This window comes from Paenibacillus sp. HWE-109, from assembly GCF_022163125.1.
Classification (GTDB): domain Bacteria; phylum Bacillota; class Bacilli; order Paenibacillales; family NBRC-103111; genus Paenibacillus_E.
The window spans coordinates 5993420-6051090 of sequence record NZ_CP091881.1 but is presented as its reverse complement, the minus strand read 5'-3'; the positions used below and the strand labels follow the sequence as shown (position 1 = coordinate 6051090).

The following is a 57671-nucleotide window of genomic DNA, read 5'->3' as shown; positions in this document are numbered from 1 at the left end:
CTCAACCAAGTATTGCAGAGCAAAGTTATGAGCCTGACGACTTGTATACGGGTTGTTCTGATATTTCTCATATAAAGAAGCCCACGCACCACCACCGGCACCGATAATCGGATAATCCGACCACAACTTCACCGCATCTTTGTAAAAAGTTCCGCGCTCCAAAACGCTGTGCTGCTGGAAGTTAATATTCTCGACACGCGTCTTCACGTTATCGGGGAGAATGTTTTTGAAGCCTGTATCATTGATGATCAGAACGGCTCCCACAACACCAATCACAATGGCTGCGATCGGCAGAATGAAAGTTGCATACTTTTTAGCATCAAAACGAGCTGTTATTCGCTCTAGCCAAGGAGCCACGAAGAGTTGGATAACGATAGCCAGTGCAGTGAAAACTACAGAAGCTAGCAGCAAAATGGACCAGCCATGCCAAGATTCTGATGCACTAGGCGTTTTTTGCAAGCCAATCCCGATATCGGTTACCTTTTGTAAAATGATAAGGGACGTAATGAAGGCTAGTGCTAATTGCACAAGCGCCAAAATTTGTCTGCTTATCGAAAAGAAGAATAGCATAATCAAGAAAACAACCGGAATCACTACAATGGCGCCGCGGGAAAGCGTCAACCAGAAGGACACGATGATTGGCACCAGCAGGAACGCATGTGGTAGAACCGTGTACCATTTGCGAGACTTAACAATAAAGAATAAGGCTGATAGAGATAACGTAATTAAAAAGGCAGCATACGTATTCGCATATTGGAAAACCGAGGTTAAACGAAGCCCGTTCGAGTCCGTCATAATCGCATCACGGTACAAATAAGCACTGGACGCATCCATAAGCGCGAACCATCCAACCAGGTGTCCGGCGAAGTTTCCATTGCCCAACCAGTACAAAAGTCCGAACACAACAACAAAGTAACCGGAAATCATAAATAATGCGGCAACAATCGACGTGCCAAGCTTGTTTTTTGTCAGAAATACACCTAAAATGAAGAAGGTTGCATACAGCATTTGGATGTACACCATATTAGTTGCCAAATAGTGAGATGCCGAATTCGACAAAGAAATCACATAAGTCAGTGGCATGAGTAAGACCAAAATAGTGAGTACATCTTTTTGTTCATTAAGTTTGAATACAAAGAAAGCTAGGATGGCAATCAGCAATAAAATGATGGAGGACCAGACCGATGCCGAGTAAATGGAACGCTCGAAATCATAAGTTCCACCATTGAACAACGCCCTTTGAAATGGCGCCCAGAACATAAACAAGCCTGTAAAAACTACTAAAAACCAAAAGATGATAGAGCTCTTCTCTGTCGTTATTGTTCCATTTGTTTTGGCACGTGAAGCCGTGTAGGCATTTTTACTTGCACTCATTGACGGATAGTCTCCTTTTTGCTAAAGTTCGACTTTATTTTAGCATAGTTGGAAGGGAGTTTCCAAATAGTGTTTTTGATATTTATGAAGGAAAATTACTTTGGTGGTGGCTGTCTCAATGAAGAAACAATTATTTCGTTATTTGTATAAAGCAGCCAGTGTGTTAAAACCGGTATTAACTCGTTTTTTACCTGCACGAATTATACATTACGGTAAATCAATACTGTTGAAATCAGCTCAACCTGCAATGAAAAATAAAGAAAAATTAATAAGCACGCAAGCTTCAAAAGGAATAAATTTACTTGGCTATGCAAGAGCTGAGATGGGTGTCGGTGAGTCTTGCCGCTTAGCAGCCAATAGCATTAATGCTGCTGGAATTCCGTTCGGGATCATAAACTTCTCTGGAACCAGCAGTTCCAGAATGTCTGATTTAACGTGGGCTTCCCAAGAAATTGAAGATCCGAAGTACGATGTTAATGTTTTTCATATTAATGCGGAACAAATGCCAGAAATTAATTTACTATATGGGAGTTCATTGTTTGAAAATAGATATAATATTGGTTTTTGGCACTGGGAATTGCCCGATTTTCCTGATGAATGGCAAGAAAACTTCAAATATGTAGACGAGATATGGGTCCCATCGACTTTTGTTCAAAATTCGATTTCTATCAAAAGTCCTGTTCCCGTTATAAAGATTCCACACTCTATTGAAGTGAGGATTACTGACTATAGATCAAGATCCTATTATAATTTACCTAGTGATTCTTTTTTGTTTCTTACTATGTATGATTTAATGAGTCTTAAGGAACGCAAGAACCCAAATGCCTCCATCGATGCTTTTAAGAAAGCGTTTGGACCAGAAGATATGGATGTTGGATTAGTAATTAAAGTGAATGGATTTGTAAGTGATTCCGAAGAAATGAAGTCTCTAAATGAAATGATCCTTGATTATAAAAATATTTACTTAATTATTCAAACCATTAGCCGAAATGACATAAACGCACTTATTAAGAGTTGTGATTGTTTCATTTCATTACATAGGAGCGAAGGATTTGGACTTGGGTTTGCAGAGGCTATGTTTCTAGGAAAGCCAGCCATTGGTACGAATTGGTCATCAAACACTGATTTTATGAACGGGAAGAACTCATGTCTTGTAGATTATGAACTTGTTCAACTAGGAAATGATTATGGACCATACAAAGCGTATCAATATTGGGCTGAACCTAATATCCAACATGCAAGTGAATATATGCTAAGGTTAGTTAATGATTCTGAGTACTATAACGGAATAGCTCAAGAAGGAGAATTATTTATCAAAAAGTTCCACTCACCTTCAAATATTGGGGATTTGATTCAAAAAAGATTGGACCATATCTATAAATGGAAGTTCGGGGGTTGAAATGACTACTACTTGTTTGATTATGGCTGGAGGTAAAGGTGAGCGTTTTTGGCCTCGAAGCCGTGTGAATTTACCAAAGCAATTTTTAAATATTTCCGGTAATAAATCCATGATTCAGCAAACCATTGAACGATTGTTAACATTTATTCCAATAGAGCAGATATTTATTATTACGAATGAGTTATATGCGGAATTAATTAAAGCACAAATACCAAATCTTCCAGTTGATAATATTCTAATTGAACCTGTCGGTCGTAATACAGCTCCCTGTGTTGGCCTAGCTTCGATAATCATTGAAGAGAAATTCCCAGACAGTTCTATGATTGTAATTCCTTCTGATCATATTATTAAAAATGAGGAGGAATTCGTCAAAATTTTACAGACTGCAGTTGTGGTGAGCAAACTTGGAGAGAACTTAGTTACACTAGGTATAAGTCCAACTTATGCGGAAACTGGATATGGATATATAGAAAGTACAAGTGAAGCGGTTGAGATTAATACTACTACTGTATATAAGGTCAATCGATTTGTTGAGAAGCCTGATAAGGATAAGGCGGATAGTTATTTAAAAGCAGGAAATTATTATTGGAATAGTGGAATATTTGTGTGGAGAACAGCTGTCATTCGTGAGTACATTAAAAATTTAATGCCGGAATTACATGATTTGTTAGAGACAATGAAAGCAGCTTTCGAATTCAGAGAAAAAAAAGATGTGATTCGTGCAGAGTTTTCAAAAATGCCTGACCAATCCATTGATTACGGAATTATGGAAAAGGCAGATGACATCTATGTTATACCTTGTGTTCTCGGATGGGACGATGTAGGCAGTTGGACTTCACTTGAACGGATAGATGAACTCGATGAGAATGGAAATGTTATAAGAGGTAATACATTAAACATAGATACCAAACGGTGTATTATTGAAAGTAATGGTAAACTTATTGCTACACTAGGGGTTGAAGATCTTATTATTGTCGAAACTGATGATGTGACTTTGATTTGTAAAAAAGATAAAGCGCAGGAAATAAAGTCTTTAATTAAAGAATTGAAAATTCAAAAACTAGAGCAATATCTGTAATAACAAGTTTTTTGTAAACTATATCTTAATTACTGCCTAAGGAGAAAAACACATGACAAAGCGTGCACTTATTACGGGAATAACAGGACAAGACGGATCTTATCTGGCTGATTTATTGTTAGAAAAAGGCTATAAAGTATATGGAATGCGTAGAAGAACTAGTATACCCATTATGGAAAATATCCAACATATTGAAAATGAAATTGAGTTTATTAACGGTGATTTACTCGATGTAAGCTCATTAATTAATGCAGTGAAAATTTCTAATCCAGATGAGGTTTATAATTTAGCTGCTCAATCATTTGTTGGCACATCGTGGGATCAGCCTTTATTGACAGGTCAAGTTACAGCAATAGGTGTTGCAAACATTTTAGAGGCTGTACGTATTGTGAAACCAGAAGCTCGTTTTTACCAAGCCTCAAGCAGTGAAATGTTCGGGAAAGTAGTGGAAACGCCGCAGACTGAAACAACTCCACTATATCCAAGAAGCCCATATGGGGCAGCGAAAGTCTATGGTCATTGGATGACTGTGAATTACCGAGAAAGCTTTGATATGTTTGCTAGTTCAGGTATTTTATTTAATCATGAGTCGCCGCGGCGTGGTGTGGAGTTTGTAACAAGGAAAATTACAAATGCTGTGGCAAGAATTAAATTAGGACTTCAAAGCGAATTGCGCCTTGGAAATTTAGATGCATTAAGAGATTGGGGCTATGCTAAAGATTATGTTGAATGCATGTGGCTAATGCTTCAGCAAGAATTGCCGGATGATTTTGTAATAGCTACTGGTGAAATGCATTCAGTAAGAGAGTTTTGCGAGATCGCCTTTAGTTATGTGGGGTTAAACTACCAGAATCATGTTGTTACGGATCCTAAGTTCTTTAGAGCGGCAGAAGTAGATCTATTATTAGGAGATCCTACGAAAGCGATCCAAAAACTGGGTTGGAGTCCACAAAAAACGACATTTAAAGAACTTGTACATCTAATGGTCGATTCGGACTTACAACGAGTTAAACACGCGAATAACTATATAACTAACGTAGGAAGTATTGTTTAAGAAAGTGAGTTTTCGATGAAAGCTCTTATAACAGGAATAAGCGGATTTGTAGGAACGTATTTATCCGAAAAGTTATTAGAATATAATTACGAAGTCATAGGACTTTCTCGTTCTTGCCCTACTAGCAAATATATTAATTGCATTCCCTGTGATATTCAGGATTCTTTGAAAGTAGAGCAAGTAATCAAGTCATGTCAACCAGATGAGATTTATCATCTAGCAGGCTCTGGATTTATTCCGTTATCTTATGAAAAGCCGATCGAAACTTATAATACAATTGTAAATGGAACTCTTAATTTATATGAGGTTGTTAGAAAACTAGATCTTGATACAAAAATATTGTACGTTAGTTCTGCAGAGGTTTATGGTGATGGGAGAGGTATTGCATTTAATGAGAATGACATACTTCGCCCCAATAATCCTTATGCGGGAGCAAAAGCTTGCGCGGACCTAATAAGTGAACAATATGCTAAGACATATGATATGAAAATTCTACGTGCCCGCGCCTTTAATCATACTGGGCCGCGACAAACATCTGAATTTGTATGTTCTAATTTTGCAAAGCAAATATCTGAAATGGAACGTGTAGGTAGAGATACTATTAGAGTTGGAAATATTGATGTAAAACGGGATTTCCTTGATGTAAGAGATGTTGTAAATGCCTATTTTTTAATTATGAAATTAGGAATTAGTGGAGAAGTATACAATGTTTCTTCTAATAACGGGGTTTCTATTCACGAACTATTGAATACGTTAATCGCGATTTCAAATATTAAGTATCCAAAAATTGAAATAGATGATAATAAAGTAAGGGAGAAAGAAGCGTCTGTTCGGATAGGTGATAATACAAAATTACGATGTCATACAGGGTGGTTACCCAAATATGATCTTAAAGATACGATGAAAGATTTACTGGATTATTGGAGAAATAGAAAGATTAGTTTTTAAAGCGAAAGAAGGTAGTTATGGAACGTGAAAAAGTAGTCATTATAGGTGGAGGCGGGCATGCAAAAGTCATTATTGACATCATTCAAAGCACAGGTACTTATGAAGTTATTGGTTTCACTTCACCTATTGATGTTGAAAAAAGTTTGTGTTGTGTTCCATACTTAGGGAATGATTCGATTTTGCCATCTTTGTTGAAAAAAAAAATAAAATCATTTTTTGTTGCCATTGGCGAAAATAAATTACGAAAAAAATTGTTTGAGGAACTAGTTGCTCTTGGATTCGCACCTATAAATGCAATTAGTCCATTTGCGCATATATCATCGTATGCCGCTCTTGGAAAAGGTGTAGTTGTTATGCCTGGTGCTGTTGTAAGTACAGGCGCTGTTATAGGGGACAACGTAATTATTAATACCTTAGCTGGTATTGATCATGAATGCGATATTAGTTCACATGTCCATGTAGCACCAGGAGCATCACTGGCTGGATGTATTAAGATCGGAGAAGGTACGTTTATAGGAGTGGGTACAAAAATTATCCCCGAAATCAAGATTGGGGAATGGGCTGTTATTGGTGCAGGTTCCGTAGTTATATCAGACATTCCAGCGAATGCTAAGGTAGTTGGTGTGCCAGCAAAAAAATATATATAAAAGGATGAAGAAAATGAAAGTAATTAAAAATATTCCATTGGCAGGACCTGTTCTTAATGGAAATGAAAAAAAATATGTTATGGATTGTATTGATACTGGCTGGATATCATCTAATGGGAAATATGTAACTGAGTTCGAAAATAAGTTTGCTGATTTTTGTAATGTTGAGCATGCTCTGTCTTGCGCAAATGGAACAGTTGCATTACATTTACCTTTGCTTGCTTATGGAATAAAAGAAGGTGATGAGATAATTGTTCCGACACTAACATATATTGCAACAGCAAATGCAGTTAAATATTGTGGTGCAACGCCTGTATTGGTAGATTGTGAATCTAATACATGGAATATGGACCCAAATAGAATTGAGGAAAAAATAACTGATAAAACTAAAGGTATAATTGTGGTTCATCTTTATGGTCATCCGGTTGATATGGATTCTATAATGGAAATCGCTAAGAAATACAGCCTTTTTGTAATAGAAGATGCAGCTGAAGCACACGGTGCAGAATATAAGGGCAATAAAGTTGGTTCGATAGGGGATGTAGGGACATTTAGTTTTTTTGGTAATAAAATTATATCTACTGGAGAAGGAGGAATGATCACTACAAATAACTCTGAATTAGCAGCTAAGATGAAGCTACTGCGGGGTCAGGGAATGGATCCTCAAAGAAGATATTGGTTTAATGTTGTAGGCTATAATTATCGCATGACCAATGTGCAAGCAGCGATTGGTTTAGGACAATTAGAAAATATTGATTGGCACTTGGATAAAAGAAAAACTGTAGCAAATGAATATATTAAAGAATTTTTTCCATTTACTGATTTATTCACTATGCAACCTGAGATGTCCTGGGCAACTCATTCATATTGGATGGTATCGATTTTACTTACAGATAAAGTGAAAATAAGTAGAGATGAGATGATGAGTCTGCTTGCAACTGATGGGATAGAAACAAGACCGTTATTCTACCCAATGCACCAACTGCCTCCTTATTATGAAGATTCTACTTACCCTAACGCTGATCGTATATCAATCCGAGGGTTTAATATCCCCACTAATGCAGAACTTAGTTCATCAGATTTAAGATATATAAGTGATAGATTAGTTTACCATTGTAAAAATAATGTTTAGACATATGTACAGGTGCCATGGCGCCATCAGAAGTATTCATTTGGAGGTATTCGTTTGAGCGAATATATCAGGAAAATTTATCGAACAAGGTATTTTTGGACGCATCTCGTTTATGCAGAATTAAAAAATAAATTCAGGCGTTCAAAACTAGGGTTTCTTTGGGTTTTTATGAATCCATTGTTGCTCACTCTTCTTATGACAACCGTTTTTGGGACTGTTTTTAAAACGTCTTTTGGTGATTATGCTCCTTATATTTTGTCAGGCATAATTGTTTGGAATGTTATCAGTTCATCAATTATCGGAGGTGGAAATTCGATATTATCTGGTGAACAGTATATTCGTCAATTTAATCATCCAATAGTAATATATACATTGAGATCGTCTTTGGTGATTACAATTACATTTGTTATTGAAATGTTATCCCTAGTGATATGGATTATTTTTTTGAACCCTCAAAACATAATTCTAGGGATAATAACATTTCCATTAACAGTGTTCCTATATTTTCTTGTGTCATGGTCTACTACTACAATAGCGGGGTTTATAAATGCTAAATACCGAGATTATCCACAAGTAATGGCTTTGATTATTCAAGCTCTCTGGTATGTTTCTCCTGTGTTTTTTAAAACAGAAATGTTTACAACAAATCCAGTATTGAAAAATTTTCTAAATATGAATCCAGTAACGCATGTATTAGCTTTAATTAGGAACCCTTTTTTGTTGGGGGTTATGCCCACTCCAAGTGACTATGGTTTCACGATTGGGGTTGTTTTTATACTAACCATTGTAGCCTGTTGGATAACATACAAAAATCAAGATAAAATCATTTTTTATTTTTAAAAAAAATTTATGAAGGAAAATAGATATGGACAAATGGTATATAAAACTTGAAAATGTAAATTTGTATTATCCGTCACATATATACAATGCAACAACAATAAAAAAAGAAGTTTTTGCATGGTTAAAGTTAGAGAAAAAAAAAGAAGATCTAGATAATGTTCATGCTCTTAAGAATTTCAGTTTGACAGTGAAGCAAGGAGAAAAACTAGGGATTATTGGTCACAATGGAGCAGGGAAAAGTACTCTTTTGAAGACAATAGCTGGTATATTTCCGATTCAGTCGGGTTCATTAAAAGTGAATGGTGAGATACGTTCTTTATTTGACTTGTCTCTAGGTTTTGATCTAGAGTCGACTGGTAGAGAGAATATCATGTATCGAGGTCTTCTATTGGGTGAAACTCCAAGAACAATAAGAGAGAAAGAACAAGAAATCATTGATTTTGCAGGGCTCGGGGATTTTATTGACTATCCTATTCGAGCATATTCTGCGGGTATGTTGGTTCGTTTGGCATTTGCTATATCTACTTCTATTGAAGGAGAAATTCTTCTGCTCGATGAAGTTATAGGTGCTGGAGATGCTTCTTTTACTGCCAAGGCAAAAGAAAGAATGACAGAACTTATGAACAAGGCTAAAATACTTGTGCTTGTTTCACACGATCTTTCCACAGTCAAGGAAATATGTGATCGGGTTATATTAATAAAACAAGGACAAATTATTAAAGATGGAGAGCCTGAAGAAGTAATAAAATTTTATAAACAAATGCTATAAAGAGTTCCGTAATAAGGAGAAGAGTATATTGGTTAAAAAAAAGAGAGTGTTATGGTTAATTAATCACAAAACATTACGAAAGTTTGAAGTTCCTATGTTGATCGATCTAGGGTATGAAGTATATACACCTAAAGTATTTCCATACGACGAAGGAAACATGTCGGCTTCCATTGATTACTCTTACGATGCTACATTAACTATTCCACAAGATGACATAGATAAACTAAATCAGGTGAATTTTTATGAATATTTGCCCGAAGACATCTTATCAATTATTAATGATAATTTTGAAGTTTGCATCTTCTCTTTTTTTCCAAGACAATTCAAGGAGTTGGTGCGTAAGTATACAGGGATCTTAGTGTTTAGGCCTTTTGGCTTGGATAATTCGATAAACTATACACAAGTACTTATGTCCATTTTTGGTATTAGTATTTTTAACGAGTTGGAAAAATTAAAACATAGATTTTATTTTGGGCAGGCGTTTGAAAATTTGAAAGATGTAGAAGTTGGAATATTCCACGACAGGGCCCTAACTCTCCCGATAGGTTTAGATGGGGCAATCAAAAGCGAAATGTGGAAAGGCGAAAAAGATAGAATTCTTTTTGTTTGTCCAAGAATAGAAACATCAGACTATTTTAAACGCATCTACGATGATTTTATTAAAAATTTCAAAGAATATGATTACCTTGTGGGAGGAGCGCAACCGATTCAACCAATGGATGAAAAAGTGATAGGATTTTTGTCTGATGAAGATTATCAGGATATGTATTTAAATTCCAGATTGATGTATTATCATTCAAAGGAGAAAAGACATATTCACTATCATCCTTTTGAAGCAGTCAAATGTGGATTACCTCTAATTTTTATGGGCGGAGGGATCTTAGATCAGTTAGGTGGCAAGAATCTACCAGGGCGTTGCAAAAATATTAATGAGGCCAAAAGGAAAGTCAAAAGACTAATTAATGGAGACAAAGCTTTTATAGATAAAATTAGAAGCTCTCAACACGTTTTATTGGGAAAAATGTCATATGAATATTGTATGCCAATATGGAAAGAGAATTTCAAAAAAATTCAAGAGAATATGCAGATATCTTTTAAAGAATATAAATCCCCCAAAAAAATTGCGGTTATATTAGGTGAAGAATATACTGGAGGTGTTTTGGACTACGCTATTAGGCTTTTAACAGCATTAAAGAGAGGTATTGACGAAAACCAAAGTAATCTTGAGCTTGTTTTTGGACACGTTGATCATCTAAATTATGTTGGCAAGAACTATTTTGAAAAAATAGAAGAGATGGGCATAACGGTTCGTCCCTTTGAATGGCGGAAAGTCGATAATGAGCAGATTAAAGAAATGATCTCAACAAAATTTGGAGCTTCATTTGTGGCATTTGACTATGATTTACCTGAATATTACATGTTAGACGATAAAGTTAGCGGTTTTGCAGATTGTGATTATCTTATCTTTGCAGTAGATAGAGTTCCGGGAAGGATTTTCACTTTTCAACCTTATGCCGTTTGTATACATGATTATATACAAAGATATTTGCCAGGAATGCTTGGTGGATATTATGAAAGTCACGTAATTGAAATGACTCGAAGAGCAGATGCAGTTATTGCTAATACTGATGCCAACTTTGAAGATGCTATCCAGTATTTGGGCATACCCAAAGAAATATTAAGAAAGATACCGTTACTTTTTGAGTCATATAAGGAAAATGAACAAGTTTTTTATGTAGAAAAAAAACCTGAATCAAAGTTATACTTAAGAAATAAAGAGCGGGATTACTTTCTATGGTCTACAAATGTAACTGCTCATAAAAATCATAAGGTAGTTCTTGAGGGATTGAGTGAGTACTATCAGAAAAACGGAACCCTTATCTGTTTCGTCACAGGTCATGAATCTGATAAATTTGATGTGAAAAAGGAGTATAATGGTGGGGGTTATATTGCCGATATAAGAGATTTAATCAGTCGTGATGAAGGCTTAAAGAAAAATGTGATTTTCAAAGGGAATCTTCCGAAGGCGACATATATTGAACTATTAAAAAAAGCCAAGTTCTTACTGCATGGAGGAATAATTGATAATGGAAACATGTCGGTGTTTGATGCTGCATTGCATGGTATTCCATCTATATCAAGTAGGTATCATGCGATGGAGAATTATGAAAATTATATGAATCTTGGGTTGCGATTTTTTAATCCTGATAAACCGAAAGAATTAGCTAATCTTTTACTTAAAACAGAAGTAGACTATAAAGAGTTTGGAAAAAGGGTTCCTTCTTATGAAAGTTTGATCAGATTTACAATCGACCATACGTACAAAGAGATCTTCAATGTTTTTAAGGAACTTATAAAATTTTAAGCGCAAGGCGACTAAAAGTATAGTTTGGGAGTTACGAAAATGAAAATAGGGATATTTCTAACTTATAAACCCAATACAGTATTAACAAGTGAGGGTCTTGGTAGATATTTAGCTTCGCTAGTAAAAGGTTTTGTAGATACAGATAATGAAGTGGTGATTGCTTGCCCAGAATGGTTAGAGAATACGCTTAATCTTCTTTTTGAGGACTATAGGATTAACAAAAAAAGTGTTACGCTAGTAACAGTAAGTCAGCCTATTAGTATTAGGTTTATGATGTTGTTAGGAAAGCGTAAGAAGCAAGAGCGTAAGTCAAAGGGTAAAATAAAACGTTTAGTTTCAAATCTTCTTTTTGAAACTTTAAATAATGTGCTGTCTATTACAAATGCAATTTTGTTTTTTACTGTTCTCTTAGTAGGAGTTATATTAGTAACAGGATTGCTTCCCTTCTTTTTAGTTAGTTTAATTATCGTATTAATCATGCAATTGATTAGAAAGTTCATTAAAAGACCTAAAGATAAGTTTAATCTATATATGAATAGGACATTTATCAAAAAAATTGTAATTAGTGTATTATTACGAATTTTCACATGGACACAAAAGCCGGGTTACAGTTTGTATGAAGCGGTCATAAATAAAAATATTGAAAAACTTATAAACAAAATAAACTTAATAGAGCCAGTCGATATTTGGTATTCTCCGAATGCTTTTCCAACAATGTTTGAAAAAATCAATGGAGTAAAAGTTATAAATGTACCTGATTTAGTTACCGCGGTTTATCCGCAAAGATTTCTTGATATGAGTCCGTTACTTCAGACAGAGAAAATAAGGAATGTAATTAAAAGCTCTAGTTATTTTATAACATATTCGAGTTATATAAAAAAAACAATTGTGATAGATGACTTTATGAAAAAAGATGAAAATATTAAGGTAATTGAACATGCGACTAATGATTTATCCAGCTATATTGATATTTATTCCAATTCGAAACACCTCGATTATCCTTATAATGTTAATTTTGTTTTCGCTAGACAGCAGCTTAATTTATTAAAAGTTAAAGCTTCTTTGCCAATATTACCTCATATTCATGAGTATGTTGCTAATTTGAATTTTAAAGACGTAAAGTACATATTCTATTCTTCGCAGATAAGGCCTCATAAGAACATTATTAATCTTCTGAAGGCATATGAATATGTTTTGCGAAGAAAGTTTAAGCAAGTAAAGCTGATATTGACTGGTAAATACAGCGCTGATGAAGAAGTTAAAAAATTTATTCTTGAAAAAAGACTACAATACGATGTTTTAAGTTTTTCTAATGTATCCTCTCAAATGTTAGCTTGTTTATATGCGTGTGCAGAGCTAGTTGTAAACCCAACTTTGTATGAAGGGGGATTTCCATTTACACTCACAGAAGGTCTATCTGTAGGAACGCCGTCTGTGATGAGCAGAATACCACAAGTTCTAGAAAAATTAGGAGATGAGGATTCTGAAGATTATTTATTTGATCCATATAACTGGAAGGATATTGCAGAAAAGATTATCTACGGGCTAGAAAACAAAGATAATTTGTATGAGCGTCAAAACAAAATTTATCAAAAGATGAAAGAAAGAACAATAACTGTAATGGCTCACGAATATGTAGATGCTTTTAAATACTTTATTGACAAATCTGCTCACCAAAAGGATTGATATCTATATTTAAAAAAATTGTTTGTATTGTTACAGTCATAATTTGCTTGGTTAGTGCTAATGCTCTTGCCACAGATGAACAAAAACCAGATGTGATTTTTGCTGTAATTAATAATCATGAACAATATGTCAACAAGTTTGTTGCGACTGTTCAAGTGAATTTTTTATCTCCTAAATTTAAAAACGACGATGTTTACATGAGTTATCATATTTATGTTGGAAATAAAGAGGTATTGTTTGAAGGTAAACGTAAGCCGCTTTCGCATATCGCTGATAATTTATATTATTCCGATTTCGAAATAGACATGTCTTCAATTAAAGGTGCTGAAAAAAATGCGGTGATTGTTTTTGATTTAGTAGATCAGAAAAATGCTTATTGGTTTTTACAAAATCCCAACATAGTAGCAGTAAGCGATGAAATTCACTATAATGAAGACAAGGTTAAAGGTTTTTTTTACTTTTTAAAAACTGGTATTAAAAGTAATTTGCCGATATTTATAGTTAACTTAGTTTGTTTTTTAGCGACTATTTTTTTTCTAATCAGAAAAAAAATTAATAGTTATAAAAGGTAATAGTAAGCCCATCTATAGGGTGCTCCTCTCGTTGGGTGATGTTGTTCTGTCAAACACCATTCTGCCAAAGATTTGAGCATCTTTCTTATTTCTCAAACAAGGCACTTTCGAAAAATAGGTTAAATTCTAGAATAACTAATAAAGAAGAGGGATTCTAATGAAAGGCATAATTCTAGCAGGTGGAACAGGCTCTCGATTGTTTCCACTAACTAAAGTAACTAATAAGCACTTGCTTCCTGTCGGAAAATATCCTATGATATTTCACTCTGTAGGCAAATTGAAACAAGCTGACATTAACGATATTCTGATTGTCACTGGCAAAGAACACATGGGCGATGTCGTTAACCTCCTAGGCAGTGGGCGGGAAATGGGGGTAACTTTCACGTATAAAGTTCAGGATGAAGCAGGTGGTATTGCTCAAGCACTAGATCTCGCTGAACATTTTGTAGGAAATGATCAGATGGTCGTTATATTAGGTGATAACGTATTTGAAGAAAGTATTGTTCTATTTGTAAACAATTTTAGGGTTCAACGCAATGGGGCGAAAATCCTTATTCAAGAAGTTCAAGATCCACAAAGATATGGAGTTCCAGAGTTGCAGGGAGACAAGATTATCTCTATTGAAGAAAAGCCTAAACAACCGAAAAGCAGCTACGCGGTAACTGGGATCTACATGTATGACAGTTCTGTTTTTAAGATAGTTAAGACACTGAAGCCATCAGGCCGCGGCGAGCTTGAGATCACAGATGTTAATAACGCATACATTGAAAAAAATGAGCTGACTTACGATATCCTTCAAGGCTGGTGGACTGATGCGGGTACACATGCTTCATTATCAAAAGCAAATGAGTTGGCGAAAGATTTGTATTTCGGAGATGATTTTGGAAAACTCAAACTGTAAGAGGTGTAAAACCCGATGAACATCTTATCAACTAAGCTAGAAGGACTATTTATTATAGAGCCCGATGTCCACGGTGACAATCGGGGCTTTTTTATGGAAAGCTATAGCAGTGCAAAGTTTGCAGAATTAGGCATTGATTTTCCATTCGTTCAAGACAATCATTCTTTATCTATGGAAACAGGTGTGTTACGAGGTCTGCATTATCAGTTGAACCCCAAGGCACAGACGAAGCTTGTTCGAGTTGCTGCTGGTGCAATTTACGATGTAGCGGTAGACATCCGCAAAGAATCCTCCACGTTTGGTCAATGGGTGGGAATTATCCTTAGTGAAGCTAATCAGCGCCAACTCCTTGTTTCTCAAGGCTTTGCACATGGTTTTTGTACGATTGTGCCCAATACGCAAGTGCTCTATAAAGTAGATGAGTATTACTCACCTGAATACGATAGGGGCATACTTTGGAGTGATCCTGCGCTCGGAATTGATTGGCCAACCTCTAAGCCTATTCTTTCCGACAAAGATCAAAAGCACCCGCTCCTCGTAGATGCGGAAATAAATTTTTAAAATGGGAGCTATGCAATCATGAAAATACTTGTAACTGGCGGAGCAGGCTTTATTGGCAGCAATTTCGTAAATTATATGCTTGACCGATATCCAAACTATCAAATCATTAATCTTGATGCTCTGACTTACGCGGGAAATTTAGAGAACCTAACATCCATTCAAGAAAATAGCCAATACATTTTCATAAAAGGTGACATCACAAATGAAGAATTAGTAAGCAGCATTTTCGCTCAGGGAATCGATAGGGTCGTTCATTTCGCTGCTGAATCCCATGTGGATCGGAGCATCTTAGAGCCGGATATTTTTGTGAAAACCAATGTATTAGGTACACAAGTTCTACTGGAGGCAGCTAGAAAGCATGCTGTAAAGAAATTTGTTCATGTATCCACGGATGAAGTCTACGGCTCACTTGGCGAGTCTGGTCTTTTTACAGAAGAAACGCCATTAGCACCGAATAGTCCGTACTCAGCTAGCAAAGCGGGATCTGACCTTTTGGTACGTGCTTACCATGAGACATTTGGACTGCCAATCAATATCACACGTTGTTCCAATAATTACGGACCTAATCAATTTCCTGAGAAGTTAATCCCGTTAATGATTGCCAATGCTCTAAACGATAAGTCTCTCCCTGTTTACGGTGACGGCCTTAATATCAGAGATTGGTTGTATGTTGAGGATCATTGCAGCGCAATTGATCTCGTTTTGCATAAAGGTGTTGATGGTGAAGTTTATAACATCGGAGGAAATAACGAACGAACCAATATTCAAATCATACAAACGATTCTTCGGGAGCTGGGTAAACCAGAGTCATTGATGCAATTCGTAAAAGATCGTCCAGGGCATGATCGCCGCTATGGGATTGATGCAACGAAGATTACGAATGAACTTGGATGGGAGCCAAAGCATAATTTTGAAACAGGCATACATGAAACCATTCGTTGGTATTTGGAAAATCAGGATTGGTGGAAACGAATTCAGACGGGTGAGTATCAAAAGTATTTTAATGAACAATATGGCGCACGATTAGGTACTAAATAATGAAAATCTTAGTGACTGGAGCAAACGGCCAGCTAGGACAAGATGTAGTTAAATTACTTGGTGCTAATCATGAAGTTCATGGTTATGGAAGAGATCAACTAGATATTACGAATGAGAGTCAATGCATGGAGGTCATTACGGCCTTAAGACCTGATGTTGTTATTCATAGTGCGGCTTATACAGCGGTTGATCTTGCAGAAACGGAAGTAAAGCAAGCTTACGCAGTTAATGCAGACGGAACGAAGAATCTAGTTATAGCGGCTGAGTCTGTTGGAGCGAAATTTTGCTATATCAGCACTGACTATGTTTTTGACGGTACCTCAGTTACTCCTTATAAAGAAGACGATCTGACTAACCCGCAAAGTGTCTACGGGAAGTCCAAAAGAGCCGGTGAACAGTATATAGAATCGCTCTCTTCGAAATATTTTATCGTCAGAACATCCTGGGTATATGGCAGTTATGGGACTAATTTTGTGAAAACAATGTTGAATCAGGCGAAGACGAGAGATTCTTTGAAAGTAGTTAGTGATCAGTTGGGGTCACCGACCTATACGATTGATCTTGCTTTGTTTCTTGAGCAACTTGTGATGACGGAGAAATATGGCATTTATCATGCATCTAATTCGGGTTCTTGTTCGTGGTATGAATTTGCTTGTGCGATTTTTGAAGAAAGTGGCTTGAAAGTAAATGTGGAGCCTTGTACAACGGAAGAGTTCCCGCGGCCAGCTCCAAGACCTAGAAATTCAGTTATGGAGCATGGAACGATTCGGGCTAACGGCTTTGAGGATTTGCGTCCTTGGCGCGAGGGATTGAAGGCTTTTTTGGTGGAATTGGAACAAAATAACTAGACGAAACTATCAGTGTGCTTAGGCGAGCTGATAGTTTTTTTGTGTTTGGTTGCTTATAATGAAAGTAAATACTAAGGGAAATGGTATGTCATGGGGGCTTTTATGGGAACGGTTAGCATACATATTGTTACATTTAACAGCGTGGAACATATTGACGATTGTTTGGAGGGGGTTTTCGGTCAAACTTATCCCATTCAAAGCGTCGTTATCATCGATAACGCCTCTAAGGATGGTACTCAAGAGCAATTGGCAAAATGGCAAAGTCGATGTTCGATTGTTTTCAATAAGGAGAACAATGGGTTTGCGGGAGGGCATAATCAAGCTATCCGAATGACAGATTCGGATTTTTGTCTTATTTTGAATCCGGATGTGATTCTTGATTGTGATTACGTGGCTCAAACTATTCGATGTTTAATTGAAAATGAACGAGGTGGGAGTGCAACGGGGAAGCTGCTTTTTAAGGCAGATCCTACTCATATAGATAGTACGGGTCTAGTTATTAATAAGGCTCGGAGAGCTTTTGACCGTGGAGCTCATCAGTCAAGCGATCTGTTTAAGCAGGCAGAGGAAGTTTTCGGTGTTTCAGGTGCTGCTGCGATGTATGCTCGTAAAATGATTGAAGATATTTGTTTGGATGGCGAATTTTTTGATGAGGATTTTTTTGCTTATAAGGAAGATGTCGATGTGGCTTGGCGAGCGCAGCTGTTTGGATGGAAAGCACTCTATGAGCCTACTGCTGTTGCTTATCACGAGCGAGGGTGGAAGGAAGGCGGTAGAGGCAGTAGACCGCTTTTTGTTAGGAGATTGTCGTATATTAATCGATACAAAATGATAATGAAAAATGATCGCTCCTCCATGGTGATAAAGCATATGGTTCCATTACTTGTTTATGAGTGTTTAAGTTTCGGATATGCGATGATAAGAGAACCTAATCTGCTTGGCGCTTGGAGCGATTTTTGGGGAAAGTATGGGGAGTTGAAACGTAAGAGGAGTATTATACAAGGGAGACGGCGGGCGACGGATAGGGATGTTTATCGGTGGTTTAGTTGACCCATCTTGCCAGAGAGATCGAATCTAGTTTTAAATATTGCCTTTATTCGCATGATCGTATAATATTTGATGAATGAAGAATATGTGATATTTTGTCGAAAAGAGCTTTGTGAATATGTAAATCAAAGTTTCAAATGCAGTTAAATTTAAGATTTTCCAGAGAGGTGCGGAAAGAATAGATGAAGTACGTCTTAGTAACTACAACTTGTTATCTACTTCTTGTTAATCTTGAGGACGGTCAGGTTATTCCGCTTGAAGGTAACCGTCAGGAATATTATGGAATATCTTGGTTTAAAGGCGATGATCGTCTTGTGCTATCCCATAGTGGGATTCAAAATTCAAAATTGAAAGACCTCGCCACTTACGCTGTTTCCGAACGTGGTTGGATATCAGCAGGTGAAGAAAAGAGTCCTTTTTTTCTATCTGCTCCTCACCAAATTTTGTGTACATCTGACGATAAAATAGTTTGCACAAATACTGGTCGTAATGTAATAACAACAATTGAATTATCTAAACCAGGGTATTATCATGAATGTGGATTAAGTTCTGAACGTTGGGATCGACTCTCCCCAGACGTATTTAGCGGCGATCATCTAAATTCGGTGTTTATTAAAGATGATAAATTATACGTTATTGCGCATCGATTCAAAAAAGGATCATGGCTTGGTGTGTTCTCATATCCGGAAATGCAGTTGTTGAATATCGAAAATTTAGGCCCAAGAAGCGGTCTTCATAATATTTGGATTACAGATCAAGGGCAGAGAATTAGCTGTGATTCGGAAAGAGGCAGTTTAATCGATCTGGATGAAAGTACTCCTGTTTGGATCTCAGGCTCGCCTATCTATACACGAGGTTTAGCAGCTCATGGGAATTATGTTGTCGTTGGTGAAAGTCAACAAACAGGAAGAGATTTAAGGCATAGCTCGATTAGCGGATTATGGATTATAGATCGCAGTACTTGGAAAGCGATTGATCATATTTCTTTGGGCCCATATGGGGTTGTTCATGAGGTTCGTCTTCTTGATGTGCCTGACATGGCCCACCATAATATTCCATTCGCTGGTCTTGGTAAACTTCTTGAACGAGAAAGCATGTTGAAAGATTTTTCCCGTAAGAGTCTTGACGTTTCAAAGATGATTTACGAGAATCGTTCGATTTGGATGAATTATGAAATGATTTTCGGGTCTCCTTTGTTTAGAGAAGATCGATTCCTTCACGCAGATTTAGGGCAATTATCATTAATCATGAAGTTACATGAAGATGACCATATCTCATTTGATTTTTCTTTTCTGGAGCTTGAAGATTTAAATGTACGACATATCTCTGCAGTCTTGGATTATAAAGGAGAAGGCGACGACAGACAGATGTCTTTGTTTTTGATCCAACCTTGTTCGGAGTCAGAGTCAGTCCTTTCTATTTGGAAAAATGAGGGGGATTCTTGGGAAAGATTATCTCAATTTGAGTACACAGGATTGCCTATATCAGGAAATATGAAGGTTGAAGAAAATAATGATGAAATGACCATTTATATTAATGGAATAAAACTAGCATCAATTAATTACGCTGATATTTCGGAGCATCAGAGAACTGGGGCATTTGGTGTTAGATGGACTGGTGCAGCAATAAAGTTCGCTAATTAATAATTTAGTGTTAGCTGCCTTTAAGTATTCTTTCTAGCTTTCCGAAAGTAATTGGAGGACTTTATGTCTAATGCAACCAACAATGTATTTCGGCAAAAAGTTAAAATACAAAAAAAAGATCGTCAAGTTCAAAAAGCAAATAAGAGCTTTGTTATCTGGTTTACGGGCTTATCGGGTTCCGGTAAGTCGAGTTTGGCAAATGAACTCGAGTTCTTACTATATAAAAGAAATCTTTCAACTTATCTTTTAGATGGAGATAATATTAGGCTTGGGTTGAATAAAGACTTGGGATTCAATTCTCAAGATAGAATGGAAAATATTCGACGCATAGCTGAAGTATCAAAGTTATTTGTCGATGCTGGTGTTATCAGTATAGCGGCTTTCATCTCACCTTATATAGCAGAACGTAATCTTGCTCGTTCTATGCTTGAAGTAGGAGAGTTTATCGAGATTTATGTGAAATGTCCTATAACAGTATGCGAAATTAGGGATCCAAAAGGTTTATATAAAAAAGCGCGAAGCGGAGAAATAAAGGAATTTACGGGAATCTCGGCCCCGTATGAAGAGCCGATATCGCCTGAGATTATTATTGAAACTCACAAAGTTTCAATTTCTAATGCTGCTGAACAAATTGTTCAATATTTATTAGTTAATAAATTAATTAATAATTAATTAGCTTTGAAATCGCTATTCCAGTATAAATAGTTAGTATATTCGAAAAGAAAAGTAGCTGGCTAGCAGCCAATTTCTTTTCTTTTTTTGTCGAAGGGTTCAAGTGTCTTGCCTCCAATGATTCTTCCCCAATATATATCTTTTTACGCCACTAATCACCCATGATATAATAATCTTATCACATTATAAAATGAGGTTTTTCCGTGGACGTATCCATTCTCATCGTCAACTATAAAACGAGAGATCTAACTCTAGCCTGCATCAAATCAGTCATCACGTCGTCTACATCATACAACTACGAAATCATCCTAATCGACAACGCATCCAACGACGGCATCATCCAAGCCATCAACGAGCAATACCCGCAGGTCGTCACTATCGCCAACACAGACAACGTCGGCTTTTCCAAAGCCAACAATCAAGGCATCAGAATAGCCAAAGGACGCTACATCCTACTCTTGAACTCCGATACCATCGTTCAACCAGACACGATGGACACGATGCTCCATTTCATGGACGAGAACCCATCTGTGGGAGCCAGCGGCTGCAAAATCGTCCTGCCAGACGGTTCCCTAGACAAAGCCTGCAAGCGGGGCTTCCCGACGCCCTCAGCATCCTTCTACTATGCGTTTGGCTTCTCGAAGTTATTTCCCAAGAAGCCGCGCTTCAACCAGTACCAGCTCGGTTACTTGAATCCGGATGAGGAATATCCCATCGACTCGCTCGTTGGAGCCTTCATGTTGATTCGCCGCGAAGCGATTGAGCAGGTAGGAATGCTGGATGAGGAATTTTTTATGTATGGTGAGGATATAGATTGGTGTTATAGAATTAAACAAGCGGGTTGGGTGAATTACTACTATCCGCGCACTCACATTGTTCACCACAAAGGCGCCAGCAGTCGTAGAAAGCCTTTTAAAATCATATATGAGTTCCATAGGGCTATGATCTTGTTTCACAATAAGCATTATCGGCGGAAGTATTCCTGGTTGATCAATGCCATCGTTTACTCAGGTGTCGGTTTGAAATTTGTATTATCTTTAGCACGAAATAAACTGCGTCCTGCGAGGTGATGTCCATTGATTCGACAGAGTCAAGGTTTTTTAACCCAACTTTATGCACTGGCCGATTTCATATGTATTCAGCTCGTGTTTTTACTTTCCTGGTGGCTTAAGTTCAGAAGCGGCTGGATTCCATTCGATCCTCCACTGCCATTCAAGCATTATTTGATGTGGAGCATAAGCTACGCCATTATTGCTATTTTGATCAGTTATATGGTGAATTTTTATACACCCAAAAGAAGGAAGCAGTTCTCTTTCGAGGTTTTGAAAATTATCCAAGTGCATGCCATCAGTTTATTATTGCTATTAAGTGTTCTATTTATTTTAAAAGAAGTCGACGTTTCCCGTTCTTATCTCTTATTGTTCCTAGTTAACAATATTCTTTGCATCAGCTTCTACCGTTACATGATCAAGGTTTCGCTGAAGCGCGTCCGGCAAAAAGGCTACAATAAGCAGTTCATTCTTATTCTCGGTGCGGGATCCTTGGGCCGTCAATTTTACTCGAAGCTCAAGCAGCACCCGGAATTAGGGTATGAAGTTGTCGGTTTTCTTGATGATTATCAGGAGAAACATGATTTAACATACCAGAGCTTTAAGCCAATTATAGGGAAAATTGATGATCTGGAGTCCATCCTGAATAAGCTCATCATTGACGAAGTAATTATTGCTCTCCCGTTAGACGCACACCGCAAGTTCGGCAGCATTATTAATGTTTGTGAGAAAATAGGTGTCAAAACGCTCATTATTCCGGATTTTTATGATTTCTTGCCGTCACGGCCTTATTTTGATAATTTTGCGGATATGCCGCTGATTAATGTGCGTGATATTCCATTGGATGAATTCAGGAATCGGTTGTTTAAGCGGGCTTTTGATATTATTTTTGCTTCCGCGGCCATTCTTATTACGATGCCGGTGATGTTGGCCTCTATTATTGCGATTAAGCTGACTTCGCCTGGGCCGATTATTTTTAAACAAGAGCGCGTTGGACTCAATCGCCGACGTTTTATGATGTACAAATTCCGTAGTATGAATGTGCTCGCAGAGAGTGCCTCGAATACGGAATGGACGGTTGAAAACGACCCGCGGCGCACCAAGGTAGGTACGTTCCTGCGCAAAACAAGCCTGGATGAGCTGCCGCAGTTTTTTAATGTGCTTTTTGGGCATATGAGTGTTGTGGGGCCGAGACCGGAGCGTCCTTATTTTGTGGAACAGTTCAAAGAAGAGGTTCCTAAGTATATGGTGAAGCACCATATTCGTCCGGGGATCACCGGATGGGCGCAGAGCAATGGGCTGCGTGGTGACACGTCGATTGAGGAACGGATTAAGCATGATATTTTCTACATTGAAAATTGGACTTTTTTATTCGATATTAAAATTATTTGGAGAACGATCATTAACGGGTTTATCAACAAGAACGCCTATTAAAAAAAATTTCCAAGCAACCGCATGATTCGCCAACATCTTCCCCATACTAATGCATATACTTAAGTATGCGGGGAGGTTATGGTATGTTCGATCATGAAGACGCTTACCAAGAAGACCATTTGTCGGTCGGCAAAGGCTTGATTGTTGGTGTGCTGTTCGGCTCCCTGATCTGGGTCGGCATAATTGCAGGCATCGTGTATATGTGGTAATCAGGTTTGATTCATAAAAGAGGCTGCTGGGGGCTGTGAAAAGCTCTTGGCAGTCTTTTTGGTCTGGATGGGGTGTCTGTCCGAGACAGTTTGAGCGGGGGACGCATATGTTGGCAGTAGAGGTGATGAAGCGAATGAAGGTTATACCTACGAAACTGGATGGGCTGCTTATTGTTGAACCAGATGTCTATGGGGATCATCGAGGGTTTTTTATGGAAAGTTATCATCGATTGAAAATGGCCGAGCAAGGGATCGATATTGCTTTTGTTCAAGATAATCATTCTTTGTCAAAGGATGTAGGCGTGCTGCGCGGGCTTCATTATCAGTTAAATCCTAGGGCACAAACGAAGCTGATCCGAGTTGTGAGCGGGGCGATCTATGATGTGGCGGTTGATATTCGTAAAAGCTCCGCTACGTTCGGTCAGTGGATTGGGGTTGTGCTAAGTGAGGAGAATAAGCGACAACTGCTTGTTCCTCAAGGGTTTGCTCATGGTTTTTGCACGATCCAGCCTCAGACGCAGGTGCTGTATAAAGTGGACGAGTATTACTCTCCGGAAAATGATCGGGGTATCCTTTGGAGCGACCCAGCGATTGGTATTGATTGGCCGACGTCACATCCGATTTTGTCGGATAAGGACGGGAAGCACCCGCTTCTGAAGGATGCGGACATTAATTTTTAGCAAGGATTTATTTTCATTAGTCGAAAGAGATATTTTTTGAGCGAAATCTAAGTTATAATGAAAGAAGAAAACTTCTTATGACTTGGAGGTTGTGTCATGGCTGAAATGACAGATCGTGAGTTCCTAAGCGCTATGCTCGGAAGAATCAATGAAATTGGTGCAGATGTGAAGGCCATCAAAGATCGGGTAGACAGCATGGATCGGAGAATGGGCAATATGGAAGAGCGAATGGGCAATATGGAAGATCGCATGGGTGGTATGGAGGGTCGAATGGGCAAATTAGAAGGTGCAGTACAAGATATCAAACAAGTACAAATTCAGCAAAGTGAGCAAATCGCTGGCATTGCTGTGACGATGATGGAGCATGCGGCGAGTATACGTACACTCAAATTAGTTAAATAAAAGGCGACATTGGCAAGCAGCCGTTGTCGCCTTTTTATTATGAGATCGGTACTGATGATTTAGCAGGCTTTAATTTCATAGCGCTTTTGAGTCCTGCAACTAGCTGTTTTTCAGCCAGCCTGTATACCATGTAACATAAGGGAATGGTCAGTGCCACCACAAGTAAAGCAGTAAAAAAGAAACCGATATAGTCCACTAGATGTGTAGCAACGCTTAATTTCATTAGAATTGAAATGAAAATGAGATGCGTAAGCAAGATTGTATATGAAGCATTTCCTAATTTATTCAGATGCTGCACCCAGGTTGGAAGCTGTAATTTTTCTGGTATGGATGAAGCGCCTAGTAGCACTAGTACAGCTGGGATAATATAGAACAGGTAATTATGATACATGGTGAGATTGTACATGTTGTTTACCCATATGAAGAGGAAACCCAATGCCCCTACAATAATGAAAAATGTATAGTTCCTAGTTTTATGATGCTCTACCCATTTGGCCAGCAGGCAGCCTGCAATAAATTCCAAATTAACCTCGCTAAAAATAAAATTTAAATATACATGACGATCTATATCGGCACCAAGGATAGGAACGTGCAAGACATGACAGATCGTTAATAGCAGCCATACGCCTACAAAGATTTTTGCGGGCTTTTTGCCAATGGCCATGAGAAAACTGAAAATCACATAAAAGAGAACAAAGTAACTCAACGACCAAGCTACAGGCAGAACGGGCCCGTGTGTTTGAGGCAGAAGCAGGAGCGATTTGATAATTGTATCTTTGTAGGTTTCATAGCCATAGCCAAAACTAGGTACTACAAAATAAACGGGTAATACGGTGAGTGTAATTATCCAGTAGAAAGGATAAATGCGGATTAGTCGATTCGTCAAAAACGGAATAACGGTCATTTTAGTTCCGATTTTATGTCCATATGTATGATAGAGCAGAAATCCTGTGAGCAGGAAAAAGAAGTCAACACCACCGGATCGCCCGATGCCGCTGATTCCTAGGAAATCGTAGTGAAAGTACTTGAATGACATGGCTGATGTATGGAACAGCAAGACAAAGAAGGCCGCCGCTCCACGTGAGGCTTGAAGTACAATTCTTTGATTTGGATTCAAAAATAAACTCCTCCGGTTCATAGATACTGATCTTTATAGTCCATCGTGCCAGAAAAGTGTGAATAAATAATGTACACAAGCTGAACGGGCGCTGAAAATGCTAAATGTTTCATGGGTCCGACTAAATTTAGCCAAGCCCCAACTCGTCTGCATAATCGGCCAAGTCCCCTCATATGCATGTACTATGTTGATGTTAATCATGAGTGAGGGGATGATCGAATGCGCCGGGTCACATGGATGGTAGCAGTGGTGATGTGCTTAGCATTGGTTCTCGCAGGATGCGGGATGGGCAAGAAAGATGCAGGATCTATCGTAAAGGATTTGGATCATGTGATCAGTAAAGCGAACAGCTATCAGGCTTCTGGAAGCATGATACTGAACACAGGGCAGCAGCCGCAGGAGTATCAAGTTGAGGTGGCTTACTCGCCTGATCATTTTTACCGGATTTCGCTAACGAATGCGACGAAGGATGTCACACAGATTGTGCTTCGTAATGAGGAAGGCGTGTTTGTTCTAACACCGCATTTGAAGAAAAGCTTCCGATTCCAAAGCGATTGGCCGGAGAATCAAGGACAAGTGTATTTGTTCCAATCTTTGGCTAAGAGCATAATCGCCGATAAGGATCGTCAGTTTACAACGGACAATGATGCTTATGTGTTCGATGTAGCGGCCAATTATCAGAATGAGCAGCTGTCCCGCCAGAAAATTTGGCTGAATAAGAAAACATTAGCACCTAAGCAGGTTCAAGTTTCGGATGCGAATCAAAATGTGCTGGTGCAAGTGAGTTTCTCGCATTTTGAGTTCGACGCCAAGTTCGATAAGGATTATTTCCAAATGGAACGCAATATGACCAGCTGGAACATGAGCACTTTGCCAACGATGGCAGATGTGGCCGTAGTGGATGCGGATCACCCGGCAACTGGTGAGAAGTCTGTCACAGACAAAAACTTGACTGCTACTGGCGGCCAATCCGATCAAGCAGCAGGTCAAAATGGTCAGAAGGCAACGGCTAAAGCGGATCCGGCGAAGTCGAATGCCGCGGCCAGCAAACCGCAAACCATCGGTATCATTGAGCCGTCCTATTTGCCCAAAGATGTGGTGAAGCAGGACATCACGGATATGAAGTTAGGTGAGGATGCTGCTGTCCTTTTGAGATATAAAGGGAAATACAGTTTCAGTATTGTTGAAGTAAGGCCACAAGCCAAGTCCGTATCTTTGCAACCTGGCGACATTGTGGATCTTGGGTTCACAATCGGTGTGATCACAGGAGATGCGAAGAAGACACTCACTTGGACGAATGATGGGGTTGAGTTCCGCTTATCGACAGGCGATCTGCCGACGAGTGAAATGATTAAAGTCGCGATGGCGACTGAGGGTCAGTCTGGGAAGTAGATTAAATATTAGGCTTAAAAGGGAAGCACTGTTCACTTAGAACAGGTGTCTTCCCTTATTTTATTTGGTAAATTTGTGGGGTATAATAGGTGGTACGAGGTGATGAGTGAATGGATTTATTAGATTTATTTGATAAGGACGATGGTTTAACCAAAGACGATATTTTGAGCAGATTAGAGATGTTTGCCAAAGAGTTACGTCAAGGAACGACCATTATTGTTATTGGTGCTGCATCCATTATTCTCACGATTGATTCGGTAAGGAAAACGAATGATATTGATATTTTAAATACGACTCGGGTGGCAAGCTATTCAAAGTATGATATTCAAATTGTTAATGAAGGTATACTTTTCCTTTGTGAAGATTACCGAGACCGTTTGGTAATAAAAGCTGATTATGGAGGCGTTTTGGTATATACACTTGGTATGCTTGATGTTGCTCTTGTGAAGTTAGGCCGTGGGTTGGATAAAGACATCGAGGATATCAAGGAGATAATTGCATCAGGAGCCGCTTCTCTTGAACAATTTAAGTTTAAATATAAAGAATTTCGCTATGGCTACGGTGGTAATTTTGAAATTTTAGATAATAATTATTGGGCTGTTATCGGTGAAAAATTCACTTCAAATGATAGAATGTTTTGAAACTGGAGGCGGCTATGGATAAGTTATTATATTTGGATTATCTTCATCAATATTTGAGCAGTTATGTGAAACGAATGTTTGATATAGAGCTGTCATTGGAGAATCTGGATAAATTATTTGTTTATAATGGGAATGAACGCCATCAATATCCTCTATATTTCATTTGGATGGTACCTGAATATACAGATTGGTATCTGGATAACGATAAGCAGTCTTATATTTTATTAGGTGAAAACTTTGCAGAACATATGCAGGATTTGTTTGCTTATAATTCGTTTATTTTGTCAGATTTATTAAGCATAGTTCAGGTCCCGGAGAGGATCTGCTCAGAAGAGCTGCTATATCAAGCGAAATTATCGTTAGGTTCAAAGGTTATTCACATGTTAGAGGGTTGTCAGAAATTTCTTTGGAGTTTTATTTATAAACTAGAGGCTGTCAAAAAAGAAATTGGGGCTTCATTTGCAAGCATTTAAACAAGAAGATTCTACCAACTCCCCCTAATGGGAGTTTTTTTGGTATAATATAATTTTGAGTAAACCGGTATTGGAGTGTCTTAGATGAAAAAAACAACGGATTTAACGTGGGAAGAACAAGTGCAATTCTGGCAAGATGAGTTAGATTTGTTCAACAACGAATTGATGAATGAAGGTAAATTAAAACAAGAAACGATTCAGAAGCATGTGAGTAACATCGGTTTCCTGACTACGGAGTTTTTCATTCGTTATGAATTTGATTACGAGTCGTTAACGGGTGAAGCGATTGTAGAATTCCTAGGCTATTTCTATATCAGTAAAATGATGAATAGCTCAAAATCCGATATTATCGGCTATCTGCCGTCTATCAAAAAGTGGGCGCAATTCCTTAAGCAAAACGGAAGAATATCACCAAACCAATGTGCAGAAGTGCTGGAGGTTTGCAAACATAAGGCCTACTTTACGGATCGATTTGACCAATATATGGGTGCTCATAGTGATGCAGCGCTATCCAAATGGTTGCGTTCAAATGATATTGCGGCTTATTTAAAGCGAGAAGCAGCTTTACCAGCAGTGAAGCTTCAATTAGTGAAACCTATCGCGGTTAACCAAAAGTTGCTTGAGCTTTGGACGGATGGGATTACGGCAGTTCCTAAAATCGTTAATGATTTTCAAGCTTTTTTGGCGATGCTGCAAACGACTAAAAATACGAAGTTAACGGCAGCCCGTAAACATTTGCCCCGGAGCTTTTGGAAAGAGCTTGATGATGAGCTGAATTGGCAGTTGTTTTACAAACCGACACTGAATCAAGATCAGATGCCGTTATTTCAGTTTTTTTTCTACGTGGCGGTGGAACTGGGGTTGCTAGATGATAGCAAGCAGAAAGCTGCGACAACTCACCAAATTTCAAGTTATCTGGCTCTAACAGAGCAGGAGCAGACTGTAGTTCTCTTGGATACACTTTGGAACAAAGTGCAGTGGGTGAATTTGCAAGAAACGAATGAAGCTGGTGGTCCTAAATGCCAGACAGCCAGAAAAGGGATTGCAAGTGTTTTGGCAGACTGGCCCGTAGGTCAAGATCAGGATGTTGATCGAGAGTGGAAAAGGCACATAAGATCCGGCATAATCGTTAAAAACGGCGCTGATTTGTTCTTGATGTGTCTCGTGTCTATTTTGACACGTTTTGATTTGCTCACAGCGACGTTTCCGGCGGAATCGGAAATTAAGTACGCATTTCAAAGAACACCGATTGTCATGGCAACAACGGAGGCAGGCAACCGGGTGTTCCGTCATTTTGCTGGAAAAGAAGCCACAGAACCGAAGAAAACGCCCCTCATCGGAAGCCTTCCTCTGGCTGTCGCGCCTCAGGCTATCCCCGTTACAAACAAAATCGGCCGGAATGATCCATGCCCGTGCGGTAGCGGGAAGAAATACAAGAAGTGCTGTCTGTAATCAGCTGAAAGCAAGGTTGACAGTTTTTTGTGATTCGGATTAACATAGGTTTATTAGTTTGGCCGGTATGAAATGAGGGAGGGGGAGTCCTGCTCGCTAAGGAGCGGGTCTTCCCTTGTCCTTTGCATTTGGAAAAAAGAGGTGAACGCTGGTGGATGCTTTTTATCGTCCTACGTGGGTTGAAATTTCTTTGGATGCTCTGCGAAGCAACATTGAAGGTTTTCAGAAGGTACTGCCGACAGGTATGAAACAGATGGCAGTCGTAAAAGCGGATGCATACGGACACGGGGCTGTTGAAGTATCCAAAGAGGTTATCGCGGCCGGTGTGGATTACTTAGGCGTGGCGTTTTTTGATGAAGCGCTCGAGCTTAGGAATGCCGGTATTACAGCGCCGATTCTGGTTCTAGGCTATACGCCGCCAGAAGGAGTGGAGAAGGCCCGCGAACTGGATGTAACGATTGCTGTTTATAGTCATGATGTACTGAAAGAGCTGCAGGCGCAACAGAATCAGAAGAAGCTGAAAATCCATATTAAACTGGACACGGGTATGGGGCGGCTTGGCTTGCATACGGAAGCGGATGCGATACCTTTTATCGAGGAAGCTTTGACGCTGACGAATGTGGAAGTTGAAGGGTTGTTCACCCATTACGCGAATGCGGATGAGGTGGATAAAACGTATACATGGGAGCAATACCGCCGTTTTGAGCGGATTGTGAGTTATTTTACGGATAAAGGTGTAGCGTTTCCTTACATTCATGCTGGGAATAGCGCGGCTGCGATTGATTTGCCAGGATTAACGTATTCCATGGTACGGCTAGGAATTTCGATGTATGGTTTGTATCCGTCAGAAGATGTGGACCAAACGAAAATTGCTTTAAAACCTGTGCTAAGTCTCAAAACGGGGATTGTTCATCTCAAAACGCTGCCCCCTGGTTCGGGTGTAAGTTATGGGACGATTTATCATACGCAAGGTGAAGAGCGCATTGGAACGCTGCCGATTGGCTATGCGGATGGTTATTCACGTATGCTGTCGGGCAAAGCCGAGGTTCTGGTTCGCGGAAAAAGGGTTCCGATTGTCGGCAGAATTTGTATGGATCAATGTATGATTCATGTCTCTGATGTGCCAGATGTGCAAGCGCTTGATGAGGTTGTACTCATTGGGGAACAGGATGGAGAGCGTATTTCCGTGGAGGATGTGGCTCGTCAGCTTGGGACGATTAATTATGAAGTTATTTGTATGATTTCGCATCGTGTTGCTCGCGTGTATGTGCGCGGCGGGGAACGTGTAGATGCTATTAATCCTTTAATGAGGCATCGCTATTAAGGATCGTGCATAATTTACCATGTAAAATTTATCGTTCATTTAGAGGATTTTTGAAATAGGGTCACGAATACTAGGTGTAAGATTCTTATATCCAGTGATGTAACATATTTGATATACTGGGTGCATATATCTATTGTATAAATTGGTTATCAAGATGACATACTGGTAATATTGTCTTTGTATCGTTTCTGGGGGTGCGAGAGTGTGAGCAATGCGCATAATACGAAAAGGATCATGATTAGTTTGCCTGACAATCTGTTGCAGGAAGTGGACGGAATTGTCGAGAAGGAGAATTCCAATCGCAGCGAATTTATTCGCCAGGCAATGAAGCTGTATTTAATTGAACGCAAAAAGCGCAGTCTACGCGAATCCATGCAGCGTGGGTATATGGAGATGGCAAAAATAAATCTCAGCATGGCATCTGAAGCTTTTCAAGCGGAGGAAGAAGCGGACGGTACGCTTGATCGCTTAGTAAGCGGGGTGTAAGCAGTGATTGTGAAACGTGGCGATGTATTTTTCGCAGATCTTTCGCCGGTAGTAGGGTCGGAGCAGGGAGGAGTTCGTCCTGTTCTAGTGATCCAAAATGATATCGGCAACCGCTTTAGCCCCACCGTGATTGTTGCAGCGATTACAGCTCAAATCCAGAAGGCTAAGCTTCCCACGCATGTGGAAATCGATGCGGAGACGCACGGTTTCGATCGAGACTCGGTGATTCTGCTTGAACAAATCAGAACGATCGATAAGCAACGGCTTACGGACAAAATTACGCATTTGGACGAAGAAACGATGCGGAAGGTTGACGACGCTTTGCAAATTAGTGTGGGACTGATAGAATTTTGAATAAGATCTGGAACGGACGAGGGCGGTAGTTTCCCCTCGTTTTTTGGTTTGTACATACATAGGGATAGAAGTGAGGAATGACAGTGACCTTGAATGCCGAAGAGACGATGAAAAGCAAAGACGTTAAGAACAAGTACGAAGAAGACGCGAAGGAGAAACTTGTTCTCTCCGAAGAAAAGAAAGCAGAGATTCGGGAACGAATCCTGAAACAAATCTCTGCTGAGTTGCAGCTTCCTACTGGCAAAGTGAAGACGACTATGGAGCTGCTTGATGAAGGGAATACGATTCCTTTTATTGCTCGTTACCGCAAAGAGATGACGGGCGAGCTGGATGAAAATCAACTGCGAGATATCGAAGATCGCTTGCAGTACTTGCGCAACTTAGAAGATCGTAAGATTGAAGTTGTCCGTTTGATTGATGAGCAGGGCAAGCTGACAGATGAACTGCGCAAATCGATTGAAGGCGCTGCAAAGCTGCAGGAAATCGAAGATCTGTACAGACCGTTCCGTCAGAAGCGCAAGACGAGAGCCAGTGTTGCCAAAGAGCGCGGCCTGGAGCCGTTAGCGGAGTGGATTTGGAAGCAGCCGCGTCAAGGCTCGCTTGAGCAAGAAGCAGAGCGCTACGTAGATGCCGAGAAGCAGGTAGGAAGCGCTGCTGATGCTATTCAAGGCGCGATGGACATTCTGGCGGAGAATATCGCGGATGATGCGAAAATTCGTGCATGGGTGCGCAGATACACGCAAGATCAGGCTATTATGCGAACCGAGGCTAAGGATGCGAAGCAGGAATCTGTTTATGAAATGTACTATGCGTATCAGGAGCCTATCAAACGTTTGCCGCCTCACCGGATTCTCGCGATTAATCGTGGGGAACGGGAGGAAGTTCTGAAAGTTGGACTTGATATTGCGGCTGATAAAATTCATGATTTTATGTCGCGTCAAGTTATTAGAGGACAGTCGGTCGTGCAAGATGTGCTTCGTGCTGTGGTTGAAGATGCTTATAAAAGGTTGCTGGCTCCTTCGATCGAACGCGAAGTTCGCGGAGAAATGACAGAGGCGGGCGAGGAGCAAGCGATTAAGATTTTCGCGGAAAATCTGCGTAATCTGCTGCTCCAAGCACCGGTCAAAGGGCACGTGGTTCTCGGTGTCGATCCGGCTTACCGGACAGGCTGTAAGCTGGCCGTCATCGACGACACCGGTAAAATGCTTGAAATCGCCGTGACCTACCCGACGCCACCGAATAATAAGGTGGCGGAGGCGAAGGCAAAGTTCAAGCAGATGATCAGCAAACACGGCGTGAGTCTGATCGTGATCGGGAATGGAACGGCTTCCCGTGAAACGGAGCAGTTTGTTGCGGAGCTGATTGGCGAGATCAAGGAGCAGAAGCTCAAGTACTTGATCGTGAGCGAAGCGGGGGCGAGCGTATACTCCGCGTCGAAGCTGGCGCAGACGGAGTTCCCTGAGCTCGACGTCGCCGAGCGCAGCGCGATCTCGATTGCGCGGAGGCTGCAGGACCCGCTCGCAGAGCTTGTGAAGATCGAGCCGAAAGCAATCGGCGTTGGGCAGTACCAGCATGACGTTTCGCAGAAACGTCTGGATGAGAACTTGAAGGCCGTTGTTGAGTCGGCCGTTAATCATGTCGGCGTGGACCTCAACACGGCGTCCCCGTCACTGCTCTCGTATGTGTCCGGCGTGAACGCGACACTGGCGAAGAACATCGTCAAGTATCGCGAGGAGAACGGCAAGTTCAGCTCCCGACAGGAGCTGTCGAAGGTTCCGCGCCTTGGCGCGAAAACCTTCGAGCAGTGTGTCGGGTTCATGCGCATCGCGGGCGGGCGGAACCCGCTCGACAACACCCCGATCCATCCGGAGTCTTACGACGTGGTGGATCGGCTGTTCAAGGAACTGCGCCTGGAACTGGCGCAGCTGGGCTCACAGCAGCTGCTATCGCTGCTGCAGACGCTGGAGCCAGGGGAACTGGCTCCTAAGCTGGGCGTAGGTGTCCCGACGCTACGGGACATCCTAGACAGCCTGCAGCGGCCTGGGCGGGATCCGCGGGAAGAAGTTCCCGCGCCGATCTTCCGCACCGATGTGCTGCAGCTCGAAGACCTTGTGCCGGGTATGGAATTGACCGGCACGGTCCGGAACGTTATCGACTTCGGCGCTTTCGTCGATATCGGTATCAAGAACGATGGGCTCGTGCACATCTCCCAGCTTAAAAATGGCTTCGTCAAACATCCAATGGATGTTGTCTCCGTTGGAGATATCGTACAAGTCTGGGTACTCAGCGTGGACGAGAAAAAAGGTCGCGTCGGCTTGACCATGAAGAAGCCTCAACAATAAGATCTAGGAGCAGTTGGCAGCTTAGTATGCCAGCTGCTTTTTATTTGTTTGGGAACCACCACGAAGCGTTATTTGTGACAAATCGGCGGTCCGCACTGTTTGGCGGATCATAGACCGCCACATCATCCTCTCCTAAGTTACTTTTCCGTGACCGCCACATCATCCTCTCCCAAGTTACTCTTCCGTGACCGCCACATCATCCTCTCCTAAGTTACTCTTCCGTGACCGCCACATCATCCTCTCCTAAGTTACTTTTCCGTGACCGCCACATCATCCTCTCCCAAGTTACTTTTCCGTGACCGCCACATCATCCTCTCCTAAGTTACTCTTCCGTCACTTCCACATCATCCTCTCCTAAGTTACTTTTCCGTGACCGCCACATCATCCTCTCCTAAGTTACTCTTCCGTAATTTCCACATCACCCTCCCCAAAAGTATGTGTCTTACTCCTTCTCTGGCCGCACATCCTTGATCGCATAAACCATGGTACTCCGATGTCCGGCGACAAAGGAGAGTGTGCCTTCCATCGCTAGCTGTTTGAGCCATTTTCCAGCGATGCGGATATTGACGTTGCATTCGGCAGCGACATCCAGTAAGCGGATTTTCCCATTGCGGCGCTCGGCTAGTTGAAGGATGAGCTGTTTTCTGGACGTCCATAAGTCCGGTTCTTGCTTAGCTGATGGCAGGTGTCTTTTCCATGCATGCAGCGAAATTACAGAACTCCTTGGGATGGAATGAGCTTTCTTTTGCATAAACAGTTGTCGCTGCTCAATCAGCTCGGGCCCGCTTAGCCATTGGTTTGTCACTTGATGAATCAAGCCTAATTCTTTTACTTGCTTTAACCAGTTTCTTGTTTTACGATGCATACTCTCGCCTCCTAGTGTTGAATGCGAAAAAGCACACCGAACCGCAGAAATTTCCTGCTGGATCGAGTGTGCTTCACTCTAAAAAGTTATACCAATAATTTACAGTATATAGGGCTCATTTCGAATATGCAACTATTATTTAACAAATGTTTACTTTTATCAATTCAAATGGCAAAAAAGCCAGCACCCGCAATCGCAGATACCAGCTCTTTTATCAAAATTTACGTTTGCCCGGTCCGTCCGTCGATTGGGTGTCAGGCCACTCCTCTTGTGAGCGGCGGGTGCGGTAAAAGTACCAGCTATCATTCAGCAATCGGATTTGTCTGCGGTTTTTATTCTGGAAGGCCCGCATTAATTGATTACAGAGCCATTGCGGCATGTGCCCATCCCCTTCCTCGCTATGTACTAATAGCATATGAAGGTTTGCTCGATAGGGTGCAGGTCCTCCTGCATGCGGTGCTCTATTACTTGGGCTTTTTTTAAAGGTTAGCCTTCGAATTCATCTTCATACCACTGTTCGAGCTGCGCTTGAAGGGCGCGGATCTCTGTTAGTAAGGAAATAAGCGGGTAGGATTTTTCTTGAATGCCAGCGAAGGATTTTTCTAAATTATTAATGTAATCCAGGCCTTGTGTAAGTGTGTGCGCTGTACCGACCAGTTCCAAGTCATCGCATTCCGCAATAACGCGTGGAAGCTTAGGGACTTCTTGAGCGGTTAGTTTCTCTAATTCTTTGTGCAGCCTTTGATTGAGTGCAGTTAATTGATAGGCATGGGATGAGGGCATTTCAACGAATTCCAGCTGTTGTTCGAGCTTGAGAATGACGTATCGCATTTGTGGCATAAGGTTGTTCCAATCCTTTCTGTGGCTAGCTGACGATTCTTCTTTTCTACTTGACAGTATAGCGGTACATACGGTACAAATTCAAGTGAGAACTTGTCAAAGGAGTGCACAAACATGGAGGATCAGGAACTGCAGCAATGGATCGAGATGATCTCTCTGGAATCATTTGGAAGGCCTTTTGTCCATCAGGCGCGTTTTAATCGGAGATTACGGTCAACGGGAGGGCGCTATTTTACGAAATCCCATGATATTGAAATTAGTTGGATGCAGTGGGAGACGTTTGGCCGAGATGAGATTGAGAAGATCATTAAGCATGAACTTTGCCATTATCATTTACATATACTAAAGCGGGGCTATCAGCACAAGGATCACGATTTCAAAACATTGCTAGCGCAAGTGGGAGGTACCCGGTTTTGTCGTTCATTGCCGCGTGCTCCGCAGAAACAAGCCTATAAATACAGACTGGAATGCGTTAATTGTAAAACGGAATATTTTCGCAAACGCAAAATGGATGTTCGGAAATACGCATGTGGCCATTGCAAGGGGAAGTTGAAATCGTATACACTTGACTTACGGTCGCCTTCATAATAAAATAAAACTTGTTCATTCCCTGATAGCTCAGTTGGTAGAGCACTCGACTGTTAATCGAGTTGTCACAGGTTCGAGTCCTGTTCGGGGAGCCAGATTTGGAGAGATACCCAAGTGGCTATAAGGGGACCCTCTGCTAAGGGGTTAGACTGCGTAAGTGGTGCGAGGGTTCGAATCCCTCTCTCTCCGTCCTATAATTAGCTAAAAATAAGCTCAATGGCATTCATGCCGTTGGGCTTATTTTTGTTAGGTAAATACATCTATTTCTAACAATTAGCTAATATGAATCAAATTATTTTCTTTTATAGTAAGATTAAACTTACTTCTAGGGGGAGCTAACCTTGGCCAAAATATTTTCGATCCGTGTTCGTCTGATTTTATTAGTATTAGTTCCTTCGATTCTGTACTTGGGCACCAGCATTTATTTATTGCAGCAAAGCAAAACCAATACAGATGTATTGGCCTCATCCCTTTATGAGACAACAGACAAGAGCACATCGCTCATTCTCAATGCGGACCGTGATATGTATCAAGCATTAACCGCTTATCAACTTCTGGTTTCGGGTACTTTGGGCCCTGAGGAGAAAACAAAACAGCTTAAGGACTTGAAGGATAACATTGATCAAACGAATTCAAGAGTAGGACAGGCCTATGATATTCTAAAAGGCAAGGGTTTGCTCGCGGTCGCGCATACGGAGACGAAATCGACGATCGAGCAGAACGTAGCAGGTTTCCACACTTACTTTGACCAGTGGGCCAAAGAAGCGAACGCCGTTGTTCAATCAGGAGCCGCAGGCAAGGGCGTAATTAATGATTCGAAGTTAAGTGCGACGTTTGAAAAAGGTCGGGAAGGCATGAATCTAATCGGGGAGATTCTCGATATATATGCGAAAACGAGCATTGAAGATATTCGGGATCAAAATAATAAAACCGCGAAGACGATCTACATTTCGATTGCAATTCTTATCATTTTGCTGGCAGTTTCCGGTGGAGTTGTGATTAGTATTATCATGAGAACGGTTAAAGCCATTATGCTTGTGACCAGTCGAGTTGCTGCAGGAGATCTGCGCCACGAGCCGAAACAGACATATGCGAATGATGAGTTCGGCAAAATAACGGAATCTGTCGATACGATGGTATTCAAAATAAAAGGGCTGATCGCGACGATCGCTCACAATACCCAATTCGTGCAGGATGCCTCGGTTGAGCTGTCAGATAGCTCTAAGGAATCCGCGTCAGCCGCTGAGCATGTTGCAACCAACATTCAAGAAATGACGCATGACGTCGAAGTGCAAGCAAGAAGCAGTGAAGAAACAAGCAGAGCTATTGAAGAGATGGCGATTGGCATTCAACGTGTTGCGGAAAACTCTTCTGTCATGGCAGATCATTCCTCGCTTACGTCCAGACATGCGACAATTGGGAACGACTTGCTTGGCAAGCTGCAGCAGCAGATCACTAACATGCTTGCGTCTGTGGAACAGCTTTCGTTAACTGTACTGTCTTTGACACGCAAATCAGATCAAATCGGGCTTATTGCTTCGAGCATCACGACGTTCGCTAATCAGACGAATCTTTTGTCGCTGAATGCTTCTATTGAGGCGGCGCGGGCGGGGGAGCACGGCAAGGGGTTCAATGTCGTTGCGAATGAAATCCGCAAGCTGGCGGCGCAATCCATCGAATCGGCAGATGGGATTAATCAGCTCATTCACGAGACGAGAGTCGAGATTGCCAGCGTATCTGAGTCGATGAATGCGACGAAGCAAGAAGCGAGTACAGGCTCGGTGATGATGCAGGAAGTAAATCAAAGCTTCCACACGATTATGGCATCCGTCACCCACATTGTGACGCAAATTCATGAAACATCAGCGATTACGCAGCAAATGTCGGCCAGTTCGCAAGAAATATCGGCGACGATGGATCACTCAGCATCCAGTACATCGCATATCCTTGTGAAGTCGCAAAACGTTGCCGCTGCAACCGAAGAACAGCTAGCGATGATGCAAAACATCGCCGCTGCGTCAGAGCAGCTCCGCTCGGTTGTGAATACGTTGAACGAATCCGTCGCATATTTTAAAATCGCATAGCGCTCATATAACAAGAGGCACCTACGTGAAAGAATCACAGTAGGTGCCTTTTGCTTGTTAGAACCAATGTTTACGCTTGAAGAAGTACCACATGCATCCACTGGTGAGGATCATGACAATCCAGACAAAGACGTAGCCATAATGCCAATTAAGCTCGGGAATTAGTTTGAAGTTCATGCCGTAAAGGCCAACAATGAAAGTGAGAGGCAGAAAGATGGTGCTGAAGATCGTCAACGTCTTCATGATTTCATTCATTCGGTCGGACTTCATGCTCATTTGGAGCTCGAGCAGCCCGGTCAGTGATTCCCGGAAGATATCGAGTGAATCTACGATTCGCGAGATGTGGTCCATGATATCTAGGAAATAGACATCATCTTCTTCACGTGTGTAGGGGAAGGAGTGATGTGTGATGGCGGATAGCGTAATGCGTTCCTCGACGATGACCCGGCGCAGTTGGTGCATGGATCTTTTGAGCTGGAAAATATCCTGTGCAATGCGAATGCCAGGATTCTGATACACGGCTTGTTCCATGCGGTCGAGGCGATCATCGAAATGGTCAACAACGACGGAGTAGTCATCGACGCATCGATCCAGTATCGCATGCAGAATCGATCCGGGGTGTTTTAAACGATCTTCGACCTCTTGGCAGGTATGATACAACTGATCCAGGAAGGGAAGAGGGTCCTTGTAGACGGTTATGACAAAATTGGCACCGATCACAATGCCGATTTCCCGCGGTTCCAGCTCTTCAGATACGGCGAAGAAGGTTAGAAAAATGTGATTCTTATACACATCCATCTTAGGTCTTTGATTCAGTTTAATGGCATCCTCAATGAGCAGGGGATGGCAGTGATAGAGGTCTCCGAGCACATGCTTGAGTTCCTCGGCAGATGCATTCTCCATGCGTATCCAAGCGACTTCGTTGGGTTCAGGAAAGCGAGCGGCTTCCTCACGGACAAGGCCGTGGGCAGTGTCATAGATGAGCATGAATAGCTTGCACCTCGAATAATTTGAATTGGTCTCAGCATACCATATTTCATTGGATGTGTTCCAGATTTTGTGCTTGTCAACGGCGCAAGAATCCATTATAATAACAATTGTCGTCAAAACGGGCTGATCAAGCTCAGTGACATGCATGGCCCGTTGGTCAAGTGGTTAAGACACCTCCCTTTCACGGAGGTAACAGGGGTTCGAGTCCCCTACGGGTCATTGTTTTATACCTCGCGGTCGTGGTGGAACGGCAGACACACCATCTTGAGGGGGTGGCGCTCACAAGGCGTGAGGGTTCAAATCCCTCCGACCGCATTCCAAGATTAACCCTTGATAGGTCATTCAAGGGTTTTTTGTTTTGTGGTTTTCGTCGATTTATGAGAATATCAATCTTAATTTAAACAGGGGCACAATGCTATCGTCGTATAAATTCGATAGCATTGTGCCCTATTTGTAAGAAAGGAAACCATCTGAGCGGATACTGACAAAATAAAGAAACTCAATTTTTCTTCAGCGTATTTTTTTCCTCATTGTAGATTAATTCAGGTAGGATGCTTCACTCGGTAGAGTATAAAAATCCACTTCATCAATAGCATCCAATTCAATTAATTGGCTTTTCATTAATACAACGGAATAGTTGAACATTTTTTCTTTTTTTACTTTTTTTCCGATGATGCTAATCATTTTTCTTTCAAACTCTTCTTCAACTACTTCTTGTTTAATTCTTATTATTACTGTTATTATTTCACTTTCTTTTACATCTTGGTACAACAGTTTAAGCCCTGATATATCCTTTATCTTCTTGGGTAACGTGTCTTGTATGAATTCCTCTTTGTCCTGTAACTTTTGAATTGCAAATTCTCCTTCATTATTTTCCTGAGGTGCCAAAGTATTTGAGAAAGTATTATGTTGTTTAGACGAGGTTGCCTGAAATGTAGATAAGTTTTCTGTAAAGAGTAACGGTAAACTAACAGAACATAATAAAATAATTTTCTTCATTGTGCTCTTCCTTCCATTATTTTATTTATTCATTTGACGATAAAAGCAACCAGGATGTTGCTCTTAGGGGTATTCCTGGGATTAAAACTATTAGATATTTATAAGACATAATAAGTTAATTTATGGGAATATAGAAATGGGATGCGATTGATGTTCTTGGTGTCAGCAAGACTAAACAATCAGAGATAGTACCAGAAGCAAAACTCCTTGAAGAGCAGAAGAACATTTCTGCGATAAGGGTTAATACAAGAATGATGAATAAATTTTAGCAGCTACTAAGACTAGCAGCATGGTTATCTTTAGCAACATCAATTCCAACAAGCAGGTGGTCCAGAGTAATTCGTTCAACGCGTTAATTTAGCCTTGATGTCTTAGAATAAGAGGTAGCAGTAATGTTGGAAAACAACATTAACAGGCAGAACTAAGCACCACTGAGTTGCCGCTGCTGTCCCCGCCCCCCACTCCACCGCCTCAAAGCCCGCCCCCCGCACAACCAATCTCTCATTCTAATGAACCGTATGATGCCTATAGACCAGAAATTAGCTACTTTGAAAATCTAATGAGCCGAATAGGCGTTATCAAGCAGCTTTTAAGCGGAATGGTGATCATTTGCATGAAATAACGCATCGGAAGTTCGTTAGATTTTCCAAATACCCCATTTTGACCAAATAAGGGGTAGGGGGTTCGTTAGGGGCCACCTAGTATTTCTCATGTATTTTGAATAAACACATAATTCTGACTAAAAACACATGTGAATTTATTGTAAGTGCCAATATAATAAAAACAATCATGGGCCCATGATAAAAAAAGTATCGAGAGAGGGGCTACTTCATTTGAAAGCAGTTTCATATAACTCCCGTTTCCTTCGCAAACGGAGCACGGTCACTATGGTTGGCGCTTTGATGGCTGTTGTCTTGTTAGCTGGATGTGGGAATTCCACTAATGCACCAACAGCAACTTCGTCTTCGAGTGCATCCGCTTCTGAGCCCATTCATATTCTTCTGTCTCATTCGGAATTTGCCTATGCCAAACAAGCGAAAGAAGACGATATTTACAAGAAAGAACTGAACCGACTATCCGGTTTCAATGTGAAGTATGATTTCTTGGGACATAGTGATTATGCCCAGCAGCTATCGCTTAGGTTTGCTTCTGGTGATCTTGCGGACCTGATCCGGACGGACAGCGTAGTTTCTACTATGCACAGTGGTGCTGTCGATCAAGGCGTGTTTCTTGAACTCGGCCCCCTCATTGACAAATATGCACCTACGCTAAAAAAGAAAATACCCGCAGAATTCTGGAAAAGTCCCCGCATTTCCAAGGACGGCAAAATTTATGGCATACCCGTTACCCGTGGGGTGCCGGCTGATCGTTCCATCTTTATTCGCCAAGATTGGCTGGATAAGCTGAAAATGGATGCCCCTAAGACACTTGATGAGTACTTAGCCTTCTTCGAAGCGGTTAAAAAAGAAGATATGAACGGCAATGGCGATCCGAATGATGAGTATGGTTTGGGCATGTTCAACAATATTATTTGGACGGATATTTTCACTCCAGCGTTTGGCGTTCATACGAACAAATGGAGTCTCAAGAATGGGCAGCTCATGCCTGATATTATCGACCCAAGAATGAAGGAAGCGATCGCTTTTTACAAGCAGCTCTACGATAAAGGTTATATCAATCCCAATTTGTTTGTGAAAAAAGAAGATGAACAGAATGCTTCTATCGCTAAGGGGGAAGTTGGCGTATGGGGAGCCGCGGTTTATCAATACTTGGCTGGGTATGGGAAGGATAACGCCCAAAAAACGTTTCTTAATCAGCCTAATGCCTCTGTTAGCATGATTGCTCCTCCACAAGGCCCTCGTGGTGACAAAGGCATGGCGCTGCAATCGGATGAGATTTATTTCGTCTGGGTGATACCAGCCAAAACCAAGAATCCAGAGAACATCATTAAGTATCTGGAGTGGGCTTACAGCAGCCCTGATGCCGATCAATTTTTTGCCTATGGCATAAAAGGACAAAACTTCACGGAAGAAAATGGACAGATTAAATACGATATTAATCAGCCAGTCAATGTAGAGAAGAATGCCTTCCAAATGTATCAGGTTTCACTCAACCCTCGTGAGATCGGATTCGCAGCACCGCTGGTGCTTAAGGCTCTTCCGGAATCAGCCAAGATTACAAAGGGTTATGCCACGTCCAAAGACAGTCTAATTCCGAATGAAGCGAAATATATGCCTCGCTTGGAATCGCTCGCCAGCCATCCGGAATTGAATATTGGCGCTGCGCAAGGCACGCTGTTCCTGGACATGTTTGCCAAGGTGCTTACGGGACGGGAACCGCTTGACTCCGCGTTCGACAGCTTTGTGGCTGATTGGAAAAAACGCGGCGGCGATGCTGCCATTAAAGAAGCGACGGAGTGGTATAACAAATTTAGTGATAAGAGATAAGGGGGAGAACGCCCTGTTTGCACAGATCCGATTCAAAGAATCCTGGGTGCTCATTCTCATGGCAATACCCGGCTTGGCCTACTTTTTCACCTTCAAATATATCCCGCTGGTGGGCAACATCATTGCTTTTCAGAACTACAACCTCTTTCAAGGGCTTTTCCACAGCAAGTGGGTGGGGTTGGATCATTTTCTTACTTTGTTTCGATATGATGATTTCTGGATTATCATGCGCAACTCCTTAAAGCTGGGCCTTTATTCCATATTTTTTGGATTCCCGGCCCCATTGGTACTAGCCTTGCTGCTGAATGAATTGCGGGCTATGTGGTTGAAACGTCCGCTTCAGACGATGCTGTATTTACCCCATTTCCTGTCCTGGGTCATTGTTGGCGGTATCTTTTCCAATCTTCTTGACGTTAAAGGCTGGATGAATCAAAAGCTGCATAACGTTGGCCTAGGGCCCTATGATTTTCTAGGGAATTCAACCACGTTTCTTGGAACGGTTATATCCATCAGCATTTGGAAAGAAATTGGATGGGGGACCATCATCTATTTGGCCGCGCTAGCCGGGATCAATCCGAGCTTATATGAAGCCGCTACGATGGATGGGGCCAGTCGGGTTCGGCAAATATGGTCGATTACGCTGCCCTCCCTTATGCCAGCAATTATTGTCCTGCTGCTACTAAGAGTCGGGAATTTACTGGATGCCAACATTGAACAAATGCTAATGTTCCTAAACCCGCTTGTGCGAGATGTCGGTGAAGTATTTGATACGTATATTTATAGGGTTGGCTTACTGGAAAGCCAATATAGTTATTCCACGGCAATCGGTGTGTTTAAATCAGTCATCGGATTAATTTTATTGACGCTGGTTAACACATTGAGCAAGAAAACAACCGGTGAAGGTGTTTATTAGACATAGAGGAGGGGATTGACCTGAGAAGCGCTGGTTCCTTTCCATGGTTTTCAGTTGCCAACATCGTTATATTGACGGTAACCAGTCTGAGCATGATCGCGCCGCTTATTCATTTATTGGCTGTGTCGCTAAGCCTTCCGGAATATGCGAATGCCAAATTGGTCGGGCTCTGGCCCAAAGGCATGCAGTTCGATGTCTATGGATCCATTTTTGCATTAGACGATATTTGGCGTGCGATGGGCGTGAGTATTTATATTACGGTTATCGGAACAATCGTGACGCTGCTCCTTTGCTCGCTGTTGGCTTATACGCTTACAAGGCCGATGATGCCCGGGCGAAAAATCATAATGAAACTTATTGTCGTTACATTCGTTTTCCCCGTACCCTTAATACCAAGTTACTTATTGGTCAAGCAGCTGGGCATGATTAATTCGCTATGGTCACTCATTATTCCTGGGGCGATGAGCGCCTTTTATGTTCTCATCATCCGTACTTTTTTCCAAGGTGTTCCGGGGGAGTTATTTGAGGCTGCGAAAATCGACGGTTGCGGTGAACAGCGCATTTACACGCGAATTGTATTGCCGTTATCTTTGCCTGTACTAGCTACAATTACCTTATTTCATACGGTCAGTCAGTGGAATTCCTATTTCTCTGCAACTATCTACATTCGTTCGCGAGAGCTGTATCCGCTTCAGGTTCTGCTGCGCAACCTCATCGTAGACAATGGAGCCAATACGGGAATGAGTGATTTTCAGCTCAGTACACAGTTTACGCCAGAAATGATGAAAGCGGGCATCGTATTGGTGGCTACCTTGCCGATTCTGATCGTATACCCGCTCCTTCAAAAGCATTTCGTTAAAGGCGCTATGCTGGGGTCGGTCAAAGAATAGCAAAGGGTTTCCTGATTACGCTAAATAAGCTAAGCTTATACTAACTATCACAGAGGCACAGGCAGAAGACGAAGGGGAATGTGTTATGCGGATCAAGACGATGACGATCAAGTTAAAGCTGGTTCTGCTTTTCTTCGGCTTCTTCTGTGTGCCCTTTCTAGTTCTTGGCAAGTTCTGGTATGATCGCTCGATGGAAACCATTGAGGATAACGCGATTAACAATAGTCAACAATTGATGCGCCAAATGAACTATAATCTCGATGTGTACTTTTCCGACATTAAGAAAGCGACGCTCCCTCTTCTTGCCCATCCTCTCGTACAGCAGTTTGTCAAAATAGACCCTAATAATCAATATGATTATTATGATTTAAGCTCCCATATCCGATCAGATCTCATTCCTAACACTGTGTATAATCGAGATGATATCTATGGACTTTCCGTCATTTCCCTTAAAGGGCCTTATTATAGCAATATAGCTTTCTCAGATCGTGTAGATAGGTACAGAAAAGAATTCGCAGAGAACTACGCGGACAATTTTCGGATCCTAGGCATCAGCAGGACGGGAGACGGTACGGAGGTTATTACAGTCTTTCGAAGAATCATAGATAATGAAACGTATGTAACAGCAGGTTATCTGATCATTGATTTATCCTTGAACCGAACGACGAACATCATTAATCAAGCTGAACTTGGCAAAACAGGGATGATTTCCATTGTGAACACGGACGACCGCTATTTGTACCACCCTGATTCGCAAAAATGGCAGCAGCTTCTGCCGGATAGGTATAAGCGCAGCTTTGAACATATAAACGCTCCTTACTTTACGAATGGAACAGGTGCAGGCAAGACAATTGTGGTATATAACCGTTCTGCGGCAACGGGGCTAACGATCGTGTCGGAAGTTCCGCTGCGGGAACTCATGGAAGATCTAATCTATTTTCGCAATTTAACGCTGGGCTTTGTCTTACTACTGATCATTTTGGCTTTTGTGACTATTTTCAGCTTTTCACTGTCCATCACGCGTGCACTGTCACAATTAATGAATTTAATGAAAAAAGTGGAGATGGGTGACCTGAGCATACGTGCTCCGCTGCGCAGGGATGAAATTGGAAGTTTGAACAGAGGGTTTAATCTCATGTTAGAAGATTTAAATCGGCTGATTGAAATGATTCATACTTCCCATCTGAAGGAAAAAGAAATGGCTATTCATCAAAGAGAATCGAAGCTGCAAATGCTGCAGGCGAGAATTAATCCTCATTTTCTTTATAATACGTTGGGGGTTATCAATGCTTATGCCATCATTGCCAAGGTTAAACCAATTAGTCAGATGACGGTATGGTTGTCTGATATATTCCGCTATAGCATCGATAATGGGGAGGATACCGTTTCACTTGCTGAGGAAATTCAGCATATGTTCAACTATATTCACATCCAGCAAGAACGTTATCAGAGCTTGGAAGTAGATGTGGATCTGAATTTTGATCGGCTGAAGGATATCCATACGCTTCGTCTCACCGTGCAGCCGATTGTTGAGAATGCCTTTATTCATGGCTACGAGGATTATTCTATCAAGCCTGCGTATATTGGTCTTCGAGCAAGTTTCGATGATTCTGGTGTAAAACTTCTGATTATTGATAAAGGCAGGGGAATGCCGCCGGATCTAGTTGATACGTATAACCATGCTTTTGCCCAAATGTCAGAAGAACAAATGCTGCAAGCGAGTGCTCCATTTGGAGGTATTGGCATGTGGAATGTCCACAGTAGGCTAAGACTCGAGTTTGGCGAACCTTACGGTCTTTCCATTGTGATTTCAGAAAGCTTTGGAACCATTGTAGAGATTAGAATGCCGTATCGGAAGGAGCAATCTGAATGATGACCGTCGTTGTTGTCGAAGATGAACCTATCGTAAGAATGGGGCTCATTGCACTTATGGAGTCGGAAGCCAAGGGATTCCGGATTGTGGGTGAAGCAGAGGATGGGCAGCAGGCACTAGCACTGGCCAGACTGCATGTGCCAGACATCATTATTACGGATATTCGCATGCCTGTGATGGACGGATTGAGTTTTATGATGGCTCTTAGGAAGGAAGGAATTTCTTCTTCGGTCATCGTAGTTTCCGGTTATGGGGAATTTGAATACGCTCAACAAGCTATGCGTGCCGGTGCAGCCGATTATTTATTAAAACCGATCAACGAGGATAACCTGCTGCCCACATTAAATGCCTTGCGGGAGAAGATACAGCTAGAGAAAGCACGCATTGTTCATGATAATAAGGAGCAGTTGTGGTCTTTCAAGACAAGTGCCAAACAGTTGGCTAATGATTTATGGAATCTTAGAGAGTTGGAGATTGAGGAAGAACTGAACTCGTTGCAGCATAAGCTTTCGGAAAACAGACTGTCTGCCTATGATATGGAGCGAAAACTGACTGGATATATTGCATTATTGGAAGCGGAATTTCATTATGCGGCGGGGCAAGAATTACCGTTTCCGCGAGGTTTAGGTACAATCACCCATCACTTCGATACATTCACTGCTCATATGTATGCTGCAATGGAAACAATTCGAGGGATAAGGAACTGGGGATACGGCAAAGTTACTCAAGCCGCAATTGCCTATCTGGAGCAGCATTTTGGTGATCCTGATCTTACGCTAACGAAGATTGCGCAGCAGCTTGAAGTAAAGCCCGCTAATTTCAGTCATATGTTTAAATCGGAGCTTGGCGTTCCGTTCAGCCAATATCTGATTCGATTGCGAATGGATAAAGCGGCAGAGCAGCTCTCTGAATCAGCTAACAAAGTTTATGAAGTGAGTGCTGCGGTTGGCTTTTCTGATTACGTGCATTTTTCCAAAATGTTTAAACGGCATAAGGGTCTTACGCCAACCGAATATCGACAGAATAAATGGAAGTAATAAAAGCCTGGGATCCCATGCAACACATGGAACCTCAGGCTTTTTTTATGAGAATTTGGAGTGAACGCGGAGTTACTCCAACTGCCAGTGCGGAGAAAAGGGGACGTCAAGCCGCAGAATTGGCGAAATGTGCCGTTGCAGCAATTTTAAGGGAACTACAGTCCGCTATTCTAGCAAAAAGCGTCATTATTGCGAGGTTGAGGGAACTACAGTCTGCTATTTTGCTGTTTTGGGGGAAATTCAGCGCTTTTAGCGGAAATAAGGCCCTGTAGTTCCGCTAATACGCTAGCATCCCCGCTTTTTGCCTAAATAGCGAACCTGAGTTCCCTTAATCGGATTTGTCGCCATCGGCGAAGCCGTTTATTCCTGCTTCCTGAGTTAAACTGGAATCAGCTCGTAAGCTAATCGTTTAATAATCTCCTGGTGCTGAGGATACTGCGCCAAAAGCTCATCTTGCGTGAACAACTCAAAATCTTGAAAATCAAATCCAGGAGCAACCATACAGCCAACCAGGGAGAACGTGTCCTTTTCCATAACAGAGGAACCAAAGATGGAATTCTTGGGAACCAAATATTGCAGCGATTCCCCTTTGTCCAAATTCATGCCCAGCTTGACTTCCTCATAGCTGCCATTTTCGTGGATCACGTGAATGGTCAATGGGCTTCCAGCATGAAAGTACCATAATTCATCGGATTTCAAGCGGTGAAAGTGCGAAACATCATGGGACTGCAAGAGGAAATAAATGCTTGTATACAGCAAGCGTTGACCATCAAATTGAACAGATAATTCCTTGTCAGTAACGGTTTCCTCGGCTTGATACGATCTTTTATAATAACCGCCTTCGGGATGAGCGATTAATTCAAGTTTGGAAATCCAGTATTCAGGACTTGTTGATACCATATGATCATTCCTTTTTTAGTGAGAATAAGAGCTGCCCTTTGCTTAGCATCCAACTATTATAAACGATTCTATGAAAATACAGTGTGAAAGTTTCATTACATTTTCATAGGTTAGTAGAGTTCCGACTTATGCTATGATTATTTCAATTATGGGGAGGTCGCGCGTATGAAGCTATTTAAAAAGCCATGGAGAACGTCGACGACGTTATATATTTTATTGTTTACGATGGTGGTGCTGCCGATTCTCACTATCTCTACGATGATTCTGCAAGTCTACAAGCGAGATCTCATTCAGCAGACGACGGATCGAACGCTGCAGACGCTGCACGCCGTTAAATATTCGATTGAGCAGGAGATCAATAATGTCGTCACCTTTTCGGCGGCTGTTGGCATGGACACCGAGGTGCTGGAAACGGCGACTTTGCTGCACGAATCCAGCTCGAATGAACGTCAGCCTTATTATAATGACCTTTCGAAGGCGCTTGGTAAATACAGCTCATCCATGTCTGGGAGGGTGCAGTCGATCAACTTCTTCTTCAAGGGCGGAGGCAGCTATTCGTATTTGAAGGATTTGGCAATCAGCGATTTGACGCTGCGCAAAATGGACTGGTACCCCGCTACGATTACCGAGCAGGACCATGTGCATTTCATAGGCAAGCAAATGGGTGTGCTGTATGGTTCACCGGATGCTGCCAGCATTGTGACGACGATTAGACCAAGTTATTATCAAATGCTGCATGATATCGATTTCATCTATTTTGTATTCAGTCGTGACTATTTCGAAAAAATGCTGTGGCAAAATCCGATCAGCGGCTCATCCGCTTTTCGTATTCTCACCGCTGAAGGCGATGTGATCGCTTCGAGCTATAATATTCCTCCGGACGAGCAGGAACTAGATGCCTCACTGATGAGCCGGATTAGTGCGCAGCGTGAAGGGAACTTCGTCGCGACAATTCGCGGAGAGAAGATGCTGGTCACTTATGCGACGGTTGGTATTGCCGACTGGAAAGTGGTCTACAAGATCCCATATAGTGAGTTGACGGCCAATTATCGCAGTATTTATCAACTGATTCTATTCGCAACGGCTGTTGTCATCATTGTATTTTTGTTCATTTCCTTTTATCTGCTGCACAAGTTAATGAAGCCAATCCATGTGTTAGTGGTGAAGATGTCCCGTGTTATGGACGGCAATCTCAATACGAAGATCGAGGCGTCCGGCAGTGCGGAAACAGTGACCCTCGGACGTACGTTCAATCATATGATGGATCAAATCAAGCTGCTGATTAGAGAAACGGAGCTGCAGGAGAAAGCGAAGCAGAAGGCGGAATTTGCTGCTATGCAGTCGCAGATTAATCCTCATTTTCTCATTAATACGCTGAATTCAATCAAGCTTATGGCGATCATCAGCGGCGTGGACAATATCCGCAATATGACGCAGGCGCTTATTCGCCTCGTGTCTTCGTCTTTCAATCGTGGGGGAAGCTTAACCTTGCTTGCCGATGAAATTGAGAATTTGAAGCAGTATATTTTCATCATGGAGACGCGTTACGGCAATAAATTCGAAGTGCAGTGGGTTGTCGATCCAGCCGCGACGTCCTTCTACATTTTGAAGCTGCTGCTTCAGCCGATTCTGGAGAATGCGATTACCCACGGCTTGGTAAGCAAAGAAACGAATGGGATGATTACGATCGAAATTCACAAGCTGGGAGAGCGTCTTCGGATCGTTATCGCCGACAATGGCATGGGGATTTCGGATGAACAGATCGAGAAGCTTGCGTCCTCGGATCAAGATTATACGTTCAGCGGTATGGGGATTCTGAATGTTCATCAACGGATTGTTCTGCACTATGGAGCGGAATATGGAGTGACCATCGAACGTCTGGAGCCGACTGGGACAAGGGTGGAAATCGTCGTTCCCGTTATTCGCAGTCAGGAAGAAGCGTTTGATTTTAGTTCAAAATAGATCAAGGATTGGGCAAAATCGATCATTCGGCTGCCGCTATTCATCGATTATGATTAATCCAAGGTACAAACAACCTAATCTTGTAACACGTGGAGGGTCAAGCGATGCGTAAACGAAAATGGGTAAGTTCATTGGCTTTGATTGGGGTCGTAGCGATGACGGCATTGACAGGTTGCGGCGATAAACAGACAGCGACATCAACGCCGGCGAGCGCAGCTCCCGATGCTACGAAAGCCGCACAAACAGTGAAGCCGGCAGAACCTGTGAAGCTGAAGCTGGCAATGTGGGACACCAAGGCGGATTTGGAGTTCTGGACGGAGAAGGTCAAAGAGTACACGAAGGTGAAACCTAACGTCTCCGTTGAAGTGGAGAAAGTGCCTGACAATGGAGGGCAATACCTGAAAGTTAGATTAGCGGCTAACGATTTGCCGGATCTGATGTATTTAAAGCCGGTACACTTCCAAATTTACAAGCAAGCTTTGCTGCCTTTGGATGATTTGAATGCGGTGAAGAACAACAAGTATCCGACTAAAGTGGATGGCAAAGTACTAGGTGTGCCGCTCGTTTCCTTCTCGGAATTCGTGTACTATCATCCAAGTATGTTCAAGGAATTAGGCATCGAAGTTCCGAAAACGTTTCCAGAATTCATGGCGGTCTTAGAAAAGGTCAAAGCAAGCAGTAAATACACACCGCTCGCGATCGGCGGCAAGGATGATTGGACCTTCTATCCGCTAATGGAATTTGGTCCGCATATCTTATCCGGTGATGAGCAGTATTTGGCTAATCTAGCCAAGAATCCGGCGCCATTCGCTGCCGGCAGCACATTTGATAAAATTGGCAAAGTCATCAAGGAAATCGCAGATAAGAAGTATGCAGGTCCAGACGCTCTTTCTGTCTCTTTCGACCAATCGACGCAATCGTTTGAAGCCAAGCAATCCGCGATGATCGCCTTAGGTCAATGGTATTATGCTTCCTACATGGAAAAAGTGAAAGCGGACGATGATTTGGGCGTATTCCCGTTGCCATTCAACGACGCGAAAAGCGCGGATGTACAATCGATCATGATGTCCGACATGAATGTCGGCATCAACAAGAATTCCAAGAACGTGGAAGAAGCGAAAGCATTCTATGAGTGGATGTTCAGCAAAGACGTGTATACGCCTTTTATTAATAAATTACAACAGTTCTCTACAGTGAACGGTGTGACAGCAGAGCTGCCATTTTTCAATAAATGGACGACGACGAATCCGTACAAACCATTCATTTACTATGGAACGGATGAAACATATGCGAAAGTAAGCGCAGCAGCGCAATTCGATCCGAAAAAAGCGGCACAAAGCATCTTTGCAGGCAAACCGCTTGATGGAGTTGAGAAAGAATTAAACGATAAGTGGAAGAAAGCGATCGATTCCGCAGCGAAGTAAGGACCATAGAGGGTACTATTTGAGCAAGACGGAATAGTACCCTTTTGTCATCAATAGAGAGTTTAGGAGTGAGTGAAATGAGTTACACCTTGCAGAAGAAAATTATTATAGGGTCATTCTTATTTGTTCCTGTAGCGCTCATGCTCTTATTCCTGATCTATCCGACGTTTCAACTGTTTCGGTACAGCTTTACGAATTGGGATGGATACAGTGAGAGCTTGAAATATATAGGTTGGGATAACTACAGCAAGCTAATCTTTGATTTTCCCGATGCTTGGAAAGCGATCGGCAACAATGGGATTTATTTTGTCATCCATCTCCTCTTCATTCCTGTGGAATTGATGACGGCGGTGCTGCTCAACCGCACCATTCGTGGAAGCTCGTTTTTTCGCTTTACGGTGCTTATGCCTTATATCATTAACGGTATTGCTGTCGCCTATATGTTTAGCTACATTTATAATCCGGTCAATGGGCCGCTTAATGAGCTGCTCAAAGCAGTGGGGCTGGAGTCGCTCATCACTGGTTGGTTAAGCAACTTGAACGTTGTCAATTATTCGCTGGTCGCCGTATCGGTATGGCGGTTTAGCGGTGTTCATATTATTCTCATGCTGGCCGGCTTGCAGTCGATTCCGACGGACCTATATGAAGCAGCCAAGATGGATGGGGCTGGTTTCTGGACGCAGCTGCGCCACATTACACTGCCAGGCATTCGTCGCGTGATGGAAATTATTCTGTTCCTGAACATCTCAGGCGCACTGCTGCAGTATGATATTCCTTATGTCATGACAGGCGGCGGGCCAGGAACGGCGAGCTCAACGTTTGGTTTATTTTCCCTGCAAACTGCATTTACCTACAACAATTACGGTCTCGCTTCAGCGATGGCGGTTAGTCTTCTGATCCTGATCATCGGATTCTCATCTTTGCAAAATTGGATCATTAAAGATCGGAGCGAGTCATAATGGAAACTTCACTTGCGGCAAGTAAACGTCAATTGCTCAGTAACGTGCTCTACTATATACTCTTTATTACGATGTGCTTGATCGTGTTTATTCCGATTCTTCTCGTTGTTTTCGGTTCGTTCAAGACGAATGCAGAGCTGGGAGCCACCTCGCCATTTTCATTGCCAAGCAATTTCTTGCATTTCGAGAATTATGTCAAAGCTTTTCATGAAGGTCACATTCTGCTCGGTTTGCGCAATACGTTTATCATGGTGGTCGTAAGTATGGCGGGGAATGCCTTGCTCGGCACGATGACGGCATTTGTGCTCAATCGATTTGATTTTAAATTTAAAAAGGTCATTCTCCTGCTGTTTCTCGTTTCGATGATTATCCCGACCTACACAACGGAAATTGCCCGTTTTCAGCTTATTCACTCTATGCATCTATACAATACGCTGGGGGCTCCGCTAATTATCTATGTAGGTACGGATATTATGCAAATCTATATTTACATTCAATTTCTCGAAAAGATATCGGCTCAGCTCGATGAAAGCGCAATGATGGATGGGGCTTCGTACTTCCGTGTGTTTTGGTCGATTATTTTCCCGCTGCTGCTGCCAGCAACGGCAACACTTGGCATTCTCAAAAGCGTGACGATCATGAATGATATTTATTTGCAAAATTTATATATGCCCAAGAAGGAATTGGCGACATTGCCGACGGCTTTGATGGCTTTTGTCGGTGAGAGAACGTCCGATCTCGTAGCGCTCTGTGCGGGAATTATTCTTGTCCTGCTGCCTAGTGTGCTGTTCTATATCGTGTTTCAAAGATTCATCTTCAAAGGATTAATGGATGGCGCCGTGAAAGGGTAGCCGTCAGGCAATTAGACAGACGAACTTCTGTATGAGGGGGACTTCCGTGTACAAGATGATGATTGTCGATGATGAACCGTTAGTTCGCTTAGCCTTGCATCATTTAATTGATTGGCAAGCTTTCCATATCGAAATTGTCTGTGAAGCGGGTGACGGTGTCGAAGCGTTCGCGCTGCTGAAGCAGCATGGCGACATCGATCTGCTCCTCGTAGATATCCAGATGCCCCGAATGAACGGCATTGAGCTTCTGAAAGCGGTGATTGACCCAACCTCTCTGATGAAGCGGCCAATGCCAATTATACTGAGCGCCTATAGCGATTACAGTTATGTGAGGGAAGCTTTCCTCTTGGGAGCGCTCGATTACATCGTCAAAGTGGATATGGATGAAGAGCATATCGCACCCGTTATCGCCAAGGCAGTTAAGGGATTAGAGCAATTGGGCGGGGAGCCGTCGAGCGAAATCATGGGGGATACAGGCCTGCACGCTTTGTCTTTTCCAGATAAGGATGCTTTATTGCAAAAACTGCTTGATCCGCATCAGGAGAAGAAGGCGGAGGCATTCGAACACTTGGCCGCTTCCGGCAGCGAGTTGGCACAGGAAACGAATGAGATGGCAATTGTCATTCAGACGGCAAGAGGAAGCGATACGACCAAGACTCATGGTTTTATCCAGCAAACGATGCAAACGGTGCTTCAGGAATTGGCGATTTCCCATGAAATCGTTCGCAGGGAGGCCGGTGAGTATGTGCTGATGTGCGTGTTCCCGCAAGAACGCAGCGAATCAGCAATACGGGCCAAAATTCACAGCGCGCTGACGATGATTCAGACGCGCTTGCTGCAATATGTGAATGCCTCTGTTTCGGTGGGCATTAGCGATCTGGCCAGTGGTTTCCTACAGTGGAGCCGCTTGTTTGCTCAGGCCCGTCAGTTGGCTGGGCGGAGTTATTATGAAGGCTTGGGCAAGCTCTTTTATCGGGAGTCTGCGATGACCGCTGCGTCTGGTTTGAAGGATGCCAGGCATCAAGCATTGTGGGAGGATTTGAAGGCTGACAGGCTGGCATTGCTGCCAGCTTTGAGGCAGGCAGACGGAAGTCAGTGGCTGCATGTGTATGAGCAATTAACGAAGCGATTGCAGGGTGCGAGGCAGGAGCTTCCTGAGAAGCTGAGGTCTTACTTTGGAGATGTGCTGTGGGAATTGGGGGCGATTCTGTATGCCAAAGGCATTCGCATCGAAGAAGTGCAGCCCACGCAGCTAAATCCATTCGAGGCTATCAAACAGCTGGAGACGCTGGATGAAACACTTCATTATGTCAGTCAGCTTCTTATGCGGGCTCACAAGGTTATTCACGGCAATCTCGATGTTCATGCAGTTCGTTTCAGTACGCCAATTGCCAGTGCCAAGAAGTTTCTCGACATGCATTATCGCGAGGAGGTCAACCAGTCGCTGATCAGCGAGATGGTGGGCGTAAGCGAGAGTTATTTGAGCAAGCAGTTTGTGAAAGAAGTGGGCTGTAATTTCATCCACTATTTGACGAAGCTGCGAATTGATGAAGCGAAACGACTGCTGGAGATGGGGAGTCGAATCTCGGATATTTCCGAACAGATCGGGTATCTCAATCCTGAGCATTTCAGCCGCATTTTCAAAAAAATGACGGGACATAGTCCTAAGGCCTACAGGGAGAGTTTGAAAAAAGAGTAGGTGTTGGCACCGATAAATCGGTCAAAAAACATCAAGGAATAACAAAATGTATCAATTATTTGTCCATAAAATCAGTGATATAGTAAGGGGGAAGTCGATCATAATTGAAAGGGAGGATGAATTAATGAATCAAAAAGGTCGAAAAGGTCGAAAAGGTCGAAAAGGTCGAAAAGGTCGTTTAATCTGGAAAATGAGTTTGGCCCTGTCTGCGCTGATGGCGCTGCAGGTTGGATCTGCTGGGATTGCCCCCCTTGCCAAAGTAATGTACGGCACGGCAAGCGCAGCCTCGCAATCGATTACCTCATCGGTGCTTAGTGTGGAGGTGGACACAACGTTCCCCAAGGTAAGTCAATACACGTGGTTGGCTAATGGAGCTGTTCTCTATGGGTCGGAGGACACGTTGAATCAGATTTACATCAATGGCACAGCGTACACGCCAACGGTTTCCTTTTCTTCCCCTTCAGCAGACACTGCTTTGTATACGCTTACAGTCGCTTCGCTGAATATTGTTCTTACGGCTCAAATGAAAGTGGCTGGCAATACTTTGCTTTTCGATGTGACGAATATTGCGGAGAATGGCACGACCAAAGTGAATACTTTGGAAATTCGCAATCATAATTTGCTCTCGGTTAGAAGTACCCAAAGTGGCGCAACTTTCGCCGGCAACAAGATGTATACGGCTGTCACGGGCACAGGGGATACGATCAAGTCGGTAACCGGCACGCCATCTGCGGACGCTGCATCGGTCGATTACATGTATGGCTTCGTCAATACGAATCAGCTTGCTGGCGGGCTGTGGACGAATTCCGTTTATGAAAGTTCGGACAATAACGGACGTGTGAAAGAGCAGACTGTAGCCAAAACAGGCTACTCGCGTACGGGACTATGGAGTGGCGCCTGGATTTACCGCGCGAATGGCATGACGACGACGGACCCGCTGCCGAGCGCTAAGGTCGTCATTACCGGCGACGCCAATGCGGACAGCCAAGTCGATTGGCAGGATGGCGCGATTGCGTATCGCAGCATTATGAACAATCCGGTTGGGGCTGACAAGGTGCCGGATCTGGTAGTTCAGCGTATTCCGATGAACTTCGCCAGTCAAGCAACGAACCCATTCACGAAGACGCTCGATGAGACGAAGAAAGTGTACAATGCGACAGATGGCCTCGGTCAAATGGTCCTGCTCAAAGGCTACGGTTCTGAAGGCCATGATTCCGGGCATCCGGATTATGGAGATATCGGTCAGCGGCAAGGCGGAGCGACCGATTTGAACACGCTAGTAAATGCAGGCAGCGCTTATAACGCCTTGTACGGTGTACACATCAATGCTACTGAATCCTATCCAGAGGCCCAAGCTTTCAATGAAACGCTCGTCAATAAAAATTCGGCAGGCTGGGATTGGCTGGACGCGTCTTATTACATAAATAAACGCTATGATTCCACCTCCGGCAGCCGTCTAGCCAGATTGCAGCAGCTCAAAAATCAAGTGCCGAATTTGGGCTACATTTATATCGATGTATGGCAAAGCAATGGCTGGGATTCCCGTCAAGCCGCCCGCGAAGTGAATTCGCTGGGGTGGCCGTTAGCGACGGAATTCCCATCCGATCATGAATACAACAGCATTTGGAACCATTGGGCAGTGGACTACAACTATGGAGGTTCCGACACGAAGGGCTTTAATAGCCAGATTGCCCGTTTCATCCGCAACCACCAGAAGGACACCTGGATTGCCCGCGATCCGCTGCTCGGGGGGACAGAACTATCCGCTTATGAAGGCTGGCAAGGGAAAACGAACTTCGACACGATGATTAATATGACGTTCGCAACCGATTTGCCGACGAAGTATTTGCAGCATTTCAAAATATTGAAATGGACGACGAACACAATTAATTTGGAAAATAACGTGTCCGTCAGCAACGCTGGTGGAACACGCGTGATTACCAAAGACGGTCGTACGATACTGAATGGCGGCGCTTATCTATTGCCTTGGAATCCGGCGACGGAAGATAAGCTGTACCACTGGAATGGCGCTGCTGGCAGCACGACATGGACACTGCCCGCAAGCTGGGCGGGGCTGAGCACCGTGAAGCTGTATCAGCTTTCGGATCAAGGCCGAGCATTCGTCAGTGACCTCGCTGTGAGCAGCAATCAGATCACGATTCCGGCAAGTGCGAATAAAGCTTACGTGATCTACAAAGGAGCAGCATCAGCGAATGCTGCAGTGAATTACGGCGAGGGGGCTGGTATTGCTGACCCAGGATTCAATAACGGCAACCTGACTGCGTGGACGGTTGCTGGCAGTGGGGCTTCTGTCGTGCGCAACACCAATGGACAGTATGAACTGCAAGTCGGCAGCAGCACAGGCGCGACGACAGTCAGTCAAACCCTTACCGGGCTCACGCAAGGCACTTATTATGCCTC

Annotated in this window: 52 protein-coding genes and 4 tRNA genes (2 of these 56 running past the window's edge); 48 read left to right on the top strand and 8 right to left on the bottom strand. The window is 42.2% G+C overall.

Annotated features, from left to right (window positions below; all coding sequences use genetic code 11):
- Positions 1 to 1374, bottom strand: the 5' portion of a protein-coding gene (locus LOZ80_RS25780; protein WP_238167346.1) for an O-antigen ligase family protein. The gene continues 1146 nt to the left of window position 1, outside the view; the window shows 1374 of its 2520 coding nt (coding positions 1–1374); its start codon is at positions 1372 to 1374; its stop codon lies off the left edge, out of view.
- Between the two features lie 118 nt (positions 1375 to 1492).
- Between LOZ80_RS25780 and LOZ80_RS25775 the strand changes: the two genes are divergently transcribed.
- From LOZ80_RS25775 to LOZ80_RS25670, 23 genes are all read left to right on the top strand, one after another.
- A complete protein-coding gene (locus LOZ80_RS25775) occupies positions 1493 to 2773 on the top strand; it encodes a glycosyltransferase (RefSeq protein WP_238167345.1) in 1281 nt (426 codons plus the stop codon).
- 1 nt (position 2774) lies between these two features.
- Positions 2775 to 3851 (top strand): mannose-1-phosphate guanylyltransferase, encoded by a 1077-nt coding sequence (locus LOZ80_RS25770; RefSeq protein ID WP_238167344.1) that lies wholly within the window; start codon positions 2775 to 2777, stop codon positions 3849 to 3851.
- A gap of 52 nt (positions 3852 to 3903) precedes the next feature.
- Positions 3904 to 4905, top strand: a complete 1002-nt coding sequence (gene gmd / locus LOZ80_RS25765) for a GDP-mannose 4,6-dehydratase (protein ID WP_238167343.1) — start codon at positions 3904 to 3906, stop codon at positions 4903 to 4905.
- A gap of 15 nt (positions 4906 to 4920) precedes the next feature.
- A complete protein-coding gene (locus LOZ80_RS25760; protein WP_238167342.1) occupies positions 4921 to 5853 on the top strand; it encodes a GDP-mannose 4,6-dehydratase in 933 nt (310 codons plus the stop codon).
- Positions 5854 to 5870: 17 nt separating this feature from the next.
- Entirely contained in the window at positions 5871 to 6500 is a 630-nt protein-coding gene (locus LOZ80_RS25755) for an acetyltransferase (RefSeq protein WP_238167341.1), read from the top strand.
- A 13-nt stretch (positions 6501 to 6513) separates the two neighbouring features.
- Positions 6514 to 7632, top strand: a complete 1119-nt coding sequence (locus LOZ80_RS25750) for a DegT/DnrJ/EryC1/StrS family aminotransferase (protein WP_238167340.1) — start codon at positions 6514 to 6516, stop codon at positions 7630 to 7632.
- A gap of 54 nt (positions 7633 to 7686) precedes the next feature.
- Positions 7687 to 8472 carry an ABC transporter permease gene (locus LOZ80_RS25745; protein WP_238167339.1) on the top strand — a complete coding sequence of 262 codons (786 nt, stop codon included), beginning with the start codon at positions 7687 to 7689 and terminating at the stop codon, positions 8470 to 8472.
- A 25-nt stretch (positions 8473 to 8497) separates the two neighbouring features.
- On the top strand, positions 8498 to 9241 hold the full coding sequence (locus tag LOZ80_RS25740) for an ABC transporter ATP-binding protein (protein ID WP_238167338.1): 744 nt from the start codon (positions 8498 to 8500) through the stop codon (positions 9239 to 9241).
- Positions 9242 to 9269: 28 nt separating this feature from the next.
- A complete protein-coding gene (locus tag LOZ80_RS25735) occupies positions 9270 to 11606 on the top strand; it encodes a glycosyltransferase family protein (protein ID WP_238167337.1) in 2337 nt (778 codons plus the stop codon).
- Positions 11607 to 11645: 39 nt separating this feature from the next.
- Positions 11646 to 13292, top strand: a complete 1647-nt coding sequence (locus LOZ80_RS25730) for a glycosyltransferase (RefSeq protein WP_238167336.1) — start codon at positions 11646 to 11648, stop codon at positions 13290 to 13292.
- A gap of 47 nt (positions 13293 to 13339) precedes the next feature.
- Positions 13340 to 13864, top strand: coding sequence for a hypothetical protein (locus LOZ80_RS25725; protein ID WP_238167335.1), 525 nt, complete (start codon positions 13340 to 13342; stop codon positions 13862 to 13864).
- A 157-nt stretch (positions 13865 to 14021) separates the two neighbouring features.
- On the top strand, positions 14022 to 14765 hold the full coding sequence (locus LOZ80_RS25720; RefSeq protein ID WP_238167334.1) for a sugar phosphate nucleotidyltransferase: 744 nt from the start codon (positions 14022 to 14024) through the stop codon (positions 14763 to 14765).
- A gap of 15 nt (positions 14766 to 14780) precedes the next feature.
- Positions 14781 to 15326, top strand: a complete 546-nt coding sequence (gene rfbC, locus LOZ80_RS25715; RefSeq protein ID WP_238167333.1) for a dTDP-4-dehydrorhamnose 3,5-epimerase — start codon at positions 14781 to 14783, stop codon at positions 15324 to 15326.
- An 18-nt stretch (positions 15327 to 15344) separates the two neighbouring features.
- The gene (rfbB, locus tag LOZ80_RS25710; protein WP_238167332.1) at positions 15345 to 16364 is read left to right on the top strand and encodes a dTDP-glucose 4,6-dehydratase; all 1020 of its coding nucleotides are present in this window, start codon (positions 15345 to 15347) and stop codon (positions 16362 to 16364) included.
- The gene (gene rfbD / locus LOZ80_RS25705) at positions 16364 to 17212 is read left to right on the top strand and encodes a dTDP-4-dehydrorhamnose reductase (RefSeq protein WP_238167331.1); all 849 of its coding nucleotides are present in this window, start codon (positions 16364 to 16366) and stop codon (positions 17210 to 17212) included. Before rfbB ends, rfbD begins: the two co-directional genes overlap by 1 nt.
- A gap of 90 nt (positions 17213 to 17302) precedes the next feature.
- Positions 17303 to 18262, top strand: coding sequence for a glycosyltransferase family 2 protein (locus LOZ80_RS25700; protein ID WP_337950976.1), 960 nt, complete (start codon positions 17303 to 17305; stop codon positions 18260 to 18262).
- 179 nt (positions 18263 to 18441) lie between these two features.
- Positions 18442 to 19902 carry a TIGR03032 family protein gene (locus LOZ80_RS25695; RefSeq protein WP_238167329.1) on the top strand — a complete coding sequence of 487 codons (1461 nt, stop codon included), beginning with the start codon at positions 18442 to 18444 and terminating at the stop codon, positions 19900 to 19902.
- 63 nt (positions 19903 to 19965) lie between these two features.
- Positions 19966 to 20574 carry an adenylyl-sulfate kinase gene (gene cysC, locus LOZ80_RS25690; RefSeq protein WP_238167328.1) on the top strand — a complete coding sequence of 203 codons (609 nt, stop codon included), beginning with the start codon at positions 19966 to 19968 and terminating at the stop codon, positions 20572 to 20574.
- A gap of 203 nt (positions 20575 to 20777) precedes the next feature.
- Positions 20778 to 21644, top strand: coding sequence for a glycosyltransferase family 2 protein (locus LOZ80_RS25685; RefSeq protein WP_238167327.1), 867 nt, complete (start codon positions 20778 to 20780; stop codon positions 21642 to 21644).
- Positions 21645 to 21650: 6 nt separating this feature from the next.
- Positions 21651 to 23057: an undecaprenyl-phosphate glucose phosphotransferase gene (locus tag LOZ80_RS25680; protein ID WP_238167326.1), complete on the top strand. Its 1407-nt coding sequence runs from the start codon at positions 21651 to 21653 to the stop codon at positions 23055 to 23057.
- Positions 23058 to 23140: 83 nt separating this feature from the next.
- The gene (locus LOZ80_RS39210) at positions 23141 to 23266 is read left to right on the top strand and encodes a hypothetical protein (RefSeq protein ID WP_268240111.1); all 126 of its coding nucleotides are present in this window, start codon (positions 23141 to 23143) and stop codon (positions 23264 to 23266) included.
- 134 nt (positions 23267 to 23400) lie between these two features.
- Positions 23401 to 23946, top strand: a complete 546-nt coding sequence (gene rfbC / locus LOZ80_RS25675) for a dTDP-4-dehydrorhamnose 3,5-epimerase (RefSeq protein ID WP_238173117.1) — start codon at positions 23401 to 23403, stop codon at positions 23944 to 23946.
- 96 nt (positions 23947 to 24042) lie between these two features.
- Positions 24043 to 24348 carry a hypothetical protein gene (locus tag LOZ80_RS25670; RefSeq protein ID WP_238167325.1) on the top strand — a complete coding sequence of 102 codons (306 nt, stop codon included), beginning with the start codon at positions 24043 to 24045 and terminating at the stop codon, positions 24346 to 24348.
- 37 nt (positions 24349 to 24385) lie between these two features.
- Here LOZ80_RS25670 and LOZ80_RS25665 read toward each other — a convergent pair whose 3' ends face one another.
- A complete protein-coding gene (locus LOZ80_RS25665; protein WP_238167324.1) occupies positions 24386 to 25465 on the bottom strand; it encodes an acyltransferase family protein in 1080 nt (359 codons plus the stop codon).
- Positions 25466 to 25684: 219 nt separating this feature from the next.
- Here LOZ80_RS25665 and LOZ80_RS25660 point away from each other — a divergent pair, with 219 nt between their 5' ends.
- The 8 genes from LOZ80_RS25660 to LOZ80_RS25625 all read left to right on the top strand — a co-directional run bounded on the left by LOZ80_RS25660 (position 25685) and on the right by LOZ80_RS25625 (position 33929).
- Positions 25685 to 26857, top strand: a complete 1173-nt coding sequence (locus LOZ80_RS25660) for an outer membrane lipoprotein-sorting protein (RefSeq protein WP_238167323.1) — start codon at positions 25685 to 25687, stop codon at positions 26855 to 26857.
- Positions 26858 to 26967: 110 nt separating this feature from the next.
- Positions 26968 to 27498 (top strand): DUF6036 family nucleotidyltransferase, encoded by a 531-nt coding sequence (locus tag LOZ80_RS25655; RefSeq protein ID WP_238167322.1) that lies wholly within the window; start codon positions 26968 to 26970, stop codon positions 27496 to 27498.
- 14 nt (positions 27499 to 27512) lie between these two features.
- Positions 27513 to 27971, top strand: a complete 459-nt coding sequence (locus LOZ80_RS25650; protein WP_238167321.1) for a hypothetical protein — start codon at positions 27513 to 27515, stop codon at positions 27969 to 27971.
- Positions 27972 to 28055: 84 nt separating this feature from the next.
- Positions 28056 to 29423, top strand: coding sequence for a YecA family protein (locus tag LOZ80_RS25645; RefSeq protein ID WP_238167320.1), 1368 nt, complete (start codon positions 28056 to 28058; stop codon positions 29421 to 29423).
- 151 nt (positions 29424 to 29574) lie between these two features.
- The gene (alr, locus tag LOZ80_RS25640; protein ID WP_238167319.1) at positions 29575 to 30747 is read left to right on the top strand and encodes an alanine racemase; all 1173 of its coding nucleotides are present in this window, start codon (positions 29575 to 29577) and stop codon (positions 30745 to 30747) included.
- A gap of 204 nt (positions 30748 to 30951) precedes the next feature.
- Positions 30952 to 31233: a CopG family ribbon-helix-helix protein gene (locus LOZ80_RS25635; protein WP_028553892.1), complete on the top strand. Its 282-nt coding sequence runs from the start codon at positions 30952 to 30954 to the stop codon at positions 31231 to 31233.
- 3 nt (positions 31234 to 31236) lie between these two features.
- Positions 31237 to 31587: a type II toxin-antitoxin system PemK/MazF family toxin gene (locus LOZ80_RS25630; RefSeq protein ID WP_028553893.1), complete on the top strand. Its 351-nt coding sequence runs from the start codon at positions 31237 to 31239 to the stop codon at positions 31585 to 31587.
- A 77-nt stretch (positions 31588 to 31664) separates the two neighbouring features.
- Positions 31665 to 33929, top strand: coding sequence for a Tex family protein (locus tag LOZ80_RS25625; protein ID WP_443146977.1), 2265 nt, complete (start codon positions 31665 to 31667; stop codon positions 33927 to 33929).
- 442 nt (positions 33930 to 34371) lie between these two features.
- Here LOZ80_RS25625 and LOZ80_RS25620 read toward each other — a convergent pair whose 3' ends face one another.
- From LOZ80_RS25620 to LOZ80_RS25610, 3 genes are all read right to left on the bottom strand, one after another.
- Positions 34372 to 34794, bottom strand: coding sequence for a hypothetical protein (locus tag LOZ80_RS25620; RefSeq protein WP_238167318.1), 423 nt, complete (start codon positions 34792 to 34794; stop codon positions 34372 to 34374).
- 214 nt (positions 34795 to 35008) lie between these two features.
- On the bottom strand, positions 35009 to 35173 hold the full coding sequence (gene cmpA / locus LOZ80_RS25615) for a cortex morphogenetic protein CmpA (RefSeq protein ID WP_090818813.1): 165 nt from the start codon (positions 35171 to 35173) through the stop codon (positions 35009 to 35011).
- Positions 35174 to 35280: 107 nt separating this feature from the next.
- Complete coding sequence (locus LOZ80_RS25610; RefSeq protein WP_238167317.1) at positions 35281 to 35634, bottom strand: hydrolase/acyltransferase; 354 nt, start codon at positions 35632 to 35634, stop codon at positions 35281 to 35283.
- A gap of 114 nt (positions 35635 to 35748) precedes the next feature.
- Here LOZ80_RS25610 and LOZ80_RS25605 point away from each other — a divergent pair, with 114 nt between their 5' ends.
- From LOZ80_RS25605 to LOZ80_RS25590, 4 genes are all read left to right on the top strand, one after another.
- On the top strand, positions 35749 to 36222 hold the full coding sequence (locus tag LOZ80_RS25605; RefSeq protein ID WP_238167316.1) for a SprT family protein: 474 nt from the start codon (positions 35749 to 35751) through the stop codon (positions 36220 to 36222).
- A 19-nt stretch (positions 36223 to 36241) separates the two neighbouring features.
- Positions 36242 to 36317 (top strand) — tRNA-Asn (locus LOZ80_RS25600).
- 5 nt (positions 36318 to 36322) lie between these two features.
- Positions 36323 to 36411 (top strand) — tRNA-Ser (locus LOZ80_RS25595).
- Between the two features lie 152 nt (positions 36412 to 36563).
- Complete coding sequence (locus LOZ80_RS25590; RefSeq protein ID WP_238167315.1) at positions 36564 to 38306, top strand: methyl-accepting chemotaxis protein; 1743 nt, start codon at positions 36564 to 36566, stop codon at positions 38304 to 38306.
- Positions 38307 to 38363: 57 nt separating this feature from the next.
- On the opposite strand, the gene corA is transcribed toward LOZ80_RS25590, so the two are convergent.
- Positions 38364 to 39293, bottom strand: a complete 930-nt coding sequence (gene corA / locus LOZ80_RS25585) for a magnesium/cobalt transporter CorA (protein WP_238167314.1) — start codon at positions 39291 to 39293, stop codon at positions 38364 to 38366.
- 150 nt (positions 39294 to 39443) lie between these two features.
- On the opposite strand from corA, the gene LOZ80_RS25580 reads away from it, so the two are divergent.
- Both LOZ80_RS25580 and LOZ80_RS25575 read left to right on the top strand, forming a co-directional pair.
- Positions 39444 to 39515 (top strand) — tRNA-Glu (locus LOZ80_RS25580).
- Positions 39516 to 39529: 14 nt separating this feature from the next.
- Positions 39530 to 39611 (top strand) — tRNA-Leu (locus tag LOZ80_RS25575).
- A 222-nt stretch (positions 39612 to 39833) separates the two neighbouring features.
- Here the strand turns inward: LOZ80_RS25575 and LOZ80_RS25570 are convergent.
- Entirely contained in the window at positions 39834 to 40295 is a 462-nt protein-coding gene (locus LOZ80_RS25570) for a hypothetical protein (protein WP_238167313.1), read from the bottom strand.
- A gap of 833 nt (positions 40296 to 41128) precedes the next feature.
- Between LOZ80_RS25570 and LOZ80_RS25565 the strand changes: the two genes are divergently transcribed.
- The 5 genes from LOZ80_RS25565 (at position 41129) to LOZ80_RS25545 (ending at position 47455) form a co-directional block, all read left to right on the top strand.
- Complete coding sequence (locus LOZ80_RS25565) at positions 41129 to 42742, top strand: extracellular solute-binding protein (protein WP_238167312.1); 1614 nt, start codon at positions 41129 to 41131, stop codon at positions 42740 to 42742.
- A 58-nt stretch (positions 42743 to 42800) separates the two neighbouring features.
- Complete coding sequence (locus LOZ80_RS25560; protein ID WP_238167311.1) at positions 42801 to 43655, top strand: ABC transporter permease; 855 nt, start codon at positions 42801 to 42803, stop codon at positions 43653 to 43655.
- A gap of 71 nt (positions 43656 to 43726) precedes the next feature.
- Positions 43727 to 44545 (top strand): carbohydrate ABC transporter permease, encoded by an 819-nt coding sequence (locus LOZ80_RS25555; protein ID WP_238167310.1) that lies wholly within the window; start codon positions 43727 to 43729, stop codon positions 44543 to 44545.
- 85 nt (positions 44546 to 44630) lie between these two features.
- Complete coding sequence (locus LOZ80_RS25550; RefSeq protein ID WP_238167309.1) at positions 44631 to 46418, top strand: sensor histidine kinase; 1788 nt, start codon at positions 44631 to 44633, stop codon at positions 46416 to 46418.
- The gene (locus LOZ80_RS25545; protein ID WP_238167308.1) at positions 46415 to 47455 is read left to right on the top strand and encodes a response regulator transcription factor; all 1041 of its coding nucleotides are present in this window, start codon (positions 46415 to 46417) and stop codon (positions 47453 to 47455) included. The genes LOZ80_RS25550 and LOZ80_RS25545 overlap by 4 nt, the downstream gene beginning before the upstream one ends.
- 378 nt (positions 47456 to 47833) lie before the next feature.
- Here the strand turns inward: LOZ80_RS25545 and LOZ80_RS25540 are convergent, their stop codons facing one another.
- The gene (locus LOZ80_RS25540) at positions 47834 to 48355 is read right to left on the bottom strand and encodes a cupin domain-containing protein (protein ID WP_238167307.1); all 522 of its coding nucleotides are present in this window, start codon (positions 48353 to 48355) and stop codon (positions 47834 to 47836) included.
- Between the two features lie 165 nt (positions 48356 to 48520).
- Here LOZ80_RS25540 and LOZ80_RS25535 point away from each other — a divergent pair, with 165 nt between their 5' ends.
- The 6 genes from LOZ80_RS25535 to LOZ80_RS25510 form a co-directional block, all read left to right on the top strand.
- A complete protein-coding gene (locus LOZ80_RS25535) occupies positions 48521 to 50317 on the top strand; it encodes a cache domain-containing sensor histidine kinase (RefSeq protein WP_238167306.1) in 1797 nt (598 codons plus the stop codon).
- 104 nt (positions 50318 to 50421) lie between these two features.
- On the top strand, positions 50422 to 51741 hold the full coding sequence (locus tag LOZ80_RS25530) for an ABC transporter substrate-binding protein (RefSeq protein ID WP_189009974.1): 1320 nt from the start codon (positions 50422 to 50424) through the stop codon (positions 51739 to 51741).
- 77 nt (positions 51742 to 51818) lie between these two features.
- Positions 51819 to 52700, top strand: a complete 882-nt coding sequence (locus LOZ80_RS25525) for a carbohydrate ABC transporter permease (protein WP_189009965.1) — start codon at positions 51819 to 51821, stop codon at positions 52698 to 52700.
- On the top strand, positions 52700 to 53551 hold the full coding sequence (locus tag LOZ80_RS25520) for a carbohydrate ABC transporter permease (RefSeq protein ID WP_238167305.1): 852 nt from the start codon (positions 52700 to 52702) through the stop codon (positions 53549 to 53551). The genes LOZ80_RS25525 and LOZ80_RS25520 overlap by 1 nt, the downstream gene beginning before the upstream one ends.
- Before the next feature lie 55 nt (positions 53552 to 53606).
- Positions 53607 to 55250: a helix-turn-helix domain-containing protein gene (locus LOZ80_RS25515; protein WP_238173115.1), complete on the top strand. Its 1644-nt coding sequence runs from the start codon at positions 53607 to 53609 to the stop codon at positions 55248 to 55250.
- Between the two features lie 124 nt (positions 55251 to 55374).
- Positions 55375 to 57671, top strand: the 5' portion of a protein-coding gene (locus LOZ80_RS25510) for an endo-alpha-N-acetylgalactosaminidase family protein (RefSeq protein ID WP_238167304.1). 1720 nt of this gene lie beyond the right edge of the window; 2297 of the gene's 4017 nt are visible here — the first part of the coding sequence; its start codon is at positions 55375 to 55377; its stop codon lies beyond the right edge, outside the window.

Excerpts from the sequence above, each read along its gene's own strand:
- LOZ80_RS25610 (WP_238167317.1), bottom strand. The coding sequence starts at position 35,634 with ATGCCACAAATGCGATACGTCATTCTCAAGCTCGAACAACAGCTGGAA.
- corA (WP_238167314.1), bottom strand. The coding sequence starts at position 39,293 with ATGCTCATCTATGACACTGCCCACGGCCTTGTCCGTGAGGAAGCCGCT.
- LOZ80_RS25655 (WP_238167322.1), top strand. The coding sequence starts at position 26,968 with ATGGATTTATTAGATTTATTTGATAAGGACGATGGTTTAACCAAAGAC.
- cmpA (WP_090818813.1), bottom strand. The coding sequence starts at position 35,173 with ATGCCGCAATGGCTCTGTAATCAATTAATGCGGGCCTTCCAGAATAAA.
- LOZ80_RS25650 (WP_238167321.1), top strand. The coding sequence starts at position 27,513 with ATGGATAAGTTATTATATTTGGATTATCTTCATCAATATTTGAGCAGT.
- rfbB (WP_238167332.1), top strand. The coding sequence starts at position 15,345 with ATGAAAATACTTGTAACTGGCGGAGCAGGCTTTATTGGCAGCAATTTC.
- LOZ80_RS25520 (WP_238167305.1), top strand. The coding sequence starts at position 52,700 with ATGGAAACTTCACTTGCGGCAAGTAAACGTCAATTGCTCAGTAACGTG.
- LOZ80_RS25515 (WP_238173115.1), top strand. The coding sequence starts at position 53,607 with ATGATGATTGTCGATGATGAACCGTTAGTTCGCTTAGCCTTGCATCAT.
- LOZ80_RS25750 (WP_238167340.1), top strand. The coding sequence starts at position 6,514 with ATGAAAGTAATTAAAAATATTCCATTGGCAGGACCTGTTCTTAATGGA.
- LOZ80_RS25620 (WP_238167318.1), bottom strand. The coding sequence starts at position 34,794 with ATGCATCGTAAAACAAGAAACTGGTTAAAGCAAGTAAAAGAATTAGGC.
- LOZ80_RS25535 (WP_238167306.1), top strand. The coding sequence starts at position 48,521 with ATGAAGCTATTTAAAAAGCCATGGAGAACGTCGACGACGTTATATATT.
- LOZ80_RS25660 (WP_238167323.1), top strand. The coding sequence starts at position 25,685 with ATGCGCCGGGTCACATGGATGGTAGCAGTGGTGATGTGCTTAGCATTG.
- rfbC (WP_238167333.1), top strand. The coding sequence starts at position 14,781 with ATGAACATCTTATCAACTAAGCTAGAAGGACTATTTATTATAGAGCCC.
- rfbD (WP_238167331.1), top strand. The coding sequence starts at position 16,364 with ATGAAAATCTTAGTGACTGGAGCAAACGGCCAGCTAGGACAAGATGTA.
- LOZ80_RS25740 (WP_238167338.1), top strand. The coding sequence starts at position 8,498 with ATGGACAAATGGTATATAAAACTTGAAAATGTAAATTTGTATTATCCG.
- LOZ80_RS25670 (WP_238167325.1), top strand. The coding sequence starts at position 24,043 with ATGGCTGAAATGACAGATCGTGAGTTCCTAAGCGCTATGCTCGGAAGA.
- LOZ80_RS25730 (WP_238167336.1), top strand. The coding sequence starts at position 11,646 with ATGAAAATAGGGATATTTCTAACTTATAAACCCAATACAGTATTAACA.
- rfbC (WP_238173117.1), top strand. The coding sequence starts at position 23,401 with ATGAAGGTTATACCTACGAAACTGGATGGGCTGCTTATTGTTGAACCA.
- gmd (WP_238167343.1), top strand. The coding sequence starts at position 3,904 with ATGACAAAGCGTGCACTTATTACGGGAATAACAGGACAAGACGGATCT.
- LOZ80_RS25775 (WP_238167345.1), top strand. The coding sequence starts at position 1,493 with ATGAAGAAACAATTATTTCGTTATTTGTATAAAGCAGCCAGTGTGTTA.
- LOZ80_RS25550 (WP_238167309.1), top strand. The coding sequence starts at position 44,631 with ATGCGGATCAAGACGATGACGATCAAGTTAAAGCTGGTTCTGCTTTTC.
- LOZ80_RS39210 (WP_268240111.1), top strand. The coding sequence starts at position 23,141 with ATGTTCGATCATGAAGACGCTTACCAAGAAGACCATTTGTCGGTCGGC.
- LOZ80_RS25525 (WP_189009965.1), top strand. The coding sequence starts at position 51,819 with ATGAGTTACACCTTGCAGAAGAAAATTATTATAGGGTCATTCTTATTT.
- LOZ80_RS25540 (WP_238167307.1), bottom strand. The coding sequence starts at position 48,355 with ATGGTATCAACAAGTCCTGAATACTGGATTTCCAAACTTGAATTAATC.
- LOZ80_RS25570 (WP_238167313.1), bottom strand. The coding sequence starts at position 40,295 with ATGAAGAAAATTATTTTATTATGTTCTGTTAGTTTACCGTTACTCTTT.
- cysC (WP_238167328.1), top strand. The coding sequence starts at position 19,966 with ATGTCTAATGCAACCAACAATGTATTTCGGCAAAAAGTTAAAATACAA.
- LOZ80_RS25700 (WP_337950976.1), top strand. The coding sequence starts at position 17,303 with ATGGGGGCTTTTATGGGAACGGTTAGCATACATATTGTTACATTTAAC.
- LOZ80_RS25755 (WP_238167341.1), top strand. The coding sequence starts at position 5,871 with ATGGAACGTGAAAAAGTAGTCATTATAGGTGGAGGCGGGCATGCAAAA.
- LOZ80_RS25560 (WP_238167311.1), top strand. The coding sequence starts at position 42,801 with ATGGCAATACCCGGCTTGGCCTACTTTTTCACCTTCAAATATATCCCG.
- LOZ80_RS25770 (WP_238167344.1), top strand. The coding sequence starts at position 2,775 with ATGACTACTACTTGTTTGATTATGGCTGGAGGTAAAGGTGAGCGTTTT.
- LOZ80_RS25545 (WP_238167308.1), top strand. The coding sequence starts at position 46,415 with ATGATGACCGTCGTTGTTGTCGAAGATGAACCTATCGTAAGAATGGGG.
- LOZ80_RS25605 (WP_238167316.1), top strand. The coding sequence starts at position 35,749 with ATGGAGGATCAGGAACTGCAGCAATGGATCGAGATGATCTCTCTGGAA.
- LOZ80_RS25720 (WP_238167334.1), top strand. The coding sequence starts at position 14,022 with ATGAAAGGCATAATTCTAGCAGGTGGAACAGGCTCTCGATTGTTTCCA.
- LOZ80_RS25760 (WP_238167342.1), top strand. The coding sequence starts at position 4,921 with ATGAAAGCTCTTATAACAGGAATAAGCGGATTTGTAGGAACGTATTTA.
- LOZ80_RS25645 (WP_238167320.1), top strand. The coding sequence starts at position 28,056 with ATGAAAAAAACAACGGATTTAACGTGGGAAGAACAAGTGCAATTCTGG.
- LOZ80_RS25530 (WP_189009974.1), top strand. The coding sequence starts at position 50,422 with ATGCGTAAACGAAAATGGGTAAGTTCATTGGCTTTGATTGGGGTCGTA.
- LOZ80_RS25695 (WP_238167329.1), top strand. The coding sequence starts at position 18,442 with ATGAAGTACGTCTTAGTAACTACAACTTGTTATCTACTTCTTGTTAAT.
- LOZ80_RS25625 (WP_443146977.1), top strand. The coding sequence starts at position 31,665 with ATGACAGTGACCTTGAATGCCGAAGAGACGATGAAAAGCAAAGACGTT.